This window comes from Nocardia sp. NPDC059195, assembly GCF_042754695.1.
Lineage (GTDB): Bacteria > Actinomycetota > Actinomycetes > Mycobacteriales > Mycobacteriaceae > Nocardia.
In genome coordinates this window covers 1-56,130 of sequence record NZ_JBHZBG010000038.1, presented here as the reverse complement: position 1 = coordinate 56,130, position 56,130 = coordinate 1, and the positions used below count along the sequence as shown (strand labels likewise).

55 protein-coding genes, 1 tRNA gene and 1 pseudogene are annotated in these 56,130 nt (G+C 67.0%); 28 read left to right on the top strand and 29 right to left on the bottom strand.

Annotated features, from left to right (window positions below):
• Window positions 1-211: 211 nt before the first annotated feature.
• Both ACFXKN_RS30815 and ACFXKN_RS30810 read left to right on the top strand, forming a co-directional pair.
• Window positions 212-508: pseudogene (locus ACFXKN_RS30815) on the top strand (transposase domain-containing protein); the annotation flags it as partial.
• Window positions 509-692: 184 nt separating this feature from the next.
• Complete coding sequence (locus tag ACFXKN_RS30810) at window positions 693-1,796, top strand: transposase (protein WP_378940681.1); 1,104 nt, start codon at window positions 693-695, stop codon at window positions 1,794-1,796.
• Between the two features lie 37 nt (window positions 1,797-1,833).
• On the opposite strand, the gene ACFXKN_RS30805 is transcribed toward ACFXKN_RS30810, so the two are convergent.
• From ACFXKN_RS30805 to ACFXKN_RS30795, 3 genes are all read right to left on the bottom strand, one after another.
• Entirely contained in the window at window positions 1,834-2,754 is a 921-nt protein-coding gene (locus tag ACFXKN_RS30805) for a helix-turn-helix domain-containing protein (RefSeq protein WP_378940682.1), read from the bottom strand.
• Between the two features lie 65 nt (window positions 2,755-2,819).
• Window positions 2,820-3,371, bottom strand: a complete 552-nt coding sequence (locus tag ACFXKN_RS30800; protein ID WP_378940683.1) for a DUF6879 family protein — start codon at window positions 3,369-3,371, stop codon at window positions 2,820-2,822.
• A complete protein-coding gene (locus ACFXKN_RS30795) occupies window positions 3,371-3,667 on the bottom strand; it encodes a hypothetical protein (protein ID WP_378940684.1) in 297 nt (98 codons plus the stop codon). The genes ACFXKN_RS30800 and ACFXKN_RS30795 overlap by 1 nt, the downstream gene beginning before the upstream one ends.
• Window positions 3,668-3,879: 212 nt before the next feature.
• On the opposite strand from ACFXKN_RS30795, the gene ACFXKN_RS30790 reads away from it, so the two are divergent.
• Entirely contained in the window at window positions 3,880-4,110 is a 231-nt protein-coding gene (locus tag ACFXKN_RS30790) for a hypothetical protein (protein ID WP_378940685.1), read from the top strand.
• Between the two features lie 517 nt (window positions 4,111-4,627).
• Window positions 4,628-5,458: a class I SAM-dependent methyltransferase gene (locus ACFXKN_RS30785; RefSeq protein WP_378940686.1), complete on the top strand. Its 831-nt coding sequence runs from the start codon at window positions 4,628-4,630 to the stop codon at window positions 5,456-5,458.
• A 244-nt stretch (window positions 5,459-5,702) separates the two neighbouring features.
• Here the strand turns inward: ACFXKN_RS30785 and ACFXKN_RS30780 are convergent, their stop codons facing one another.
• Window positions 5,703-6,365, bottom strand: a complete 663-nt coding sequence (locus ACFXKN_RS30780) for a TetR/AcrR family transcriptional regulator (protein WP_378940687.1) — start codon at window positions 6,363-6,365, stop codon at window positions 5,703-5,705.
• 114 nt (window positions 6,366-6,479) lie between these two features.
• Between ACFXKN_RS30780 and ACFXKN_RS30775 the strand changes: the two genes are divergently transcribed.
• The 4 genes from ACFXKN_RS30775 (at window position 6,480) to ACFXKN_RS30760 (ending at window position 11,033) form a co-directional block, all read left to right on the top strand.
• On the top strand, window positions 6,480-7,331 hold the full coding sequence (locus ACFXKN_RS30775) for an SDR family oxidoreductase (protein WP_379434339.1): 852 nt from the start codon (window positions 6,480-6,482) through the stop codon (window positions 7,329-7,331).
• A complete protein-coding gene (locus ACFXKN_RS30770) occupies window positions 7,328-8,425 on the top strand; it encodes a hypothetical protein (protein WP_378940689.1) in 1,098 nt (365 codons plus the stop codon). The genes ACFXKN_RS30775 and ACFXKN_RS30770 overlap by 4 nt, the downstream gene beginning before the upstream one ends.
• Before the next feature lie 188 nt (window positions 8,426-8,613).
• On the top strand, window positions 8,614-9,591 hold the full coding sequence (locus ACFXKN_RS30765) for an alpha/beta hydrolase (protein ID WP_379434336.1): 978 nt from the start codon (window positions 8,614-8,616) through the stop codon (window positions 9,589-9,591).
• Between the two features lie 143 nt (window positions 9,592-9,734).
• Window positions 9,735-11,033: an alpha/beta fold hydrolase gene (locus ACFXKN_RS30760; protein WP_378940691.1), complete on the top strand. Its 1,299-nt coding sequence runs from the start codon at window positions 9,735-9,737 to the stop codon at window positions 11,031-11,033.
• 113 nt (window positions 11,034-11,146) lie between these two features.
• Here ACFXKN_RS30760 and ACFXKN_RS30755 read toward each other — a convergent pair whose 3' ends face one another.
• The 4 genes from ACFXKN_RS30755 to ACFXKN_RS30740 form a co-directional block, all read right to left on the bottom strand.
• Window positions 11,147-11,596, bottom strand: coding sequence for a cupin domain-containing protein (locus ACFXKN_RS30755; protein ID WP_378940692.1), 450 nt, complete (start codon window positions 11,594-11,596; stop codon window positions 11,147-11,149).
• 119 nt (window positions 11,597-11,715) lie between these two features.
• A complete protein-coding gene (locus ACFXKN_RS30750) occupies window positions 11,716-12,939 on the bottom strand; it encodes an acyl-CoA dehydrogenase family protein (RefSeq protein WP_378940693.1) in 1,224 nt (407 codons plus the stop codon).
• Between the two features lie 146 nt (window positions 12,940-13,085).
• The gene (locus ACFXKN_RS30745; protein ID WP_378940694.1) at window positions 13,086-13,655 is read right to left on the bottom strand and encodes a TetR/AcrR family transcriptional regulator; all 570 of its coding nucleotides are present in this window, start codon (window positions 13,653-13,655) and stop codon (window positions 13,086-13,088) included.
• The gene (locus ACFXKN_RS30740; RefSeq protein WP_378940695.1) at window positions 13,652-14,893 is read right to left on the bottom strand and encodes a cytochrome P450; all 1,242 of its coding nucleotides are present in this window, start codon (window positions 14,891-14,893) and stop codon (window positions 13,652-13,654) included. Before ACFXKN_RS30740 ends, ACFXKN_RS30745 begins: the two co-directional genes overlap by 4 nt.
• A 114-nt stretch (window positions 14,894-15,007) precedes the next feature.
• On the opposite strand from ACFXKN_RS30740, the gene ACFXKN_RS30735 reads away from it, so the two are divergent.
• The 5 genes from ACFXKN_RS30735 to ACFXKN_RS30715 all read left to right on the top strand — a co-directional run bounded on the left by ACFXKN_RS30735 (window position 15,008) and on the right by ACFXKN_RS30715 (window position 17,230).
• Entirely contained in the window at window positions 15,008-15,466 is a 459-nt protein-coding gene (locus tag ACFXKN_RS30735) for a hypothetical protein (protein ID WP_378940696.1), read from the top strand.
• A gap of 266 nt (window positions 15,467-15,732) precedes the next feature.
• The gene (locus tag ACFXKN_RS30730) at window positions 15,733-16,281 is read left to right on the top strand and encodes a carboxymuconolactone decarboxylase family protein (RefSeq protein WP_378940697.1); all 549 of its coding nucleotides are present in this window, start codon (window positions 15,733-15,735) and stop codon (window positions 16,279-16,281) included.
• Complete coding sequence (locus ACFXKN_RS30725) at window positions 16,278-16,544, top strand: YdeI/OmpD-associated family protein (RefSeq protein WP_378940698.1); 267 nt, start codon at window positions 16,278-16,280, stop codon at window positions 16,542-16,544. The genes ACFXKN_RS30730 and ACFXKN_RS30725 overlap by 4 nt, the downstream gene beginning before the upstream one ends.
• A 45-nt stretch (window positions 16,545-16,589) precedes the next feature.
• On the top strand, window positions 16,590-16,805 hold the full coding sequence (locus ACFXKN_RS30720) for a type II toxin-antitoxin system CcdA family antitoxin (RefSeq protein ID WP_378940699.1): 216 nt from the start codon (window positions 16,590-16,592) through the stop codon (window positions 16,803-16,805).
• A complete protein-coding gene (locus tag ACFXKN_RS30715; protein WP_378940700.1) occupies window positions 16,802-17,230 on the top strand; it encodes a type II toxin-antitoxin system VapC family toxin in 429 nt (142 codons plus the stop codon). Before ACFXKN_RS30720 ends, ACFXKN_RS30715 begins: the two co-directional genes overlap by 4 nt.
• Before the next feature lie 22 nt (window positions 17,231-17,252).
• Here ACFXKN_RS30715 and ACFXKN_RS30710 read toward each other — a convergent pair whose 3' ends face one another.
• The 10 genes from ACFXKN_RS30710 to ACFXKN_RS30665 all read right to left on the bottom strand — a co-directional run bounded on the left by ACFXKN_RS30710 (window position 17,253) and on the right by ACFXKN_RS30665 (window position 27,628).
• Window positions 17,253-17,414 carry a hypothetical protein gene (locus tag ACFXKN_RS30710; protein WP_378940701.1) on the bottom strand — a complete coding sequence of 54 codons (162 nt, stop codon included), beginning with the start codon at window positions 17,412-17,414 and terminating at the stop codon, window positions 17,253-17,255.
• Window positions 17,411-17,728, bottom strand: coding sequence for a PaaI family thioesterase (locus ACFXKN_RS30705; protein WP_378940702.1), 318 nt, complete (start codon window positions 17,726-17,728; stop codon window positions 17,411-17,413). The genes ACFXKN_RS30710 and ACFXKN_RS30705 overlap by 4 nt, the downstream gene beginning before the upstream one ends.
• Before the next feature lie 32 nt (window positions 17,729-17,760).
• On the bottom strand, window positions 17,761-18,717 hold the full coding sequence (locus ACFXKN_RS30700) for an exopolyphosphatase (protein ID WP_378940703.1): 957 nt from the start codon (window positions 18,715-18,717) through the stop codon (window positions 17,761-17,763).
• A 40-nt stretch (window positions 18,718-18,757) separates the two neighbouring features.
• Window positions 18,758-19,273: a DUF501 domain-containing protein gene (locus ACFXKN_RS30695; protein ID WP_378940704.1), complete on the bottom strand. Its 516-nt coding sequence runs from the start codon at window positions 19,271-19,273 to the stop codon at window positions 18,758-18,760.
• Window positions 19,270-19,848 (bottom strand): septum formation initiator family protein, encoded by a 579-nt coding sequence (locus ACFXKN_RS30690; protein WP_378940705.1) that lies wholly within the window; start codon window positions 19,846-19,848, stop codon window positions 19,270-19,272. Before ACFXKN_RS30690 ends, ACFXKN_RS30695 begins: the two co-directional genes overlap by 4 nt.
• 23 nt (window positions 19,849-19,871) lie before the next feature.
• Window positions 19,872-21,158 carry a phosphopyruvate hydratase gene (gene eno, locus ACFXKN_RS30685; protein ID WP_378940706.1) on the bottom strand — a complete coding sequence of 429 codons (1,287 nt, stop codon included), beginning with the start codon at window positions 21,156-21,158 and terminating at the stop codon, window positions 19,872-19,874.
• Between the two features lie 115 nt (window positions 21,159-21,273).
• The gene (locus ACFXKN_RS30680; RefSeq protein WP_379434330.1) at window positions 21,274-21,990 is read right to left on the bottom strand and encodes a lytic transglycosylase domain-containing protein; all 717 of its coding nucleotides are present in this window, start codon (window positions 21,988-21,990) and stop codon (window positions 21,274-21,276) included.
• Window positions 21,991-22,381: 391 nt separating this feature from the next.
• Window positions 22,382-25,048, bottom strand: coding sequence for an ATP-binding cassette domain-containing protein (locus tag ACFXKN_RS30675; RefSeq protein WP_379434328.1), 2,667 nt, complete (start codon window positions 25,046-25,048; stop codon window positions 22,382-22,384).
• A gap of 124 nt (window positions 25,049-25,172) precedes the next feature.
• Complete coding sequence (locus ACFXKN_RS30670) at window positions 25,173-26,126, bottom strand: ABC transporter permease (RefSeq protein ID WP_378940709.1); 954 nt, start codon at window positions 26,124-26,126, stop codon at window positions 25,173-25,175.
• On the bottom strand, window positions 26,123-27,628 hold the full coding sequence (locus tag ACFXKN_RS30665; protein WP_378940710.1) for an ABC transporter substrate-binding protein: 1,506 nt from the start codon (window positions 27,626-27,628) through the stop codon (window positions 26,123-26,125). The genes ACFXKN_RS30670 and ACFXKN_RS30665 overlap by 4 nt, the downstream gene beginning before the upstream one ends.
• Window positions 27,629-27,931: 303 nt before the next feature.
• On the opposite strand from ACFXKN_RS30665, the gene ACFXKN_RS30660 reads away from it, so the two are divergent.
• The 5 genes from ACFXKN_RS30660 to ACFXKN_RS30640 all read left to right on the top strand — a co-directional run bounded on the left by ACFXKN_RS30660 (window position 27,932) and on the right by ACFXKN_RS30640 (window position 33,958).
• On the top strand, window positions 27,932-29,032 hold the full coding sequence (locus ACFXKN_RS30660; protein WP_378940711.1) for a TauD/TfdA family dioxygenase: 1,101 nt from the start codon (window positions 27,932-27,934) through the stop codon (window positions 29,030-29,032).
• The gene (locus ACFXKN_RS30655; RefSeq protein WP_379434325.1) at window positions 29,004-30,014 is read left to right on the top strand and encodes an ornithine cyclodeaminase family protein; all 1,011 of its coding nucleotides are present in this window, start codon (window positions 29,004-29,006) and stop codon (window positions 30,012-30,014) included. The genes ACFXKN_RS30660 and ACFXKN_RS30655 overlap by 29 nt, the downstream gene beginning before the upstream one ends.
• 155 nt (window positions 30,015-30,169) lie before the next feature.
• The gene (locus tag ACFXKN_RS30650; protein WP_379434342.1) at window positions 30,170-31,459 is read left to right on the top strand and encodes a Y4yA family PLP-dependent enzyme; all 1,290 of its coding nucleotides are present in this window, start codon (window positions 30,170-30,172) and stop codon (window positions 31,457-31,459) included.
• A 35-nt stretch (window positions 31,460-31,494) separates the two neighbouring features.
• On the top strand, window positions 31,495-32,529 hold the full coding sequence (locus ACFXKN_RS30645) for a PLP-dependent cysteine synthase family protein (protein WP_378940713.1): 1,035 nt from the start codon (window positions 31,495-31,497) through the stop codon (window positions 32,527-32,529).
• Window positions 32,530-32,566: 37 nt separating this feature from the next.
• Window positions 32,567-33,958, top strand: coding sequence for an MATE family efflux transporter (locus ACFXKN_RS30640; RefSeq protein WP_379434323.1), 1,392 nt, complete (start codon window positions 32,567-32,569; stop codon window positions 33,956-33,958).
• Between the two features lie 57 nt (window positions 33,959-34,015).
• On the opposite strand, the gene ACFXKN_RS30635 is transcribed toward ACFXKN_RS30640, so the two are convergent.
• The 4 genes from ACFXKN_RS30635 to mfd form a co-directional block, all read right to left on the bottom strand.
• Complete coding sequence (locus tag ACFXKN_RS30635) at window positions 34,016-34,591, bottom strand: TerD family protein (protein ID WP_379434321.1); 576 nt, start codon at window positions 34,589-34,591, stop codon at window positions 34,016-34,018.
• A gap of 38 nt (window positions 34,592-34,629) precedes the next feature.
• On the bottom strand, window positions 34,630-35,115 hold the full coding sequence (locus ACFXKN_RS30630) for a hypothetical protein (protein ID WP_378940716.1): 486 nt from the start codon (window positions 35,113-35,115) through the stop codon (window positions 34,630-34,632).
• A 212-nt stretch (window positions 35,116-35,327) separates the two neighbouring features.
• Entirely contained in the window at window positions 35,328-36,035 is a 708-nt protein-coding gene (locus ACFXKN_RS30625) for a MazG family protein (RefSeq protein ID WP_379434319.1), read from the bottom strand.
• Window positions 36,032-39,646, bottom strand: a complete 3,615-nt coding sequence (gene mfd, locus ACFXKN_RS30620; RefSeq protein ID WP_379434316.1) for a transcription-repair coupling factor — start codon at window positions 39,644-39,646, stop codon at window positions 36,032-36,034. Before mfd ends, ACFXKN_RS30625 begins: the two co-directional genes overlap by 4 nt.
• A gap of 117 nt (window positions 39,647-39,763) precedes the next feature.
• On the opposite strand from mfd, the gene ACFXKN_RS30615 reads away from it, so the two are divergent.
• Entirely contained in the window at window positions 39,764-40,387 is a 624-nt protein-coding gene (locus ACFXKN_RS30615) for a TIGR03085 family metal-binding protein (protein WP_378940719.1), read from the top strand.
• Between the two features lies 1 nt (window position 40,388).
• On the opposite strand, the gene ACFXKN_RS30610 is transcribed toward ACFXKN_RS30615, so the two are convergent.
• The gene (locus ACFXKN_RS30610) at window positions 40,389-41,036 is read right to left on the bottom strand and encodes a TetR family transcriptional regulator (protein ID WP_379434314.1); all 648 of its coding nucleotides are present in this window, start codon (window positions 41,034-41,036) and stop codon (window positions 40,389-40,391) included.
• 160 nt (window positions 41,037-41,196) lie between these two features.
• Window positions 41,197-41,835, bottom strand: coding sequence for a TetR/AcrR family transcriptional regulator (locus ACFXKN_RS30605; protein WP_379434312.1), 639 nt, complete (start codon window positions 41,833-41,835; stop codon window positions 41,197-41,199).
• 310 nt (window positions 41,836-42,145) lie between these two features.
• On the opposite strand from ACFXKN_RS30605, the gene ACFXKN_RS30600 reads away from it, so the two are divergent.
• The 6 genes from ACFXKN_RS30600 to ACFXKN_RS30575 all read left to right on the top strand — a co-directional run bounded on the left by ACFXKN_RS30600 (window position 42,146) and on the right by ACFXKN_RS30575 (window position 46,791).
• Window positions 42,146-42,216: transfer RNA gene (locus ACFXKN_RS30600), tRNA-Gln, on the top strand.
• Between the two features lie 91 nt (window positions 42,217-42,307).
• Window positions 42,308-43,798 carry a bifunctional UDP-N-acetylglucosamine diphosphorylase/glucosamine-1-phosphate N-acetyltransferase GlmU gene (gene glmU, locus ACFXKN_RS30595; protein WP_378940722.1) on the top strand — a complete coding sequence of 497 codons (1,491 nt, stop codon included), beginning with the start codon at window positions 42,308-42,310 and terminating at the stop codon, window positions 43,796-43,798.
• The gene (locus tag ACFXKN_RS30590) at window positions 43,795-44,775 is read left to right on the top strand and encodes a ribose-phosphate diphosphokinase (RefSeq protein ID WP_378940723.1); all 981 of its coding nucleotides are present in this window, start codon (window positions 43,795-43,797) and stop codon (window positions 44,773-44,775) included. Before glmU ends, ACFXKN_RS30590 begins: the two co-directional genes overlap by 4 nt.
• 212 nt (window positions 44,776-44,987) lie before the next feature.
• Window positions 44,988-45,638 carry a hypothetical protein gene (locus ACFXKN_RS30585; RefSeq protein ID WP_378940724.1) on the top strand — a complete coding sequence of 217 codons (651 nt, stop codon included), beginning with the start codon at window positions 44,988-44,990 and terminating at the stop codon, window positions 45,636-45,638.
• Between the two features lie 68 nt (window positions 45,639-45,706).
• Window positions 45,707-46,372 carry a DUF2461 domain-containing protein gene (locus tag ACFXKN_RS30580; RefSeq protein ID WP_378940725.1) on the top strand — a complete coding sequence of 222 codons (666 nt, stop codon included), beginning with the start codon at window positions 45,707-45,709 and terminating at the stop codon, window positions 46,370-46,372.
• Between the two features lie 65 nt (window positions 46,373-46,437).
• Window positions 46,438-46,791: a hypothetical protein gene (locus ACFXKN_RS30575; protein ID WP_378940726.1), complete on the top strand. Its 354-nt coding sequence runs from the start codon at window positions 46,438-46,440 to the stop codon at window positions 46,789-46,791.
• A 72-nt stretch (window positions 46,792-46,863) separates the two neighbouring features.
• Here ACFXKN_RS30575 and egtD read toward each other — a convergent pair whose 3' ends face one another.
• From egtD to egtA, 4 genes are all read right to left on the bottom strand, one after another.
• The gene (egtD, locus tag ACFXKN_RS30570; protein WP_378940727.1) at window positions 46,864-47,835 is read right to left on the bottom strand and encodes an L-histidine N(alpha)-methyltransferase; all 972 of its coding nucleotides are present in this window, start codon (window positions 47,833-47,835) and stop codon (window positions 46,864-46,866) included.
• The gene (locus ACFXKN_RS30565) at window positions 47,832-48,788 is read right to left on the bottom strand and encodes a class II glutamine amidotransferase (RefSeq protein WP_379434308.1); all 957 of its coding nucleotides are present in this window, start codon (window positions 48,786-48,788) and stop codon (window positions 47,832-47,834) included. Before ACFXKN_RS30565 ends, egtD begins: the two co-directional genes overlap by 4 nt.
• Complete coding sequence (gene egtB, locus ACFXKN_RS30560; RefSeq protein ID WP_378940728.1) at window positions 48,788-50,122, bottom strand: ergothioneine biosynthesis protein EgtB; 1,335 nt, start codon at window positions 50,120-50,122, stop codon at window positions 48,788-48,790. Before egtB ends, ACFXKN_RS30565 begins: the two co-directional genes overlap by 1 nt.
• A gap of 190 nt (window positions 50,123-50,312) precedes the next feature.
• Window positions 50,313-51,602, bottom strand: a complete 1,290-nt coding sequence (gene egtA, locus ACFXKN_RS30555; RefSeq protein ID WP_378940729.1) for an ergothioneine biosynthesis glutamate--cysteine ligase EgtA — start codon at window positions 51,600-51,602, stop codon at window positions 50,313-50,315.
• Window positions 51,603-51,724: 122 nt separating this feature from the next.
• On the opposite strand from egtA, the gene ACFXKN_RS30550 reads away from it, so the two are divergent.
• Window positions 51,725-52,903, top strand: coding sequence for an aminotransferase class V-fold PLP-dependent enzyme (locus ACFXKN_RS30550; protein WP_379434305.1), 1,179 nt, complete (start codon window positions 51,725-51,727; stop codon window positions 52,901-52,903).
• Here the strand turns inward: ACFXKN_RS30550 and ACFXKN_RS30545 are convergent.
• Entirely contained in the window at window positions 52,893-53,453 is a 561-nt protein-coding gene (locus ACFXKN_RS30545) for a TetR/AcrR family transcriptional regulator (protein WP_379434303.1), read from the bottom strand. The two genes, ACFXKN_RS30550 and ACFXKN_RS30545, sit on opposite strands and share 11 nt — an antisense overlap.
• Before the next feature lie 98 nt (window positions 53,454-53,551).
• Between ACFXKN_RS30545 and ACFXKN_RS30540 the strand changes: the two genes are divergently transcribed.
• Together ACFXKN_RS30540 and ACFXKN_RS30535 are read left to right on the top strand one after the other, a co-directional pair.
• Complete coding sequence (locus tag ACFXKN_RS30540) at window positions 53,552-54,208, top strand: lysophospholipid acyltransferase family protein (protein WP_378940732.1); 657 nt, start codon at window positions 53,552-53,554, stop codon at window positions 54,206-54,208.
• 121 nt (window positions 54,209-54,329) lie between these two features.
• Entirely contained in the window at window positions 54,330-55,973 is a 1,644-nt protein-coding gene (locus ACFXKN_RS30535) for a fatty acyl-AMP ligase (protein WP_378940734.1), read from the top strand.
• Window positions 55,974-56,130: the final 157 nt, after the last annotated feature.

The window sequence follows — 56,130 nt, the reverse complement described above, 5'->3', positions numbered from 1 at the left end:
ATCCTGCCAAGTCGGTGTCCACTACCCGGGGTGAACCTCCAAGGCCGGGTAGTTAGCGTTTTCGCTGGTAGCGCAAGCAGTTTGAAGATTCTGGGCATAGGGCAACGGAGCTCGTTGGTTCAGGTAGTCGACCAAGACAGCCTGTTCCCGAGGAGCTCCGTTGCCCTTTCATTCTCCCCTGCCTCCCGCGTTGGCGGCGTTCACCCGGACTGTGACCGTGGCCGCAGGCAGGTTCGCGGCCGGTCATCTCGGCGAGTTGACCGTGGTGGTGCCCTTCGAACTGGTCGACGCGGTATTGGAGGAAACCCGGTCGGTGCAGCGCCGGTTGCGTGATCTCCCGTCGCGGGTCGGGGTCTACTTCCTGCTAGCGATGTGCCTGTTCCCCGAGGTGGGCTATCGGGCGGTCTGGGACAAACTCACCGCTTCGCTGACCGGGATACCGTTGCCCGCCCCAACCGCGAAAGCGTTGCGGGACTTGCGTCGTCGGGTAGGTGTCGCGCCGATGCGAAAGTTGTTCGATGTGCTGGCCGGGCCGTTAGCACAGCCCTCGACCCCGGGGGTTCGGTTCGGGCGGTATCGGATGGTGTCATTCGATGGCTGCACCTCCCAGAAAGTGCCCGCCACCGCCCGCAACCGGGCCTGGCTGCGAGCCACCGCCCACTACCCCTACCCGATGCTGGAACTGATGACGCTTGGTCGAGACCGGCACCCGCGCGGTGATCGGGGCAGTGTTTGGGCCTACCGACCTGGGCGAGACCGGCTACGCCGCCAAGCTGCTGCACCTACTACGCCCGGACATGCTGGTGTTGTGGGATCGGGGCTTCGACAGCAACGACTTCCTCGTCAACGTCGCCGCGACCGGCGCCCAAGTATTGGGTCGGGCACGCAGCAACCGGCGAATCCCGGTCTTGGCCCGCTTGGGCGACGGCTCCTACCTCGCAGTCATCGCCGGTATCGGGGTGCGGATCATCGACGCCCAGATCACCGTGACCTGCGTCGACGACACCGTGTTCACTGCCAGCTACCGACTGGTCACGACCCTGACCGACGCCCGCGCCTACCCAGCAACGAGGCTGGTAGCCCTCTACCACCAGCGATGGGAACACGAATCCGCCTACTACGCCCTACGCCACACGATCATGGCCGGACGAGTCCTGCGCTCGGGCGACCCCGTCGGCATCGAACAGGAAATGTGGGCACTACTAGCCCTGTACCAAGTGCTGCGCGTTGTGATGGTCGACGCTGCGGAATCTCGTCCAGGTGTCGATCCGGACCGTTGCAGCTTCGCCATCGCTTTCCATACCGCCCGTGACCAGGTCCTCACCGCGGACGGGGTCGTTCCCACCGGGACCGGTCTTCTCGGGCGGATCGGTGTGCGGGTCCTGGGCAACTTGCTACCGCCACGCCGACAACGGGTCAGCACCCGCAAGGTGAAATCACCGATATCGCGCTACAACGAGCGCCTCAACGACGGGCGGCCCGACACCAGCCGCACCGTCACCAATCTCGACCTCGCCATCATCGTGCCCGAAACCGAACTACCGCCGCTGCCAACCATTTCCCGCCACGACGGCCGCGTTGCCCCGCAACAGCGCAGACGCCACAGGATCCTGGACCTGCTCGACACCGAGCCCACCCGCTTATGGAGAGCCCGCGACATCGCCACTCACTTCGGCGACATCACCCTCAACACCATGTACAGACAGCTAACCCGGTGGGCCGACGACGGTGTCATCCACAAACTCGGCCCAGGCCTCTACAGCGCTACCGCATGGTCAGCGGAAACTCTTGCATGACAAGCGAAAACGCTAACTACCCGGCCTTGGGTGAACCTCACACAACCTCACGCCCACCCGGCGCGGTGTAGCGCACACCGAGCTTGGCACCCGTGAACTTGCCGTCCGCTGAGGTGCCAACGTAGGCGGCAACGTGGTGTCGCTGTTCGGTCGACGGTCGGCGGTCGGCGGTCGGCCGGGTAGCTCGGCTACGAACCCGCCCGGCGCAGGTCCAACGCAACGTTGACCAGCGCGCGGGCGGGTTCGCCGTAGGCTGCCTGGTCTGCCAACAGACCGAAGGTCTTCTCATGCAGGCAATTTCAGACGGCCGGGTGATAGTGAGTTCGGCGCTCACAGTCTCAGTGACCACTTGCACGCGGTCGTAGAGCACGAAATTCGTTGCAGGCGCAAGATATTCAGCCTCCAGCGGGATCACACCAAGCCGGACGTTCGGCCGGTCCAGCTCAGCCAGAACACTTTCCAGCTGCTCGGCCATCACCGCGCTGTCGCCCACGGTCCGGCGTAGCGCTGCCTCACCGATCAGGATGTGGAAGCGGTGCCCACCGCGCTGTAGAACGCGCTTCCGGGCCATCCGCATCGCTACCGATTCTTCCAAATCATCACGGCCGCCAGTGATTGCGATGCAGGCGCGCAATATGCCCCGCGCGTAGCCCTCAGTCTGCAACAGGCCGGGCATAGTGTCGGGGTCAAACCACCGAATGAGGCGCGTCTGGCCCTCGAGTTCGATGGATTGGCGCTGTCGGTGGGCGTGGCCTGCCGCTACGGTGCGCTGCCACTCCAAGTACATCGAGCGCAGATTGCGCACGCTAGCAACGAGATCGTCTAGTACGGCAAGGTTGACGCACGCCTCGCACCAGAGCGCTAGGTCGGCTTCGGTGGGGGCTTGTTGACCGCGCTCGATGCGGGTGATCTTGCTGGAATGCCAGCCGCACCGAGCAGCGAGATCGACGCCAGACAAATGGGCACCCCGGCGCAACTCCCGAAGGCGTGCACCGAGCGCGGCCCGTGCGTCATCTACAGCGTTCACGGCGCGTGCGCGTGCTCACTGTTGGCGTACTGAGTGTGATCAATTCCCTTCTGCCACAACGGCACCCGCACCTGCACGCAGCGGCCAACGATTGCAGGATCGGTGGTGATCGACAGGCCCATGAACTCACCCGTCGCCGCGAAGGTAGTGAAGGCCACGGTGTCATCATCGAACAGCCAGTAGTCATCACCAGGCACCTCAGCCGGGTCGGTAAGGTGACGCGGCAACCACCGCACCGCCTCCCCCACTTCCAGCCGGGTTTCTGTCTCGCTGAGCAGCCACCGCGTGTAGTCCGAGTGCGGCACGGTCACCACGCGCAACCGCTCAAGCGCGATGCCGCGCCCGGCCGTCTCCACCATCAGGTCATCCCAAGCCTTCCAGGACTCGGGCTGTTCCTCGGTTTCGTAGGGTTCGCCTGCCGCCCAACGGCGCAGCGCTTCAACCTCATCGGCCACGCCGTAGGTGTCTTGCACTTCCAGGTGAAAGGCGCGGTGCCGAGCCGCGCGGAACAGCGGCGCGAAAATCCCGTCACCGGCGACGTGCAGCATCAGCGCACCACCACGGCCGTCTCGTCATCGTCGAGCATGAGCTGTGCGAGGACTTCGGGCGCGGTGATCTGCTCGCCACTCACCAGGAACGAACCGGGGGCGTCGCTGGCTTCCACCGGCAGCTTCATACCCGGCTCCAGCCAGCCGAGGAGCGCATGAGGCACCAGTACCGTCCCGGCGCGGTCGGTGATGTTGCCCTGGATCACCAGCTCGCCGGTTTCGGCGGCGAATACCGCCGGGCAGGAGCCGTGACCCGAGCCCGAGCCGACGTGTCGCAGTTTCAAGTGTGAGTGCATTGGAGCCGCCTTTGCGATTGAGACGAACGTACCTCGCAATCGTCCTTCTAATTGTGCCCGGGGATCAACATCATTCGCAAAGCCTCGCAAAGTCATAGTGCGCGCCGAGATTGCCCGCCTAGCGTTCGTACTGCCTCGCCGCCGGGCTGATCCGGCCCGGTACCGGTTCCCCGGCGGCGGGCGCATTGACGAATGACCCACCAGGGGGACTGATGAGCGAAGCGATCAAACCTCAGCTTGATGCGCTAACCGAACGGGCCGCGTGCCGGTCGATGGCAATCCGCCGGGCACCCGAACCGCCGTACGGGTGGGAGCTGTACAGCCCGTTCCGGGTCGTCTGCCACGGCTCGCTCGACAACGTAGCCGCGTGGCTCACCGCAGCCGAACAGCGCGACGGATGTCCCATGACCGTGGGCGAGACCAGCGGGCGGGCAGACGGGTGATCACGCTCGGGTTCGTCGTTGCGGTGGGCCTGCCACTGGCTGTGATCATCGGGGTAGTGCTGTGGCCCGAGCGCATCCCGCCGGACCGCACCGTGTCAGCCATTCAGCCGCGCATTGCGAGCGAAAACGTCCCCCACCTGCGGAGACGCAGCCCCAGCTCCGGCCCACCCCGCTAGGGGCTGTGCCGCTCCCGCTAGAGGCCGCTAGCCCCCGCGCAAGGCCGCCGGAAACCGGCCAAAACCACAAGGCCAGTGGGACTTTGAGAGCTGCCGCTGCATATTTCCGCAGGTCACCGGGGTGTCGCCGGACCGAGCCGGAGGTTCTTAAAATCCGCACAGTCAGGGTTCGAGTCCCTGTGGGGGCACTCTTTCATCGCAGGTTATCGACGTGAGGACGCCCGTCGCGCTTTGACATCGAGGGCGGCGGCAACCGATTCGAGGTCTTCGTCGGAGGAGATCTCGGTGCTCATATCTTCAGCGTGTGCTCTCGGGCCATCGCGATGAACTAGGTTCGAATCGTGACCGCAGCTAACGAGATCCGTGCAGGCGAAGACTTTTACCGGCGGACGCACAACCAGCTGCCGGGGGCGATGAGCCGATACGTCGTCGCGAACCCGCTGCCCGACGGACGATCCAGCTATCAGTATCTTGCCGACCAGGTTCCGAACGCTCAGGAAGTCCTTGATCTCGGCTGCGGCGACGGTTCCCTGCTCGCGGTCCTAGCCCGAAACGGCGCGACCAGACTCGCCGGCATCGACCTGTCCGACGTCGAACTCTCGGCCGCCATGCAGAGACCAGAGCTGTACAGCGCAGATTTGCGGCAGGGACGGGCCCAGGAGCTCCCATTCGCTGACAACTCGTTCGACACCGTGATTTCCCATATGGCGTTGATGCTGATGGCAGAGATCGAACAGGTTTTTGCGGAGGCGGCTCGAGTACTGAAACCGGCTGGCAGGCTGGCGATCTCGGTCGGGCTCAAGCCCGCGGACAGCAGCGGACGCGCGCTGTTTCTGGAGGTGGCGCGACCGATCTTCGCCAGTGCACAGCAATCGGGGTCGATGCCCTCACTCGGGGACCGCCGTACGCGCACCCGAGAGGGGCTGAACGAGTTGGCTTCAGCTGCCGGATTCCAGCCCATCGACTGGACCGAGATCAGCCACGGTCCACACGCGACGCCAGAGCAGACATGGCAGTCCGCTGTCGACTCCTACTACGACGCCACCCTCATCGACACACGCCAGCTCCAGCGCCTACGTGACGAATTCCTCGAACAAGCTTCGAACCTGACCGAGGAAGGGCTGCTCGCACACGGTGCTCGCATGGCAATCGCAACGACTCGGCTCAGCTGACTCGAACACCTCATCGCCGCGAACAGTTCAACCATCGTGAGCATTGAAGCATTGATCAGTGGCGATGCCGTTCTGGGGCGAGCCGGCGCGGCCTGGCACACTCCCGAAGTCGTCGACCCGACCGCGGTGCACCAGACCATCGATACGTTGCCCGTGCACTCGGTGTTTCCGACCACGGACGGCCCGTCCGCGAGAACGGTGGGCTGTTGCGCATCACGTCCTTGAAGGGGACTCCTCCAGATGGTCAGTCGTGTTGAGAGGACGTAGCAACGGCCTCCCACTGCGTGCGAGCGGCAGCGAACAGGTCAACGCACACCGCCACGAGGTCGGTGGGGTCGTCACGGCGCCCGTCCATCAACCAGTCGACCAGCAGGTGGTTGACACCGCCGACCAGTGCTGTCGCGGTCAGCCGCTGGGCTCGTGCGGGGGTGCCTGTCATCCAGGTGGCCGTCACGGTGTCGACGAAATCGCGTAATACCCGGTGACGACGCTGTTCCATGTCCGGTGAGACGCCGACGACTTCGATGAGAACTACCCGCGCGCGGCGTGGGTCACTGGTCAGGTATCCGATGAAGCCGTCGAGTCCTGCTGCGGTAAGCACATCGAGATCAGGTTCGGCCTGTTGGAGCGCGGTGATGGTCGCCGCGCGCATCGCCTCGGCCAGGTTGTCGTAGAGGGCGGCGAGGCAGACCTCCCGGTTGGGAAACGACTCATAGAAATAGCGCTCGGTGACGCCGGCGCCGCGGCAGATCTGCTTGATCGACGCGGCCGCGTAGCCGGAGGTGCCGAACTGCTCCAAAGCCGACTCGAGGATGGCCGCGCGGCGCAGGCGCACTCGCTCCTCCGGCGCTACGCCGGAGTACTTGCGGCTGGAAAGTTTCGGGCCGGAGGGTCCTGGGCTGGTCATTGGGCCTTTCCTTCCTGCCGATGAGGTGCAATACTAGCTGAACAACTTTTGACAATCGAGATTGCCCAACATGGCCCGTGGCAGTCGAACCCCATCCGAGAAAGGCGGCATGCCATGACGGGAACACCATTGGCCGGGCGCATCGTGGCGGTCACCGGCGGCGCGCAGGGCATCGGGCGTGAGATCGCGCGCCAGCTCGCCGAGGCCGGTGCGCGGGTGGCGATCGGCGACCGCGACGCCAAGGCCGCCGAGGCAACCGCGCAAGCGCTGCCGGGACAGGTGCGTGCGTTCGCTCTCGATGTGACCGACACCGAGTCGTACCGCCGGTTCCTGGCCGAGGTCACCGACCTGTGGGGTCCGCTCGATGTGCTGGTCAACAATGCCGGGGTGATGTGGGTCGGGGCCTTCGGCGACGAACCCGAGTCCGCGACCGAGCGCATGCTCGCGGTGAACCTGCACGGCGTGATCCGTGGTGTGCGACTCGTCGCGCCACAGATGCGCGCCCGCGGCAGCGGCCACATCGTCACCGTCGCCTCGGCCGCCTCCAAGCTCGCCCCGCCCGGGGAGTCCACCTACGCCGCGACCAAACACGGCGTGCTCGGCTACCTCACCGGGGTTCGTGAGGAACTGCGCGGCAGTGGCGTGCACGTGTCGGTGATCATGCCCGGCGTGGTGGACACCGAACTCGCGGTCGGGACCGACAGCGGCGCGACCGCCCGGCTGCAGCCCGCCGATGTCGCCGCCGCCGTCGTGGGGGTGCTGCGCCGCCCGCGATTCCAGGTAGCCATCCCCTCGACCATCGACCTGCTGGTCCGCGTCACCACCCTGCTACCGCAGTCGCTGCGCGATCTGGTGCTGCGCCGCGCAGTGCCCAACCAGGTCGAGGCCGTAGAGCGCTCGAGCACCCGCGACCAGTACGAAGCCCGCGCCTTGTCCGGCACCACCGACCCGAAGAAGGACCGATGACCACCACCGAATCCGCCACCCTGCGTCCGATCCCGGAATTCGATGGCGTCCATGACATCTGGCCCCGAGGAAAGCGGCTCGACGCCATCCGCGAGGCAGCCGAGAACTACCGGGAACGCTTCGTGCGCCAGGGCCAGGTGCGCGCGGTCAAGAGTTTCGACATCGCCGCAGCACCGTATCCGGCGCAGTTCGCGTTCCAGAACTACTCGGTCAGCGTCAACCCCTTCATCTCGATCATCAACCGCATGTTCGTGATCCAGTTCGAGGGATTCGACGGCAAGCTCAAGACCCTGGTGTGGGAACCCACCGTGGCCGCCGGGTCGGCCGAAGCCCCGTTCTACGGCCAGCTGCAGCGCTTCGGCCGCCGGATCGGCCTGGAATCACTGTTCGTCAAGTACTACAACGACCCCGATCAGGTACTGCCCCGGCTCGGGTTGACCAATGCCGACGTGGACTACATCAGCTTCGACCACCTCCACGTGCAGGACCCCCGCATGATCGTGGGCAGCAGCGAGCCGATCGAGGGCGAGTCCGAGCCGCGCGAGCCGTTGTTCCCCAACGCGAAACTGGTCGTGCACCGCAGCGAGCTGGGCACCTTCGAATCCATGCACCCGATGCAGTGGGCATGGTATGTCGACGGCGGTATGAACGGCGTCCCCGAAGACAAGCTCGAGATCTTCGATGGCGACGTCGAACTCGGCGTCGGAGTCAGCCTGCTGTGGACGCCCGGCCACACCGACGGCAACCACTCCCTGGTCGTCAACACCCCCGACGGGGTGTGGGTGTCCTCGGAGAACGGGATGGCCGCCGACAGCTGGCAACCCGAGCTGTCGAAGATCCCCGGCGTGCGCCGCACCGCCGAGTTCTACGGGCGCGAAGTCGTGCTCAACGCCAACACGCTCGAAGACTCCCTCGACCAGTACGACTCCATGGTCAAGGAGAAGACTCTCGCCTCCCCGTCGCCGCGAAACCCGCAGTGGCGCCAGATCATTCCGTCCTCGGAGTGCGCGAACTGGAAGCGGCAGTGGCCGGTGGTGCCGACCTTCAGCCACGGCGGCCTCGACTACGGCACCATCACCGTCCCCACCCGGTAACCCGAGCCGCCGACAAGCGAATCCGATGCCCGTACACCGCCGTGCGGTATCGCGATTTCTCTCTGACCGGCAGGACGAGTCGTTGTGAGCACTGATGATCGGCATTCACCAGCCGGTCCGGAAGTGATTCGGCGACAACGCGATTCAACATCCTTGGCGGCGGATACGAATAAATTGGGGAGATCGACATGGCAGTACACACCGGCGCTGATGATCATGTGATAACCGTGAAACGCTCATTCGCCGCACGGTTGACCATCTGGGCATCGCGAATCTTCGTTCGACCGACACTGTGGCTACTTCCGCTGCACTCGTCGATCGGGGTTTACGGCTACCGTTTCACGCAGATCGTGGCCTGCCGGATGTGGTTCGGTCCGACACTCCCGCACACCAAGGTCGATGCCGGGGGGCCCAACGGCAGGACCGTCGGCGAATGGGTGGGCGGGCAGCCGGAGCCCGGCGGCCGGTTGATCTATTTCATCCACGGCAGCGGATACATCAGTTGCAGCCCGTGGACCCATCGCGGCCTGGTTTCGGAACTGTCGCGCCGACTGCATCGACCTGTCTTCGCCGTGCGCTATCGGTTGGCGCCGAAGTACCGTTTCCCGGCCGCCCACGACGACGTTCTCAATGGTTACCTGGCGTTGATCGAACAGGGACACCGGGCGAGCGAGATCATCGTGATGGGCGATTCCGCCGGTGGTCACCTCGCCTTGGGGCTGTGCGGCCAACTGCGCGAACTCGGTCTCGAACAGCCCGCCGCGGTGGTCGGGTTCTCGAGCGTCGTCGACCCGACCTGGCAACTGGCCCAAGCCCACAACAAACTCGTGTGGGATCAGTTCATCTCCGGCAAGACTGGTCCGCGAATCATGCAGACCTATCTGAAGGGGGCGGATTTCAGTGATCCGCGCCTGGATGTGCTCGGCGCGGTCGGACCCGACCTGCCACCGATGCTGTTGCAAGCAGGCGGGAGCGAAGTTCTCGCCTCGGACTCCGAAATCTATGCCGCGGCATTGCGCTCAGCAGGCGGACGATGCGAGCTCGAGGTGTGGTCCGGCATGTTCCATGTGTTCCAGATGGGTTACGCACAGCTATCGGAGGCACGAGGCGCTCTCGACAGTGTCGAGCGGTTCGTCGCGAGCATCGACGCGATCAGCGATATTTGACCATCGGCTGGATTATGTTGTAAATCTGACAATTGCCGATGCCCGATTAGGTGCGGTGCAGAGATGATCAGGGGATGCGGGGCAGCGCGTGTGATCAGACATCGACGCGCACCTGCTCTTCCCTCGATCTGTGGAGCTCTACGATGAATTTCGCCTTCAGCCTCTCCGCGCTGAAGCGGCCGACCATAATGGTCGGCTGTCTCGCCACCACCGTCGCTGTGCTGTGCGGAGCACCCGCGCACGCGCAACCAGCGGTTGCCCCGATCGCCGTGGCCAACCCCTATTCGGCGCATCCGCTGCCGTCGACCGCTCCTGGCGACATCATCGCCAGCCAACCGGTGACGATCCCGACAGTGCCGGCCCGGTCCACCCTCATCAGCTACCAGAGCGTGGACGCGCTCGGCGCCCCGATGGCCGTCTCGGCAACGGTTCTTGATCCGTTCATGCCGTGGACCGGGCCGGGCGAACGCCCACTGGTCACCTTCACGGTCGGCACCCACGGTCAAGGCGATCAGTGCGCGCCCTCCAAGCTGCTCACCGGATTGATCCACTACAGCCCGCTGCTGGACGTGATGCTCGAATACGAGACCGCGTTCATCGATCTGCTGCTCGCGCGCGGCATCGCCGTGGTGGTAACCGACTACCAGGGCTTGGGCACCCCGGGCACCCACACCTATTTCAATCGTGCCGCCGAAGCGCACGCGGTACTCGATGCCGCCCGTGCCGCACAGCGTCTGCCGGGTACCAGCATCCCCGCGAACGGTCCGGTCGGAATCTGGGGCTACTCCCAAGGCGGCGGCGCGGCGGCGGCCGCCGCTGAATCCGCCGGCACCTACGCGCCCGAACTCGATCTGCGCGGCACCTTCGCCGGTGCGCCCGTCTCGCACCTCGACGACGTGCTCAGCTACTTCGACGGCACCTTGATCTCCGGCGCCATCGGCTACTACCTCAACAGCGTGATGGCCGTCTATCCCGAAGCCGTGCCCGAGATCGAGGCAATACTGAACCCGGCCGGCATGGCCATGCTGGACACTGTCCGCAACCAGTGCCTGTTCGAGACCACCTTCACCTACGGTCTGCAGCAATCGCGGCAGTGGACCACCAGTGGGCGTCCGATCGCCGAGCTGCTGATCGAAAACCCCGTGCTGAGCGCGATTCTCGACGAACACCGAGTCGGTAACGGCACGCCGAGCGCACCAGTCCTGATCATCACCGGCGACAACGACGACATCGTGCCCGCCGACCAGGCCCGCAAGGTGGCCCAGAGCTGGTGTTCACGCGGCGCCACCGTCGACCTCGTCAATTCCCCGGTCCCGGACTTCCTGTCCGGCTTGGGCCCCGGCCACAACATCAACGAATACGCCGCCAACTTCCTGTGGACCCAGCCGCTGCTCGACCAGATGTTCTACGGCGCCCCAGCTCGCAACACTTGCGGGGCATAAGCCGACCCGGTGCCACCAGGGTCGGAGACTCCGTGCTCTCGCCCCTGGTGGCTCGGACGCCGTTGACGGTGCACGCGCAGGTGCTCGCGGCGCCGCCGGGCGCCTGAAAACGGCTACGGGCAGTCCGGGGCGGGGGCGTCGACGAAGAGTGGTTCCCCCGCGCGATTGAGGTAGGCGACGTACATCTGCGCAGGCCCGCTGCCGAGATTGCGGCCGACATGCACGTGAGCGGGCCCGACGGTCTCGGACAGTCCCTGGCCCGCCGAATACGTGACCGGCACGCAGTCAGTCTCGTAGCGCGTCACCGCGCCCGCGGTGACGACGGCGAGGACGTTGCCGTCGTGATAGTGCCACCCGAGCGTTCCCCCTGGCGCGATGGTGATCCGCCGGAAGGTGAACGTGCTCGGCAGCGAGGCGAAGGGGCTGAATTCGCTCACATCGATGAGGGTCAGCGGTTCGACGCTCACGCCGGAGGACGGTGTGGCCGAAGTCGATGGCGCGAGGGCGACGACTGCGGCGGCGACCACCACGGCGCCGGCAAAAGCATTCCGGTGGATTCGCATCTTCGTAGTATACGAGCGGACTACCTGCACGAATAGCTGAAATAAACCGACCGACACGGCACGAAACGGGCGGCACGCTCCGGGGCCGGAGCGTGCCGCGAGCTCGGATCGCCGGCGGACTACCCGGCGGTCAGTCCCTTGGCGATATGGGTGACCTGGATTTCGTTGCTGCCCGCGTAGATCATCAGCGACTTGGCGTCGCGGGCCAGCTGTTCGACCTTGTACTCGGCCATGTACCCGTTGCCGCCGAACAGCTGCACGGCCTCCATCGCGACCTCGGTGGCGGCGCGGGAGGAGTAGAGCTTCATCGCCGATGCCTCGGCGAGGGTCACCTGGTCGCCCGCGGCGGTGCGCTCGATGGCGTTGAACACCATGTTCTGCACGTTGATTCGGGCGATCTCCATCTCGGCCAGCTTCAGCTGGATGAGCTGGAACTGCGCGATCTCCTTGCCCCACAGCTTGCGGGACTTGGCGTAATCGATGCTCAGGCGATGGCATTCGTTGATGATGCCGAGCGCCAACGAGGCGATGCCGATGCGTTCGGCCGCGAAAGACTCTTTGGCGCTGGACTTTCCGTCGCCCTTCGCCGGGTTCTCGGTTTCGCCGAGCAGGCGGTCCGGCGTGATGCGGACGTTCTCGAAGAACAGTTCGCCGGTGGGCGAGGAGTTCATCCCCATCTTCTTGAACGCGGGGCTCTGCACGAAGCCGGGCATGCCCTTGTCGAGTACGAACGCCAGCACCTTGCGGTCGCGCCGGTCGACGCCGTCCTCTTCATCCAGCTTGGCGTAGACGATGGTGACGTCGGCGTGCGGACCGTTGGTGATGAAGGTCTTGCGTCCATTGAGGATGTAGTCCTCGCCGTCACGGCGGACGTAGGATTTCATGCCGCCGAAGGCGTCCGAACCCGAATCGGGCTCGGTGATCGCCCAGGCCCCGACCTTGGCCATGGTGACCAGCTCCGGCAGCCAGCGCTTCTTCTGAGCGAGCGTGCCGCGGCTGCGGATGGTGCCCGCGGTGAGACCGAGGCTCACCCCCATCGACGCCACCAGGCCGAGGCTGACACCGGCGAGTTCACTGTTGAGAACGACGCCCATGCTGCCCGCGCCACTGAATCCGCCGCTCGACTTGGCCGCGCCGGTGCCGGCTTCTTCACGGGCGAAGGCCTTTTCGAGCCCGTCCCGCGCCATCTCGTCGAGCCCGAACGTCGCGAACAACTTGCGGATGATGTCGAACGGCGGCAGCGCGCCGCTTTCCAACTGATCGATGTGCGGGGTGACCTCCTTGGCGATAAAGCCACGCACCGCGTCGCGGAACATCAGGTCTTCATCGGACCACTGATACATGTCGTGAACTCCCGAGGGATCGCCGGAACTTTCCCTCAAATATAGAACACGTTCTAATTCGATGACTGACGGACGCCGCGACGCCGGACATCGACCAGCGCGGTCGTGGCGGTGATGTCACGAGACAGGTCGCCCGGCGGCCCCGATCAGACGAAGGTGCGGGTGATGATCGGGGCGACGAAATCTTGGAGCATGGCGCGCTCGTCAGTTTCGTCTCGACCGGGGGTGGCAAGGAGGGAGACGATGACCCGGGTGAGCCAGCGGGCCAGACGGCTGCGTTCGGGGTCGCTCAGGTCAGTGTCGGTGAACATGGCTGCCGCGAGGGATTCGATGACATCGGAGTCCTGGCTGATTCGGCTCGCCGCGCCGGAATCGCCCGGCCGGAACCAGGCGATGAGCAGGGGGTCGGCACGGACCGCCTCGACCGCGCCGAGCATCGCGGCGATGACGCGCTCGCCGGGGTCGGCGATATGGCGGACCTGGTCGTCGAGGCTCGCCACGATACGGCGAGTTTCACGGTGCACGAACGCGATTCGCACCGCCTGGCGATTGTCGAAGTAGCGATACAGCGTGGCCCTCGAGCACCCGGCCGCCTTGGCGATGTCGCCCATGCCGACCGCGGCGACCCCGTGTTCGGCGAACAGTTCCGCGGCCGCGTCGAGGATGCGTTCGGCCGCCAGATCCGCCCGATCGGTGGCCAGCCAGTCGCCGCTCACGCCGAGCTCGCCGCGCGGAACGGGACCGAGATGGGCCAGCGCACATAGTTGCCGTGCGCCCACTGCACCGCGTCGAGGTCGACGGTGAAGTCGGGGCAGCGGGTGAGGAGTTCCTCGAGCGCCACTCGCGCCTGCATGCGGGCGGCGGCCGCGCCGAGGCAATGGTGATGCCCGTGGCTGAAGCTGAGGATGCGCTTGGGGTTGCGCCGGATGTCGAGTTCGGCTGCGGTGGGGCCGAATTCGCGTTCGTCGCGGTTGGCCGAACCGTAGAGCAGCAGGACGCGGCGGCCCTCGGGGATGGTGGTGTCGTGCAGTTCGACATCGCGGGTGGTGGTGCGGGCCAGGCCCTGCACCGGCGAGGTCATCCGCAGGAACTCCTCGATGGAATCCGGGATGAGCGCGGGATCGTCGATAAGCAGTCGCCGCTGGTCCGGGTTGGCGGTGAGCAGTTGGACCGCGCCGCCGAGGTTGCCGGTGGTGGTGTCGTTGCCGCCGGTGATCATGGTGAACGCGAAGCCGAGAATCGCGACCAGGCCCTCGTTGTCGCCGTCGGCGCCGAGGCCGGAGGCCAGCAGGTGCGAGATGGTGTCGTCGCCCGGTTCGACGCGGCGACGGGCGATCAGTTCGCTGAAGTAGCCGACCATTTCACCGACCGCGGTGAAGGCGTGCTGGTCGCCTGCGGCCAGCCCGGCCCCCGCGACCGCGCCGCCGACGATGTTCTCGGTCCACGCGTCGAACTTGGCGTGATCTTGTTCCGGCACACCCAGATAGTGGGCGACAACCATGGTGGGCAGCGGCTTGAACAGCTCCTTGACGATGTCGCCCCCGCCCGCCGCGCGCAGCCGCTCGATGCGTTCGACGACGAACTTGCGCACCGCGGGCTCGACCGAATTCACCTGGCGCGGTGTGAATCCCGGTGACACCCGGCGCCGGAAATCGGTGTGCTCTGGCGGGTCCATGAAGACGAACGGCTTGACGGCGCCGAACCCGGCGGCCGCCAGGTCGACGTAGTCCACGGTCAGTCCCGACGCGGAGGAGAAGGTCGCGGGGTCGCGCGCCGCCGTCCACACATCGGCATGCCGCGACAGCACGTAGAAGTCGTTGCCTGCCTGCTCGGCGGGGACCACCCGGTGCACAGGATCGTGCTCACGCAAAGCGGAGTACATGGACCAGGGGTCACGCCAGGTTTCTCCGGAGCGAAGCTCGAAGCCGACCGCATGAGACGTCGTTGAACTCATGCCTCCAAGATAAGATATATTGGTTCATATGTCTCGCGATTGGTGGGCGAAATGCAAGCCTCCACCAGTTCCACATGTGCTGAATTAGTTCAGCACTATGTGTAGCCTGGGGGTATGAAGTCTTTACCGTTCAGCGAGCTCATCCGTAAGCAGACGTCGGTCTTCCCTCTGTTGGCCGAGTCCGATGTCATGCTCGAACGGCGCGATGCTGAGAATGTTGTGCTGATGCGCGACGAGCGCTACCAGGCGATGGACGGAGCGCTACGAATCGCCGCGCGGTCCCTCACCCTGGTAGCGAAGGCCAACCGCCAGATGGCCGAGGAAGTGCTCGCAGAAGAACTCCCCTGGCTCACCTGGCTACCTTCAGAGCATCGCGCAGAAGCCGTACGCGAGTTGCTCGACCACCTTGTCGCTGGCGCCGATACAGGCTTCTACCTGCCATTTCAGCGAAATTTGATCGCATGGAAGCACACCGCGCAGATCTACACCGATCCCGCGCTCGTCCGCGATCTCAGCGGACCTTTCGAGCGCACAGACCATGGGGAGATCGGCCGACCCAAGGCGTCGGAGTGAGTGGGGTCAAAATACGAGGTCACCGGCGGGGGTCGGATTTGGTACGCCATCGATGATGAAACCCGCACCATCTGGATCACCAAAGCTGCAACAGGCCATCCCGGCGTGACAGACAAGGGTGGCGGTCGCCGCCTCCGCTGACCCAAGTCGCGGGCATATGCTCATGCTTCACAACAGGAATGCGAGACGGATCACCCTGGGGTTCGGTGGCCGGTCGGCGTAGGTTCATCGATAGCGGAAACCGGCGACACGAAGAGGTGTTATCGATGCGGGTGGTCAAGCGAGTTCGGGGATACGCCAAGGTCATCGGGCAGGCCCGGCGAAATCGTGGGGATCTGGTCGGGTGGCTCGGGCGACGGCCGCAGATCGCGGCGGCGACCGTGACCTATGAGACGGCGTTGTTGTTCAGCAACAAGCTCGATCCTCGGCTCAAAGAGCTGGCCGAGCTCAAGACGGCAGGGTTGGTGGCTTGTCAGTTCTGTCTCGATATCGCGTCGGCGCTGGCGCACACCGCCGGGCTGACCGAGCAGCAGCTCACCGATCTGCCCCGGTACCGGACCAGCGACGCCTATACCGAGCTGGAGAAGTTGGTGATCGCGTTCGCCGAGGCGATGACGGTAACCCCGGCGGTCGACATCGACGAGCTGCGCGAAACCCTGCTCACCCACCTCTCGAAGGCGCAGCTCACCGAGTTGGCCGCCGGCATCGCGTGGGAGAACCAGCGCGCCCGCCTCAACCAGGGTCTGGGGGTGCGGCCGACCGGGATGGCCGATGGGATGGCGTGCGCGATGCCGGAACCACGCGTGGACTCATGAGTGGTCAACGCGTGGCCGGTGGCGTGGTGCACGAGTTGCCCACAGACTTGCGCGAGGCACTGCTCGCCAATTCTGTGGCGCTCGCGGCCTGGCACGACATCACGCCGCTGGCCCGCAACGAGTTCATCTGCTGGGTCGAGGACGCTAAACAGGCGGCGACCCGCGAGCGCCGCATTCGACGCACCCAGGAAGAGCTGGAAGAAGGACAGCGACGCCCGTGCTGCTGGCCTGGATGCAAACACCGTGAGCGCACCGGCGGATAGCGCAGCACAGCAGTTATACACACATACGTGTGTATACTCTGAATTATGGCGAGACTCAATGTGTACGTGCCCGACGATCTGGCCGAACGCGCCAGGGCAGCCGGGGTCAATGTTTCGGCATTGACTCAGGCGGCGATTGTGGCCGCACTCGAAGAGAACGCGACGTCAGCGTGGTTGGCTGATCTCGTCGATCGGCCCGAGATTCCGCACGACCAGGTGCTGGCGGCGATCGACGCAGCCCGAGACGAGTTCGACCAGTGAGCGAGGCCGAGCAGATCGTCCTCGATGCCAGTGCGATGGTTGACCTGCTCGTTCGCAACGACCGGACGGATGCAGTCAGCAAACGGATTTCGGCAGCTGTACTCCACGTGCCCGCACATTTCGACGTAGAGGTACTGTCCGCCCTCGGCCGCCTGAGCCGGGCCGATCTGGTGACAGTCTCCGAGGTGGAGACTGCACTCGGTCGCCTTGCTCGGGCTCCCCTGACGCGCCACCACGTCGTTAACCTGACAGTGGGTGCTTGGAACCGCCGAGCGGCGATCAGGCTTGCCGACGCACTCTACGTAGAACTCGCTGAGCAGTTCGAGATGCCACTTGTCACCACAGACGGTCGATTGGCGCGAACTTACCCTGGGGCCGAGTACATCGGCGACGAAGCGGGAACGGCGGAGTCTGGTTCGGCTTGAAATCTGCTGCCGGGACGACCGGTTACACCGCGTGTGGTGTCTCACCAATCGGGATGACCTTCGCGGTGGCGGTTGCTGTGGCGATGGTTTCGCCCGCTGCGCTGGTGAGGGTGCCTTCTAAGTAGGCGAGGTCGTTGGTGCGGTGCCGGATGTGGCCGACACCGAGGATGCGGCCTGGTTTCACCGGTTGCAGGAAGCTGGTTTCATTTCGAGAGTCGACTGGAAATGGTCGTGGTCGAGCCCTGCGAGGAGGGCGGTGCCGACTGTGTCGTAGAGCATGGCGGCCAGGAAGGCGCCGAGGATATTTCCCGCGGGATTGGTGAAGGCCTCGGTTGCGGCGAAGGCAACCTCAATGGTCGCGGTGGCGTCGTCGTAGCTGACGAATTCGAAGCCGAGGGTCGAGGCCGCACGTGGCATGGGTGCGTGACCGTGCACCGCGTCCCAGAACGGGCCGGATCTGACGGGATCCGGGCTCGATGGCAAGTCGTCGGCGCTCATATCGACCCCTTCGCATCAGGCTTCGATAATAGTCAGGCTCCGTTGATGATCGACATGGCGATGCCGTCGAGGATGTCGTGTTCGCTGACGATCAGTTCGGAAACTCCTGCGCGCTCGGACAGTTCGTCGGCGAGAACCTCGGTGATGACCGCACCCCCGCCGATCACGTCGACACGGCCGGGGTGCATCGGGCCGAGGGCGGCGCGTTCGTCGTGGTTCATGCCGATCAGGCGGTCGCAGACCTGGTGTACCTCGGCGAGGCTCAGGCGGGTGAGATGCACTCGCGCGGAGTCGTATTCGGGGAGGTCGAGGGCCACGGCGGTGATCGTGGTCATCGTGCCTGCCACGCCGACCCAGGTGTGCACCTTGTCGACGGGGACCTTGGCGAAGGCTTCGTCGAGCTTCTGCTGGGCGAATTCCCTTGCGGCGGTGACCTGGTCGGGGGTCGGCGGGTTGCCCGCGAGGCAACGTTCGGTGATCCGGACGCAGCCGATGTCGGCGGAATAGGCTGCCTGGACGCCGTTCTCGTCGCCCACGACCAGCTCGGTGGAACCGCCGCCGAGATCGACCACGACGAAAGGTCCCGCGTCGGCGGACAATTCGCCGACAGCACCCGCGAAGGACAGCCGCGCTTCTTCGTCACCGGTGATCACCTCGGCGACAGCGCCCGGCACCGCCCGGCCGAGTTCGGTGCGGGTCATCGAGAAGAAGTCGTCGCGATTGGCAGCGTCGCGAGTGGCGGAGGTGGCGACCATGCGGACGCGTGAAACACCCTGCGTCACCATGACATCGACATAATCGGCCAGTGCCAGGCGTGTGCGTTCGATGGCTTCGGGCGCGAGGCGGCCGGTGGCGTCCACACCCTGACCGAGCCGCACGATGCGCATCTCCCGGTGCACGTCGGTGAGGCCACCGTCGGCACCCACCTCGGCGATCAGCAGGCGGATCGAGTTGGTACCGCAGTCGACTGCGGCGATGCGCTCACTCATGGCGTTCCTCCAGGTCTCGTGCGCCGGGGCACTCCCGCGATTATGCCTGTTCGCCAGGTGCGGCGGGCCAGTCGGCCGGGATCGCGGTCCCACGGAATCCGGCAGCGGCGGCCAGCGCGACGGCCTCGTCACCGAAGGGGTTCAGGCCGGGCCCCTTGGCGAGCGAGTGCGCGATCAGCACATGCAGGCATTTCACCCGGTCGGGCATCCCACCACCGGTGAAATCGGTTCCGAGAGACTCGATTTCGTTGCGTTCGGCCAGGTAGCTCTCGTGCGCGCGACGGTAGGCGGCAGCCAGTTCGGGGTCGGTGGCGAGGCGTTCGGTCATCTCACGCATCACCCCGGCTGATTCCTGCCTGCTCGCCTCGGCGGTGAGCCGCGGGTCGGTCAGGTAGTACAGCGTGGGGAACGGGGTCCCGTCGGGCAGGCGCGGCGCGGTCTTCACCACGGCGGGCAGGCCGTCGGGGGTGCGGTAGGCGACGGCGAGCACACCGCGAGGCTCGCGGCCCAACTGCTTCGCGATGATCTCGAGATCCTGCTCGTTCGGTGTCGTCACCGTGGTCCTTCCGGGGCTGGTTCGGAGATGCTGCGCCACAGGTCGGTGTACCAGGGGTCGGGCGCCGCTGTTCGGGTGCTCATCGGCGGCGGCGCTGGTGCTTCGATGCCGGGAATCTGCACGATGTAGGGGGTTTCGCCGGGCATCACCAGACGAAGGCGGTCGCGCGCTTCGGAACGGATGTAGGCCGGATCCTGTTGTCGCGCACGACGATCACGCAGGCCGGCCAGGTCGGCTTCGAGCTCCACCCGCTCCTTGGCCAGTGCGACGGCCTCGGCGCGCTGACTGAAGTACGTGCGCGTCGGCACGGCCAATGTCAGCGCGAGGCCACATAACACCGCCGCCAGGATCACCGCTTTACCGGTCGAGAGACCGAGGATGGTGTGTTCGCCGCGTTCCAGCTTGCCGCTGGACTTGCGGGTGGCACCAGCGGGTTGCGGGTGACGCCGGGTCGGGCGCTTGGCCGCGGTGGGGCGGCCCGGCGTGTCGAGACTGGGGCGGGAGCGAGCGGCCCGCGACGTGCGCTTGTCACCTCGTCCACCCGGACTGGTTCCACGCGCACGTCGCTCGGTCATTCGCTACCGCCCCTGTACTACTTTCAGAATTCGCCGGTGAAACGCGGGAAGGCCACGTCACCCGCGTAGCGTGCCGAATCACCGAGGGCGTCCTCGATGCGCAGCAGCTGGTTGTACTTGGCGACCCGCTCGGAACGCGCGGGAGCGCCGGTCTTGATCTGGCCCGAACCGACGGCGACCGCGAGGTCGGCGATGGTGGTGTCCTCGGTCTCGCCCGAACGGTGCGACATCATGGTCTTGTAACCGTTGCGGTGCGCCAGCTCGACGGCGTCGAGGGTCTCGGTCAGCGTGCCGATCTGGTTGACCTTCACCAGCAGCGCGTTGGCCGCGCCCTTGGCGATGCCCTCTTCGAGGCGCTCGGGGTTGGTGACGAACAGGTCGTCGCCGACCAGCTGCACCTTGTCACCGATCAGGTCGGTCAGTGCCACCCAGCCGTCCCAGTCGTCTTCCGACAGCGGATCCTCGATGGAGACCAGCGGGTACCGGGTGAGCAGGTCCGCGTAGAACTCGCCCATCTCGGCGGCGGTGCGGACCTTGCCCTCGAACTTGTAGCCCTCGCCCTCGGTGTGGAACTCGGTGGCGGCCACGTCGAGCGCCAGCGCCACATCGGTGCCGAGCTTGTAGCCCGCGCGCTCGATGGCGACGCTGATCAGGTCGAGCGCTTCCACAGTGCCCGCGACGTCGGGGGCGAAGCCACCCTCATCACCGAGACCGGTGGACAGGCCCTTCTCCTTGAGCACGGCCTTGAGCGAGTGGTACACCTCGGTGCCCCAGCGCAGCGCCTCGCGGAAGGTGGGCGCGCCGATCGGGGCGACCATGAACTCCTGCACGTCCACGCCGGTGTCGGCATGCGCGCCACCGTTGAGGATGTTCATCATCGGCACCGGCAGCACATGGGCGTTCGGGCCACCCAGGTAGCGGAACAGCTCGAGACCCGAGGACTCGGCGGCACCGCGGGCCACGGCCAGCGACACACCGAGCAGGGCGTTCGCGCCGAGGCGAGACTTGTCGGGGGTGCCGTCCAGGTCGAGCAGGACCTGGTCGACGGTGCGCTGCTCCACGGCGTCGAGGCCGATGATGGCGGGCGCGATCTCGTCGAGGACGCCCTCGACAGCCTTGGTCACACCCTTGCCGCCGTAGCGGTCGCCGCCGTCACGCAGCTCGACGGCCTCGTGCTCGCCGGTGGACGCACCGGAAGGTACGTCTGCCCTGGTCAGGGTGCCGTCGTCGAGGGCGATCTCGACCTCGACGGTGGGATTGCCGCGCGAATCCAGAATCTCGCGAGCTCCGACCTGTTCGATAATGGCCACGAAAACTGCTCCTTACGACGGAAGGCACGGTAGGTATCACGGGAAGGGCCGTGCGCTGCCGAGCCTATCGTCTCGGCGGAGTGTGGAGTAACCGGCACTCCGGGTGCGTGGGTAACTACACGCGGCGGCCGATGCTGTATATCGCGGCGCGATCGCGCACCACATGCATGTATTTGTTCGACTGGTTATAGGCGAACAGGGCACGCTGCCAGCCGTCGGCCGAGGTCAGATCGCCGCCGCGGGTGCAGAGGTAGCGGGCGGCGGTGAGCGCGGCGTCGTCGATGTTCTGCGGGTCGACCACGCCGTCGCCGTTGGCGTCTACGCCCCAGCGCTTCCAGGTCTCGGGGATGAACTGCAGCGGGCCGACGGCGCGGTCGTAGGTGGTGTCGCCGTCGAGGCTGCCACCGTCGGTGTCGCGGATGTCGGCGTTGCCCTTGGTGCCGTCGAGGGCGACGCCGATGATCGACGGACGCACCGTCCCGTCGGCGTCGACGCCCGCACCGCGGTGGGTGCCGTGCCCGCTCTCCACGCTGGCGATGCCGGCGAGGGTGGTCCAGGCGATCCCGCATTCGGGCTTCGACTTCGCCAGCACGGCCGCGGCGTATCCATAGGCCTCGAGCGCGACCGGTTCGATGCCGATCGCTCCCGACTGCTCGTCGGCCCAGCCGCGCAACTGCTCGGACGCGCGGCCGGGTGCGTCGACGTCGATCATAGGCAGCGCGACTCCTGGCCCGGGCGGCATGTCGTCGGGGATCGACGCGAGCGAACTACACCCGGCTAAAAGCGCACTGATCGCAACCGCGGCGGCCACGCCGACCTTCTGCACTGACATCTCTCAATCATCCCGATCCAACCGCCTTCCCCGCACATCTCACAGCGACTTCACAGGTCCGCTAGTCCGCCTCCCCGCGATTTTGGGCCGGACTCAGGTGGTAGTTCAGCTACGTCGGCGGCCAGACCCAGGAACGTGGTCGGGTTTGCTCGTCCCCGGTGAGTTACCCATGTACGTACGAGATCAGGTGGAATCGCTGTATCCGGTGCTGTGGGTCGGGGTCGGCGGTGTCAGTGAGTAGGTGGAAGCGCTGTAGTCCGGCGGGTGGGTCGGGGTCGGCGGTGTCGGCCTCGTTCGTAGAACCGCTGGACTCCTGCGCGGTGACGCAGGGTCTGCGGTGTCAGCCGAGTACGGGGAATCGCTGTACTTCGGCAGGGCGGGATCGGCGGTGTCAGCCGAGTAGGGCGGCGGTGGCTCGGTGGGTTGGGGTGGTGAGAACTGTTGCTGGGGTGCCTGTTTCGACTACTCGGCCCTGGTCCAGGACGAGGAGGTCGGTGCAGTGGCCGCGGACCAGGGTCATGTCGTGGCTGATCAGGACTACCGCGGTTCCTCGGTCGGCGCGGACGCGGTCGAGCAGGGACATGATGGCGGCCGCCGTGGTGGTGTCGAGGGCTGTCGTGATTTCGTCGCAGATGAGGACGGCGGGGTCGGCGGCGAGGGCGCGGGCCAGGGCTACTCGTTGGCGTTGGCCGCCGGAGAGTTGGTGGGGGCGGCGGGCGGCGAGGTCGGCGGGCAGGTCGACGGCGGCGAGTAGGGCAGTGATGCGCGTGGGGATTTCGCGCGTGGGCACTCGCGCGATGCGACGCAGCGGGCGGGCCAGTGCCTGTTCGACGGTGCGGCGCGGATTCAAAGCCGCCCGCGGATTCTGGGTGACCAGTTGAATTCCCTTGGGATCCGGCTTGATTCGCGGTCGTCGGCCCAGCGGCACCGGCCTGCCGAGCACTTCCAGCGAACCGACGGCACCGGTATGCAAGCCGGCGATCACCCGCGCGAGCGTGGTCTTTCCCGCCCCGGAAGGCCCCACGACAGCGAGAGCGGCACCCGCGGACAGGCTGAAACCGATATTCTCTAGCACCGGGTGGCCGCCCGCGTCAGCGTTGATCCCCTTGGCGTGCACGGCTATCACCTCACCGCCACCGGTCGGATCGCTGGCCGGAGATGCCGAACCGGCGGAGTCGGGGTTCGGAGATGCCGTATCGGCGGAGTCGGGGTTCAGCAGCCGATGCCCATTGCGGTCCGCTGGAGTCTCGGCTGACGGACCGGGGTCGCCCGCTGAATCAGCCACACCGGCACCGATATTCACCGGCGGATGGGGGTCAGCCCCTGACTCAGCCACGCCAGCAGTGCCATTCACCAACTGCGCGCCGGGCGGGTGGAGCTCGATCAGGGTGTCGGCGATGGCGTTGATCGCCTCGGTGTCGTGGCCCGAGAGCAGGACGGTGGTGGAGTTCTCGGTGGCGAGGGCCGATATCAGCTGGGCTATTTCGGTGCGGAGGGTGCCGTGCAGGCCTGCCAGTGGTTCGTCGAGGACGAGGATTCGGGGGCGGCGGAGGATGGCTCGGGCCAGGGCTACTCGGCGTTGCTGGCCGCCGGAGAGGCGGGCACAGCGGCGGCGGAGGTGGGTGGGGTCGAGGCCTACTCGTTCGAGGACGGCCAGGTGGTCGGCGTCGGATCTGCCGGGGGCCGCGTCCGCCAGGACCGCTCGGACGCGAAGTAGTGGGTTGAGTTCGGAGCCGGGATCCTGGCCGACATAGGCGATGTGCTCGCGCCGAAATTTGCGCAGGGCACCGGCGTCGAGCGCGAACACGTCGTATCCCGCAACCAGCACCGCGCCCTCCCCACGAGCACCGGCAGGCAGATGCCCGAGCAGCGCACGCATCGCCGTCGACTTCCCCGCGCCCGACGCCCCGGTGAGCGCGGTGACTGTCCCCGCTTTCAACCGAAACGACAACGGCGCCACCAACACCGCCCCACTATCGGCGACAACGCTCAGCCCCTCCACCACCGCCGCGTCCCCCGAATCCACCACCGAAATCCCACATCCCCCCGATCGCCCAGAACCTCCCGCGCTCCCGGCACCGCGCGGAACCCTCGCGACTCCCGCATTCCCATCGCTCCCAGCACCCACCGGCCTCGCAACTCCCGCGCTCTCGGCACCGAGTGCGCGCCCAGAGCCCAGCTCGACTCCTGCCTTCGCAACCCCGACCGCGGAGACGTCCGACGGGGTCTTCGGGGCCTGCCGGTTCCTGGGACCACTGGTCACCACCAGGTTCACCCCGACCGCCACGATGGCGATGGCAGCGCTCGGCGCCAGGACGGCCCAGGGGTTCAGAAGAAGCCCGGAAGCGTTGTCGCGGACCATGATCGCCCAGTTGTCGGGGCCCAGCGCCGGGACGCCGAGAAAGGCGATGGTGCTCACGAGGTAGATGGCGACGACGAAACGCAGGCCGAGTTGGGTGGTGAAGACGGCGCGGAGGTTGGGGAGGATCTCGCGGAAGACGAGATGGGACACCGATTCTCCGCTGGCGACGGCGGCTTCGACGTAGCCAGAGGCCGCGATGGACGCGGCGGAGGCTGCGAAGATCCTGGCGCAGTAGGGAACTCCGAAGAGCAGGGATACCGCGATCAGCGCGGTGACACCACCCTGGGGCCATGCGGTGAGTACCAGCAGGATGCCAAGGACCGCGGGCAGCAGGATGACCAGGTCGCCGCAGAGTTCGATGACCTTGCCCGCGCGCGGGCGCACGGCGGCGACGGCGCCGAGGACCGCCGACAGCACAGTCACCGCCACCGCGATCACCGCGGACACCGCCAGCAGATGGGTGCCGCCGGTGAGCAGATGGCTGAGCACATCCCGGCCCAGCCGATCGGTCCCGAGCAGCGCTCCCCCACCTGGCTGCGCGAACGGCATCCCCACCGCCTTTTCGCCGGGATAGGGCGCGAAGAGCGGACCCGCCACCGCGAGCAGGACAACCAGCCCCACACCGCCCGCCACCGAGTACCGCCACCACACCGCACCCCCGCTGGACGTGCGATCACCAGGCCTTCCGGCAAGCATCGGCCGAGAGGAAAACTGCACCGAAGCCTGATGATCTTGATCTGCGGAGGGAGAATCCTGCGCCACTAGTCGACCATCCACTCGGTTCCTCGCATTTCGGCTACGCATCGGAAGGTCGGCGCAGTCATCGCGCGCTCCGCGACGCCCACGCCCGGACGATGTCGGCGACGGCGAGCAACACCATGATGACGATGGCTGTCAGGGCGACCACCGCGGCGACCATGGTGGCGTCCCGATCGGCGACGGACCCAGCGAGAACGGCACCGATACCGGGGTAGTTGAACAGCGTCTCGACCACCAGAGCACCGCCGAAGAGCATGCCGACCGAGGTCGCGTATCCGGCGACGATGGTCGGCGCGGCGAACGGCAGCATGTGCCGCAGCAGTATCGTCCGCGTCGGAAGTCCATCCAGCACAGCACTTTCCACATGCGGCGCGGCAGCTACATCGAGCAGGGCCGAGCGCACGACGCGGGCGTTCCAGCCGATCTGCGGAATCGCCAACGCCAGCACCGGCAGCACCAGCATCTCGGGACCGATGGGAAAACCGGAACGGCCGGTAATGGTCACGGCCGGGAGCCACCCCGTGGCCAGGGAGAACACCAGGATCAACAAGGTGCCGCCGACGAATTCCGGGACAGCGACCGCAATAGTGCTGATGGGCTGCAGAATTCGCGACCCGAGCACGGTCGGACGCATCGCCCACCAGCAGCCGAGCCCCAACGACAACGCGATGGTGAGCAGCAAGGCGATCCCGCCGAGCAGCAAGGTCTGCGGGAACTTGTCGGCCAGCAGCGCGCCGATCGAATTCCCCCGCGCGGTCTGCCCGAAATCCCCGGTGAGCACCCCGGAGATCCAGTCGAGGAACTGCACCGGCAGCGCACGATCCAGCCCGAGTTCGTGCTCTTTCGCCGCGAGCTCGGCCGGGTCCGCCTCCCTGCCGAGCGCCGAACGTGCCGCGTTGCCCGGTAACAGATCCACCGCGACGAACACGATGGCCAGCAAGGTCACCAGGAGTGCGATCCGCCGGAACATCGGCAGGGCAAAGGTTTTCACGACACCGGCTTTCAGTGAGTTCACGCCAACCAGGCGCGTTCCAGCTGAACGCGCGCGAACCCGCCGAGCGTCGGCAGGTCACGCACCGTCCCCGCCGCGATGTCGACACCATCGGCCATGCCCCACACCAGATAACCGCCGCGCTCGAACTCGATGCGCTGCAGTTCACGCACGGCACGGGTGTACTCGTCGCCGGACGCGGCCAGCGCCTTGGCGTCGGCAGCGTCGAATTCCGGGTCGCGGAAGGCGGTTTCGTTGCGGTTGGAGCCGGAGGTCATCAGCTTGTCGGCCAGGAACACCACCGAGTCGTTGGTTCCCCACGACACCGTGTACAGCGGTGCGTTGAGCCAGGTCTGATCGTAGAACGCGGCCGATTCCACCACCTGTACGTCGAGCCGGACGCCGATCTCGGCGAGCTGGGTGGCGATCACCTTCGCCGATTCGACCTCGCCGGGCACTTCGGCCTTGGTCACGAACGGGTAGCTGCGTCCGGTGTCGAAACCGGCCTCGCGCAGGAGGGTTTTCGCACGCTCGATATCGCGGTCACGACGCAGCGCGGTGTCGTAGAGCGGGTCGGCGGTGCCGAGAACGTCGGCGGCGACGGTGCCGTAGCCGGAGTGCACCTGGTTGACCAGTGCGGTTCGGTCGACGCCGAGGCGCAGCGCCGCGCGCACCCTGGCATCGGCGAACGGGCCGTCGGCGGCACGCATGGCCACCCCGAGCATGGTGTCGTTGGCACGCCGGATGACCTGCAGATCACCGCGGCCCGCGGCGGTGCGCCCGGCGATCGCGCCCACGTTGGAGGCGAGGTCGATCTGCCCGCCCAGCGCCGCGTTGCCCAGCGCGGTGACGCTGTCGAACATCGTTACCTCGATGGCGTCGAGCAGCGGCGGGGTGCCGTGCCAGCGCTCGTTGCGCACCAGCCTGGCGTTGCCGCCCTGATAGGACTCGAGCCGGAACGGGCCGGTGCCGACCGCGGCGGTGAAGTCGGTGGTGTCCTTCGGCACGGTGAACGTCATCAGCCGAAGCAGCAGTGGCAGTTGGGTATTGGGTGCGGGCATGGTGAATACGACGCGGTTCGGTCCGTCGGCGACGATGTCGTTCTCGGCCACCGGCATCTTCGAGGCACCACCGACCGAGCGCAGGCGCCGCATCGACCACACCACGTCGTCGGCGGTCACCGGCGCACCGTTATGGAAGGTCGCACCGTCGGCGATGGTGAACGTCCAGCGGCGGTTGTCGTCGCTGGGCTCCCAGCGCGAGGCCAGGCGCGGGGCGACGGTCGGGTCCGCGCCGGGAACGGTGAGCGCGTCGTAGACGAGCGAGGCGATGAGGAAGTCGCTGTCGTTGCTGAGGTTGGCGTGCGGGTCGCGTTCGCTGCGAGCGGGCGTGCCGAGCGCCCCGACGCGCAGTGTGCCACCGCGTTGCGCGGTGGCGGACCGATCATCACTGGTGCACGCGGCCGCCAGTAGTAGTGCCGTGACGCCGACGCCGGATTGGAAGAGCTGCCTGCGAGTGAAACTCATCGTGTTGCCTCCTCGAACCGCGTGCGCCGGAACGCCTTTCCCGACGCCGCAAACTAGGCGAGGCTAGCCTAAAAGCCACCCGAAGTGGGGAGCTTCACATCGACCGTCACCGAACCGCAGCGACCCGCGACACCCCGGTCAGCGCTCACTTCCGCAACTCGGGTAGAAAGCTACGTTATATGGATCGGCTATTTCCCTCGCCGACACGTTAGGTAAGTCTTGCCTAATCAGATGCTAGGCACTACCTTCGCACATCGAGCCTGAAGATCACCCGCTTTCGACCGATGCGAAGAAGGGAAACCGGTGAAAAGCGTTCTCTCCGAACGTCTGACGATTCACCAGCACGACATCGAATACCGCGAGCTCGATCCCGGCGCCGCGACGGCGCTGCGATCGCTCGCGACCGAGATCCGCCACCGATTAGGTGACGCACCACACACCACGACCCTGCACGACCCCGCGCTGATCGCCCAGATCGCCGATCGGGTCGGCGAACTGCCCGACAGCGTGCGCCACGCGGTTCGACCACCCGCCACCACGGCCGGCGCGACCGTGGTGCGCGGGTTGCCCGTCGATGACGCCGATTTCGGTCCGACTCCGCCCCATTGGCAGGCCGCGGCCGAGCACGCCGACGGCGGCTCACTCGAGCTGGATATCGCGATGTTGCTGCTCGGGCGTTGCGTGGGCGAGCCTTTCGGCTGGCAAGGACAGCAGAACGGCAGACTGGTCAACAACATCGTGCCCGCCGCGGGCCACGAGGACGAGCAGTCGGGTGCGAGCAGTTCCACCCTGCTCAGCCCGCACACCGAGGACGCCTTCCACGCTCAGCGCGCGAACCTGCTCATGCTGACCTGCCTGCGCAATCCCGACCGGGTCGCCACCACGGTCTCCTCGGTGCGCGAGGTACGCCTGTCCGACGACGATCTGCGCACCCTCACCACCCCCACGCTGCCGATCCTGCCCGACGTCTCCTACGGCACCGGTTTCGATCAGCTCGCACCGTTGCCCACCCTGTGGCTCGACGAAAACGGCGCTGTCACAGCACGTTACGATCCCGCCTACACCCCGATCGACGATGCGGACGCGGTGTTCCGCGCCGCCTACGCCACGCTCACCACCGAGCTCGCCAGGGTCAGTCACGCCCCCGCGCTGGCCCCCGGCGAGATCCTGCTGGTTGACAACGATGTCGCCGTACACGGGCGCGTTCCGTTCCGCGCACGCTACGACGGCACCGACCGCTGGCTCAAACGCATCAATATCCGGCTGCCCGAACGCGCTCGGCGCGCACAGGAGTCGTCCGAGAATGGGTATGGCCAACAAGTGGTCGCTCCGTTCCGGGCGGCCGCTGATCGGACAGCAGAGCGGGGCATTGCAGATGAACGAGGATCCGTTGAACAACCGTGACCGCGCCATCGGGCTGCGGGTACTCTCCCGCAGCGACCTGGCCGACGTGCCGATCAGCCCCGCCGAAGTGGTGCGCGCCGTCGAGGAGGCCTATCTCGCCTTCGCGGCGGGCGAATCCGACAATCCGCGCAAACTGAGCGTCGCCGACCCCGGCGGCTCGTCGGTGTCCTACGCCATGCTCGGCCGCGATGGGCGGCGGCGCGTGGTGGCCATGAAGACCTCCTACAAATTCGATCCCGGTCACGATCGCAGCACCAAGCGGTACTACACCACCATCACGCTCTACGACGACACCACCGGTGCCCCCATCGCGATGATGGACTGCGCGCGGGTCGGCGCGTTACGCACGCCCGCCGTGTCGGCGCTGTTGGTGCGCGAGACGGTGCGGCGCGGGGCGGAGAGCGTGCTCCTCGTCGGCACCGGCACGCAGGGACGTAATGCGTTGCCGCACTTGCTCGCCGCGAATCCGCAGCTGCGCAAGCTGATGGTGTACGGCACGCACCCCGAGGGGCTGGCCGCCGTGCATTCGCAGCTGGCCGACGCGGCGCCACACGCGCTGCTCGACGTAGTCGACGACCCGTACGCGGCGGCCGCCACCGCCGATGTGGTGCTGGCAACGGCCGGACCGGGCACCGAGGTCGCGCTCGAATCCTCGCATCTGGCACCGGGTTCGGTGGCGGTACTGGTCGGCTACGGACTGGCGCCATCGACGCTGGTCGAGGCCGATCGGGTTGTCGCCACCAGTGCGGCGCAGATGGCACTCACGGGCACCGACATGGCCGGACCCGACGGGACGCTGCGTTCGGTGGATGCCGAACTGCCGCAGGTACTCACCCGCAGCGCCGTGGCCCGCCGCACCGAGGACGAGAAGATCTTCGTCTACAACAGCGGGCTGGTACTCACCGATATCGCGGTCGCGCACGCGCTGGCCGCCAGGGCGATCGCCGAAGGGCGCGGCACGGAGGTGCCGCTGTGGGACTGACGGGCGAGCCGTCCGGGGTCAGCACCCCACTCCCCGCGCGCCGACCGGACGAGCGGTTGCCACCGAGCCCGCCGCACATCGCGGACTGCGTCGACCGCGAATCCGGGTCATCGCCGACGGCAACCGCCGCTGGGCCGGGTCACTGCGCACCGCCGATGCCCGCCTACACCGATGCGGTAGAACAGCGGTTACTCGCCGATCCGCGCCTGCTCGGGGATATCGCCGATGCGGTCGGTGGGCCGTTTCATGTGCTGTTTCCCGAGCGGGTTTCGGTGAATATCAAGGCATTTCAGTCGGTATTCACCGAAGCGGGTGTCGACGGGTTCGTCTACTTCGGGAAGAAGGCGAACAAGGCGGCCTGCGTGGCTCGTGCGTGCGCGGACAACGAAGCGGGAATCGATGTCGCCAGCACCGGCGAGCTGATCGCGGCGCTGGGGCAAGGGGTGCGTGGCGAGGATCTGATGGTCACCGGGCCCGCGAAGTCCGATGAGCTGCTGTGGTTGGCCGCTCGGCATCGAGCGCTCATCGCCATCGACGCGCTCGACGAACTCGACCGGCTCACCGCGCTGGATATGCCGGTGCGAGTGCTGCTTCGGGTACTGCCCGAAGCCTCGACCAGTCGGTTCGGGCTCGATCGCATGGAACTCGAGCAGGCGATCCAGGCCATCCGAGCACCGATCACGCTGTCGGGCTTCTGTTTCCACCTGTCGGGTTATGACGCCGTCGCCCGCTCCGAGCAAGCGGGCGCGCTGGTTGGGCACTGCAGGCGCGCACGGGCGAACGGGCATCCCGCGGACACGATCTCGATCGGCGGCGGCTTCGGCGTCGACTATCTCGATGCGGCGGCGTGGGCCGAGTTCCGGAACACCCTCAGCGACAACTGGTTCCACACGAGTCCACCCGGCGACTACTACCCCTACCACTTCCCGGTTCCCGGTGCGGCCATGCTCAAGGCGATCCTTGCCCACAACGACCTCGCCGGACTGTTGCGCGACAACGGAATACGCCTCGCCGTCGAGCCCGGACGGGCCTTACTCGACCAGGCCGGCAGCTCCGTCTTCCGGGTACAAGGCGTGAAAACCCGAACCGCACAGGGCAACCCGTACGACATCCTCACCGTCGACGGCACCAGCCTCAGCCTGTCCGAACAGTGGTTCGACAGCGAATACCTCCCCGATCCCGTGCTGTGGCCGGAAAGCCCCGGCCAACTCACCCCAACCTGCGTCGGCGCCACCACCTGTCTGGAGTCCGACCTGCTGAGCAGACGGCGTATCCCGCTCCCCCGCCGCGCACGAATCGGCGACCTGCTCGTCTACCCGAACACCGCCGGTTATCAGATGGATTCCAACGAATCCCCCTTCCACGAACTCCCGCTCCCGCCCAAGGTGGTGCTGCGCGCAGGCGCCGACCGACCGCGCTGGAGTCTGGACAGCACAGCCCGCTGATCCACCGAGCTCCCAATCCGATGGAGGAACACCCCATGGCTCTCGTCACACGCGTGACGGACCTGATCGGCCGCACCCCCCTGTTCGAACTCGCCGTCACCGACACCGGCACCCGGCTGTTGCTCAAGCTCGAACAGTTCAACCCGACCGGCGCCGCCAAGATCAGAATGGCCCGTTCGATGGTGCTCGACGCGGAGCAGCGGGGTTTGCTGCGCGATGGCGGGCATATCATCGAGTCGACGTCCGGTAACACCGGACTCGGCTTGGCGGTGGTCGCGGCCGAACGTGGCTATCGATTCACCGCCGTGGTCGACAACCACGCCTGTCAGGACAAATTGCGCGCGATGCGAGCCATGGGCACCGACCTGGTGTTCGTCGCCGACGACGGTGACGACGAGCTGGCCACCTCGGCACGGGAAGACCTCGCCGAGGCGATGGCGGCCGCCCGCGACGACGCGTACTTCACCGAACAGCACAACAACGACGCCAACGCCCTCGGCTACTACGCCGTCGCCGAGGAATTGCTGGCCGACGTCGAGCGGGTCGACATCCTGCTCTCGGCGGTCGGCACCGGCGGCTCGCTGTTCGGCACCGCCACCCGCCTGCGCGACCTCGGTCTGCCCGCCCGGGTGATCGGGATCGAGCCGGTCGGATCCATCGCCTTCGGCGGCGAGGGCGGACCGTATTGGCAGTCGGGCACCGGCACCCCGCCCGGCGCGACCATCGGCACCGCCGTCGACTACGCGCTGCTCGACGAGGGCGTGAAGGTGAGCGATGTCGACGCCTTCGCGACCACCCGCGCCGTCGCCAGGACACACGGGCTGTTGATCGGCGGCTCAGCGGGCGGTTCGGTGCACAATGCCCTGGCACGGCTGGAGGAGTTTCCGGCCGGGTCCACCGTGGTAACGATCGTGTGTGACGGTGGCGAGAAATATCTCGATACCGTGTTCGACGACGACTGGATGAGCGCCCGAGAGCTGCTCGATCCCGCCGCCGAAGCGGAAGTGACCACGCTGCTGCGCCGCTATTCACCGCTGCGGCGCCAGGACGAATTGATGGAGGTCAGGTGAGCGCGATCGCGCGCGAGACGAACCCCGGAGCGGGTGGGTGAACGGCACGGCGACCGAGAGCAGGGCGCTGGCCAGGCTGGCGACGCCGATCGCGCTCACCCAGCTGGCGCAGATCGCGGTCTCGACGACCAACCTCGCGTTGATGGGCACGCTCGGTGTGCGCGAGGTGGCCGCCGGTGGGCTGGCGCTGGTGCTGTTCAACCAGATCCGCACCATGTGCGTCGGGCTGATCACCGGCACCGGGAACCAGATCGCGGGTGCGCTCGGCGCGGCAGGCAAGCGTGGTGATTCGGCCGACGACGAAGTGCGTGCGGTGGTGCGGGCCGCGTTCGTCATCGCGACGATCGCCGGACTGCTCGGCGGGGCGCTGTTGATCGGGCTCGGCTGGGTGTTGCCGTGGCTCGGTCAGGACGCGGCGGTGCTCGAGCTGGCGCGACCGATGATGATCGCGCTCGCGCCCGGACTGCTGCCGTGTCTGTGGTTCCAGGTGTTGCGGCAGTACACCGTCGGCATGCAGCGTCCGCAGGCGTTGCTGCTGGTCACGCTCGGTTCGGTGGCCTTGAACCTGGTGCTCGCGCTGGCCTTCATCCACGGCTGGGCAGGCATTCCGGCGATGGGTCTGACGGGTGTCGGCATCGCGACCTCGCTGGTCTTCGGAATCACCTTCGGGGTGTTCTGGGCGATGGTGCGCCACGACGAGCAACTCGGTCGCACGCTGCCTGCGACGCCGTGGCCGGTGCGCTGGGCGACCGTGCGCGAGGAACTGCGCCTCGGCACGCCGATCGCGTTGACCTACGGTTCGGAAGCGGGCATGTTCTCGGTGCTCGCGCTGGTGATGGGCAGTTTCGGGCCCGCCGCGCTGGCCGCGCACAGTGTCGTCTACCAGATCATCTACATCGTGTTCCAGATGGCGATCGGGCTGTCCCACGGAGCGTCGATCCTGGTCAGTCATGCGGTGGCCCGCGACGAGTTCAGCCATGCGCGGGCAGTGGCCTGGCTGGCGCTGCGGATGGCCGCGGTGATCGCGATCGTCACCGGCGTCGTCTACGTGTTCGCCCCCGACATCATTCTGGCGCCGTTCCTCGATGCCACCGACACCGGCACGATCGCTATCGCGCACACCCTGCTGCTCATCGGCATCGTGCTGCAGTTCTTCGACGCCGCCCAGAACATCGGCACCGGGCTGCTGCGTGGCCTGAAGGAGACCTCCGCGGGTTTCCGGCTGTCACTGGTCGGCTACTGGGGTGTGGGGCTGCCCTCAGCGCTGCTGCTCGCCTTCCCGCTGCACCTGGGCGCCGCCGGGGTCTGGTGGGGCATGACGGCCGGCCTGGCCACCACCGCCGTACTGATGCTGCGCAAGTACTTCGCGCTGCTCGATCAGGCCAGCGTGGTCCCGCCACGACGGGTGCCGGTCACCCAATCACGATGACAGCGAGCACAAAAAAGGCGGGCGACACGTAGTCGCCCGCCTTCATGTCGTGGTTCGTCAGAGATTCACGCCGTAGTCGCGGGCGATGCCCGCCAGGCCCGAGGCGTAACCCTGGCCGACAGCGCGAAACTTCCACTCGTTGTTGTGGCGGTAGAGCTCGCCGAAGACCATCGCGGTCTCGGTGGACGCGTCCTCGGACAGGTCGTAGCGCGCCAGCTCCGCACCGGTGTTCGCGTCGGTGACGCGGATGTAGGCGTTGCGGATCTGGCCGAACGACTGGCCTCGGGCCTGCGCGTCGTGGATCGAGACGGGGAAGAAGATGTTGGTGATCGTCGGCGGGGTGGCGGCCAGGTCGACGTTGATGACCTCGTCGTCGCCGTCACCCTCGCCGGTCAGGTTGTCACCGGTGTGCTCGATGGTGCCTTCCGGCGAGCGCAGGTTGTTGTAGAAGATGAAGTGCAGATCCGAGAGCACCTTCAAGTTCGTGCCGGTGGCCAGCGCGCTGGCGTCCAGGTCGTGGTCGGCACCGGTGGTGGTGCGCACGTCCCAGCCGAGACCGACCGCCACCTTGGTGAGGTTGTCGGTCTGCTTCGACAGCGAGACATTGCCGCCCTTGGCGAGTGTGACGCTCATGAGAACCCTTCTGTCCAGATGTTGTGCCGTAGAAGAACTTACGTTGCGAACTCGGTGTCGGCCCAGGCTCGCAGGGTCTCGACCCGACCCTCCAGCGCCCGCAATTCGGTGTCGTCGAGCACGGTGCGCTGGATGCCACGGTCGACGGCGAACGCGGACTGCCGATGGTCGTCGATCACGTCCACGTCCAGCTGCACCGCGGTGTAGTCCTGCGCCGACGGCATCTGCTCGGCGATGACCTTCGCCCGTCCTCGCGCACACAACGCCACATTGCCGCCGCCCAGAATCAGCAACGCCACCTCCGGCTGCTCCCGCAACCGCGCCAGCGACCCACGATCGGACTTCAAACTGAGGAGAATCCGCCGGTCGCCCGCGCGCACCGGCCATGAGACGGGAATCGCGTGCGGCGACGGATCGGTGGTCACGAGCACCGCGATGGTCTCCTGCGGCCACACCGGCAACACATCGAGCTCAGGATGGTCGGTCATCACGTCCTGCCCTGCCGGATCTACCTCTGTACCCATCAGCCTCACCTCGACGATCGCCGGACCCCTGCCCCGCCGCGGACGGCGAGCTGTTCCGATTCTAAAGCGGTGCGGCCCTTGCTCGCTGGCGCGGCCACGATTGTCCGCAAGATCTCAGCAACGTCTCAGATGCCGACGCCGTGCACCGAACCCACGAAATTTCGTTAGCTCATAGGTAACTGGTGGCGTGAGTCGCCGACGGCCGGTGATGCTCAGCGCGGCCAGAAGGTGCGCCAGTCGTGTGCGGTGAGCGGCGACCGGGTGCCCCGTTCGGCTTCGGCGGCGTCCTCGGCGGCCCGGATCGCGGTGGCGAAGTTGATGGACGCCTTGCGGAGGCGTTCCTCGGCCGAGTCGGGGCCGCCGAGCTCGACCACGCGCAGGGTGTCCGGAACGAGGTCGCCGGGCAAGCCGGCATTGGCGCTGCGGGTGCGGATCTTCTCGGCGAGGGCGAGGGCGGGTTGGGCCATCGCTATGCCGTCGAGGCAGGAGCGTCGCGACTTCTCCGCGGATTTGCGCTCCTCCCAAGCCTTTTCCTGCGCCGCGATCTTGTCGACTACGGAGGTCCCCGAGGAGAAATCGGCGTCGGTGAGGTAGGGGCTGCGGTGGACGAGCTTGTCGACCAGGGTCGCCGCGACGTCCTCGACAGTGAATTCGCCTGCGTGTTCGGCGATTCGGGAGTGGAAGAGGACCTGCAGGAGCAGATCGCCCAGTTCTTCCTTGATGGTTTCGGCGTCGCCTGCCTGGATGGCGTCGAGGAGTTCGTAGGTCTCCTCGAGGAGGTAGGGGCGCAGCGAGTCGTGGGTCTGAGTGCGTTCCCAACCGCCGAAATGCCAGAGGCGGTCCATCACGTCGACGGCGCCGGACAGTCCCGCGGCCACGACCGCGGTGTCGGCTCGCTCCTGGGAGATCTCCTGGCTCATCGCGACGCCGCGGCTTCCGTCGGAACCGAAAGATCCACCATTCCTTGGGGTTTGCCGTCGAGCACCAGCAGCAGATCGGCGACGAACTGCAGCACTGCCACGTCGCGCACGCGGTCGGCGCCGACGCTGTCGGTGATCCGCGGCAGCGGCAGGGTGATCAGACCGCTCGCCGGGCGATAGTTGGCCGAGGGGTAGATCCGCTTGAGCCGAAGCTGTTTGGAGTCGGGGAGATTCAGCGGCGCGATCTTGAGCGAGGAACCGGTGACCACGATCTCGGACACGTCGTACTCGCGCGCGAGCAGGCGCAGCTTGGCCACCGCCACCAGTCGCCCTACCTCCACGGGCAGCGGGCCATAGCGGTCGACGAGCTCTTCGATGACGGCCGCCAGGGCCGCATCGTCCTGGGCGGAGGCGAGTTTGCGGTAGGCCTCGAGCCGCAGGCGGTCGCTGGCGATGTAGTCGGGCGGAATGTGCGCGTCGACGGGCAGATCGATGCGCACCTCCTTGTTCTCCTCGGTGACGATCGGTTTGCCGTCGGCGGCCGCACGATAGGCCTCCACCGCCTCACCGACCAGTCGCACATACAGGTCGAAGCCGACGCCCGCGACGTGACCGGACTGTTCGGCGCCGAGCACATTGCCCGCGCCACGGATCTCGAGATCCTTCATCGCCACGGCCATACCCGCACCGAGATCGGAGTTCTGCGCGATGGTGGCCAGGCGGTCGTAGGCGGTTTCGGTGAGCGGCTTCTCCGGCGGGTACAGGAAGTACGCGTAGCCGCGCTCACGGGAACGACCGACGCGACCGCGCAACTGGTGCAACTGTGAGAGGCCGAGCGAGTCGGCACGTTCCACGAGCAGGGTGTTCGCGTTGGAGATGTCGAGGCCGGTCTCGATGATCGTGGTGCAGACGAGCACGTCGAACTCGCGCTCCCAGAATCCCTGCACGGTCTTCTCGAGCTGATCCTCGTTCATCTGGCCGTGCGCCACGACCACCCGCGCCTCGGGCACCAGATCGCGAATCTTCTTGGCGGCCTTGTCGATCGAGGATACCCGGTTGTGCACGTAGAAGACCTGACCGTCGCGCATCAGCTCGCGGCGGATGGCGGCGGTGACCTGCTTGTCGTTGTAGGCGCCCACATAGGTGAGCACCGGGTGCCGTTCCTCGGGCGGGGTGAGGATGGTCGACATCTCGCGGATGCCCGCCAGGCTCATCTCCAGGGTGCGCGGAATCGGGGTGGCCGACATGGTGAGCACGTCGACGTGGGTGCGCAGCGCCTTGATGTGTTCCTTGTGCTCCACACCGAAGCGCTGTTCCTCGTCGACCACCACCAGGCCGAGGTCCTTCCAGCGCACACCGGTCTGCAGCAGCCGGTGGGTGCCGACCACGATGTCGACCGAGCCGTCGGCGAGCCCCGCCATGATCTCCTTGGAATCGCCCGCGTCGGTGAATCGCGACAGCCCACGCACCGTCACCGGGAAACCCGCGACGCGTTCGGTGAAGGTCTGCAGATGCTGCTGGGCGAGCAGCGTGGTCGGCACGAGCACGGCGACCTGCTTGCCGTCCTGCACCGCCTTGAACGCGGCGCGCACGGCGATCTCGGTCTTGCCGTAGCCGACGTCGCCGCAGACCACGCGGTCCATCGGCACCGCCTTCTCCATGTCCGACTTCACGTCGGTGATGGCGGTCATCTGGTCGACGGTCTCGGTGAACGCGAACGCGTCCTCCATCTCCTGCTGCCACGGCGTATCCGGGGCGAAGGCGTGTCCGGGCGCGGCCTGGCGGGCGGCGTAGAGCTGCACCAGTTCGCCCGCGATCTCGCGAACGGCCTTGCGCGCCTTGCGTTTCGTGTTGGACCAGTCGGAGCCGCCGAGCTTGGACAGGCTCGGCAGTTCGCCACCGACGTAGCGGGAGAGCTGATCCAGCGATTCCATGGGCACGAACAGCCGGTCGCCGGGCTGGCCGCGCTTGCTCGGCGCGTACTCGATGACCAGGTACTCGCGCCGCGCGCCGCCGATCGTGCGCTCGATCATCTCGACGAACCGGCCGATGCCGTGCTGGTCGTGCACCACCATGTCGCCCGAGGTGAGCGCGAGCGGGTCGACTTGGTTGCGGCGCTTGGCGGGCAGCCGCTTGCCCTCGGTGGGCGCGGTGACCCGGTTGCCGGTGAGGTCGGATTCGGCGACGACCACCAGACCGGCGTCGTCGAAGATCAAGCCGTCGTGCAGCGAACCACACAGCACGCCGACCACTCCCGGCTCCGGGACCGCACCGGCGGGCAGCAGCGCGGCGGGCACCTCGGCCTCACCGAGCCGTTCCAGCACGCGTTGCGCGGTGCCGTGGCCGGTGACCACCACGACCGCGCGGCCGCCGGTGGCGACGTGCGCGCGCAGCGACGCGAAGATGGTGGCGACGAGTTCCTCGGACCCGCGCGCGGTCGGACCGGCGGCGACCGGCAGGTTCACCTCGATCGGATCACCGGAGCTGAGCGGGCTCAGCGTCCACCACGGCAGGCCGAGTTCGTCTGCGCTGGTGTGTAATTCGGGCAAGCCACGGTAACCGGAGGCGGCCAGGTCGAGGCCGTTGGCACCGAGCGGTGCGTCGCTACCGAAAGAGGCGGCGGTCCATGACGCTTCGAGGAACTCCTCGCCGGTGCGCACGAGATCGGCTGCGCGGGTGCGGATCTTCTCCGGGTCGCACAGCAGCAATTGGGTGCCGGCGGGCAGCGCCTCGGTGAGCAGGCTGAGCTTGCCCGGCGCCAGCACCGGCAGCAGGGCCTCCATGCCGTCGACGGGAATGCCCTCGGCGATCTTGTCCAGCATCTCGACCAGGGAGGCGTCGGCCGCGTTGTCGGCGGCGACCGCGGCGGCCCGCTCGCGCACCGGCGTGGTGAGCAGCAATTCACGACACGGCGGCGCGACCACCAGTTCGACGGCGCTCTCGCCGATCGAGCGCTGATCGGCGACCGAGAACGGGCGGAGCTCGGTGACCTCGTCGCCCCAGAACTCCACGCGCACCGGATGATCCGCGGTCGGCGCGAACAGATCGAGGATGCCGCCACGCACCGCGAACTCGCCGCGCTTGCCGACCATGTCGACGCGGGTATACGCGAATTCGACCAGGCGAGCGAGCAATTCGTCGAAGTCGTATTCGCCGCCGACGCGCAACACCACCGGCTCGATATCGCCGAGCCCGGCGGTCATCGGCTGCATCAGCGAACGCACCGTGGTGACCACGACCCGCAGCGGTTCGGGGTAGACCGGGTCTTCGGGATGGGCCAGCCTGCGCAGCACCTCGAGCCTGCGGCCCACCGTGTCGGGGCCGGGCGAGAGACGTTCGTGCGGCAAGGTCTCCCAGGACGGGAACATGGCTACCGACGGGCCGAGCATCTCGGTGAGTTCCACGGTCAGATCGTCGGCTTCACGACCGGTCGCGGTCACCACCACCAGCGGGCGCTGGTCGGCGATCGTCGCGGCGACGAATGGCCGCACAGCCGATGGTGCGACCAATTCCACCCCGGATTTGCCGACCAGGTCGGTGACCGTTCGCAGCGCGGCGTCACCCGCGACCGCCTCGGCCAGACCGGCGAGCGGAGGACGAAGGGAGGACATTGTTCGCTCCTGAATGCGCAGTGTGGATGGGCGAGGTGGCCGTCTCGAAGTCTAGTCATCGGGTCCGACAGGCCCCGTGCAGCCCGGTGGACGCTCACACCCGCGTAGGGTCGAGGCGTGAGTCTGGCTCGACGTGAACGCCACGCCCTCGTGGCAGCGATGACCGAGGCGGGCCCTGCCGCGCCTACCCTGTGCGGCACCTGGACGGTGCACGACCTCGCGGCCCACCTGGTGGTCCGGGAACGCAGGCCCGACGCTTCGATCGGCATCGTCTTCCGCCCGATGGCCGGGTACCTCGACGCGAAGCAGGCGCAGATCGCGCAGCGGCCGTTCGCCGAGCTGCTCGAGCTGGTCCGCACCGGCCCGCCGTGGTGGTCGCCGCTGCGCCCGGTCGACGCGGTGGCCAATCTCAGCGAGATGTTCGTCCACCACGAAGACGTTCGCAGGTCCGAACCGGGCTGGGAGCCAAGGCAACTGGCGGCGCGCGACGAAGATCGCCTGTGGTCCACGCTGCGCACCGTCGCCCGCGCGGCCTACCGCAAGTCGCCGGTCCCGGTTGTCCTCGCGACGCCACAGGGGGCCACGATCACGGCACATCGCGGCGACGGCACCGAGGTGGTACTCACCGGCACACCGTCGGAGCTGCTACTGCACGCGTTCGGCCGCAACGAAGTCCGGATCACGGCGACCGGGGCCGACGCGGATGTGCGGGCGGTGCTCGCCACCGACCGCAGCGTGTGAACTAGACGACGTAGCGGCGCAGCCTGCGCGCGGCGAACTCCCGGAAGTACGACAGCTTCTCCGGCGGCACCAGCGAGGGCAGCAGGAAGTACCAGGCCCGCTCCATCCGCGCCGCCATCTGATCCATCGACTCGGTGCCGACCGCGACGATGTGCACGCCCGCGATCAGTTCCTGCAGCAGCACGCCCACCACATCGGGATCGAGATCGGCGATCAGATCGCCCTGGGCGATGGCCCGCTCCGACAGCAGCCGGTAGGTCTCACCCCAGGTCTTGGCGATGTTGTCACCCTGCGCACCGCGATAGTCACCGATCTGATGGGTGAGCTTGAGCATCGCCCCCACCATCGGATCGTTCATCGCCAGATCGGCCACCACGTAGGTGATCCCGATGCCCGCTTCCAGCGCGGGCACCCGGGAATCGAAGAAGCCCTGGCAGGATCCGGTCAGGCGCTCGTTGCCCTGATCGACCACCGCCCTGGCCAGCTCCTCCTTGGAGCCGAAGTGAAAGTACAAGGCGCCCTTGGTCACATTGGACTGCGCGATGATTTCGCTGAGGCTCGCGTTGGCGTAGCCCAAACGGAGAAAGACATCGGCAGCGCCAGCAAGGACGGAGTCGCGGGTGATCTCCGCGCGTGCTTGCCTAGCCATCAGATCCGCCTGTCATCCAATAATCCAGCCATCCTGAAGTAGACCGACATCCCGAAATTTGCTCGACATACCGCCCGGCAGCACCCAAAAGGATGGGTGAACCGTACCACCAGGCGGCAAAGTGGCAGCCGAATCATGGATTCGGTCCGCCCTGCGTGCGCTAACGTCCGGTTACCCCACCGACGGTTGGTGTAGTCCCCGTATTCCATTCGGAGCTGAGCCCCGGTTCGGCTTCCAAATGACTCAAACCGTTCCAACACAGGTTGACCAGGTGCGCCGCGACCACCTCTTTGGGCGGAGTGCGCTCGTCGAGCCACCAGGTCGCGGCGGTCGACACCATGCCGACCAGGGCTTGGGCGTAGAGCGGGGCGAGGCTGGGATCGAGATCACGACGGCCGAAATCACCGGCGAGCAGATGCACGACCTGGTTGACGGCCTCGTTGAGCAGGCTCGAGAAGCGACCGTCGGAGTTCGTCGCGGGCTGGTCGCGGACCAGGATCCGAAAGCCGTCGGTCCGTTCCTCGATGTAGGTGAGCAAGGCCAGCGCGACCTGCTCCAATCGCACTCGCGAGCGATTGCGGGTGAGCGAGGAGGTGATCATCTCCAGCAACATCGACATCTCGCGATCGACGACCACCGCGTAGAGGCCTTCCTTGCCGCCGAAATGCTCGTAGACCACCGGCTTGGACACCTGCGCGCGCTGGGCGATCTCCTCGATCGATGTCGCGTCGTACCCCCGCTCCGCGAACAACGCGCGACCGATCTCGATCAACTGCTGCCTACGCTGCGTACCGGTCATCCTCGGCCGCGATGGGCGTACCGACTCGCTAGAAGACACGCTCCCCTGCCTCTCTACGCCTGGCGACCACTCCCACAACTGTCTCAGACCACGCGCCCCCTACGGCCATCGCCTCCCGGAACAACAGATTTCCCGAGAACATGGGTAACTCACCGGGTACGGGCTGATCCACCACGCCCGCAAAGCTTGCCGCGTACCCAACACACCCCGCACCTGAGTCTGGCCAAAATTTGCGGGGAGGCGGAACTGTGCGAGGATCATGCCGTGCCGTAGCACAGTGGTGGGCCCTGACGGCCCACTGGTGTGGCGATCCGCCGTAGTGTAATGGCAGCACCTCTGATTTTGGTTCAGATAGTTCAGGTTCGAGTCCTGGCGGCGGAGCACACGGACACACAGTGACGTATCGTCGGCCCGCACCATCTACCGACCGAACCCGCCACAGCACTCGCTGACAGGCAGCCGAGGGAGATCCATGCCACCGCAGACCGCCGTCGTCGTTCTCGCAGCAGGTGCTGGGACGCGAATGCGGTCGAAGACTCCGAAAGTGCTGCACCCGTTAGCAGGCCGGTCGATGCTCTCGCACGCATTGCATGCCGCCGTCGAGATCGATCCGACCCACCTGATCACCGTTGTCGGGCACGACCGTGAGAAGGTCGGAGCCGCCGTCGCGGACGTGGGTAAGGAACTCGGCCGCGAGATCGTGTGCGCCGTGCAGGAGCAGCAGCTCGGAACCGGTCACGCGGTGCAGTGCGCACTGGGTTCGATCCCGGCGGACTTCGACGGCGACCTTCTCGTCACCTCGGCCGATGTGCCGCTGCTCGACGGGCACACCCTCTCCGCGCTGCTCGACGAGCACCGCAGCTATGCCGATCGGCCCGCCGTGACGGTCCTGACCTTCGTACCGGACGACGCCAACGGCTACGGCCGGATCGTGCGCGACGACGACGGCCAGGTCGCCGAGATCGTGGAGCACGCCGACGCCACCCCCGTGCAGGCCAAGATCAAAGAGGTCAACTCCGGCGTCTACGCGTTCGACGCGTCGGTGCTGCGCACCATGATCGGTCGGCTGTCCACCGCCAACGCCCAGCACGAGCTCTATCTCACCGACGTGCTGCGGCTGGCCCGCGAGGCAGGCCATCCCGTGCACGGCGCGCGGCTGATCGACTCGAACAAGGTCACCGGCGTGAACGACCGGGTGCAGCTGTCCCAGGCGGGCGCCACCCTCAATCGCTACATTCTCGAGCGCCACATGCGCGCGGGCGTCACCATCATCGACCCCGCGACGACCTGGATCGACGCGAGCGTGCGCATCGGCCGTGACGCGGTGCTGCGGCCGGGCACCCAGCTCTTCGGCGAGACCCACATCGGCGAGGACGCCGAGATCGGGCCGGACACCACGCTCACCGATGTGTTCGTCGGCGAGGGCGCGAGCGTGATCCGCACCCACGGCGAGCGCGCCGAGATCGGCGAGGGCGCCACCATCGGGCCGTTCAGTTATCTGCGGCCGGGCACGGTCGTCGGCGAGGAAGGCAAGCTCGGCGCGTTCGTCGAGACCAAGAACGCCTCGATCGGCGCGCACTCGAAGGTTCCGCACCTGACCTACGTCGGCGACGCGACCATCGGCGAGTACAGCAACATCGGCGCTTCCAGTGTTTTTGTGAACTATGACGGAGTGAACAAGCACCACACCGTGGTTGGTTCCCATGTGCGAACCGGGAGCGACACCATGTTCATCGCACCGGTAACGGTGGGTGACGGGGCCTATACGGGTGCGGGTACTGTACTGCGCAGAAGCGTTCCACCGGGTGCACTTGCTGTGTCGGGTGGGCCACAGCGCACTATTGAGAACTGGGTGCAGCGCTACCGTCCAGGAACCGCTGCGGCGCGCGCGGCGGCGGAAGCCATCGCGGCAGACGAGACGTCTTCGAAGACAATCGAGCAAAAGGATGGCAACCAGCAGTGACCGCGTTCTCGATCGACAACCAGAAGAACTTGATGCTCTTCGCCGGCCGGTCACATCCTGAGCTGGCCGAGCAGGTCGCCAAGGAACTCGACGTCGACATCACCCCGCAGACCGCGCAGGACTTCGCCAACGGTGAGATCTTCGTTCGCTTCGAGGAGTCGGTCCGCGGTTCCGACGCCTTCGTGCTGCAGAGCTTCCCCGCGCCGCTCAACCAGTGGCTGATGGAACAGCTCATCATGATCGACGCGCTCAAGCGCGGTTCGGCAAAGCGGATCACCGCGGTACTGCCGTTCTACCCGTACGCGCGCCAGGACAAGAAGCACCGCGGCCGCGAGCCGATCTCGGCCCGCCTGGTCGCCGACCTGCTCAAGACCGCCGGTGCCGACCGCATCATCAGCGTCGACCTACACACCGACCAGATCCAGGGCTTCTTCGACGGCCCCGTCGATCACATGCACGCGCTGGTGCAGCTGTCGGACTACATCCGCACCAACTACCCGTCGGACAACCTCGCGGTCGTCTCCCCCGACGCGGGCCGCGTGAAGGTCGCCGAGAAGTGGGCCGACGCGCTCGGTGGCACGCCGCTGGCGTTCATCCACAAGACCCGCGACCCGCTGGTCCCCAACCAGGTGAAGTCCAACCGCGTCGTCGGTGACGTCGAAGGCCGCACCTGCGTGCTGATCGACGACATGATCGACACCGGTGGCACCATCGCCGGTGCGGTGAAGGTGCTCAAGGAAGCAGGCGCGGGCGACGTCATCATCGCGGCCACTCACGGCGTGCTCAGCGATCCGGCCGCCGAGCGCCTCGCCAACTGTGGTGCCAGGGAAGTCGTCATCACCAACACGCTGCCGATCAGCGAGGACAAGAAGTTCCCGACGCTGACCGTGCTGTCGATCGCGCCGCTGCTGGCCCGCACCATTCGCGAGGTCTTCGAGAACGGCTCGGTAACCGGATTGTTCAACGGCAACGCTTAAGCTGTTCCGCCTCTCCGGGTCTTTTGGCCAGACTTAGGTGCGGGGGGAGTTGGGGACGCGGCAAGACTTCGGGGGTGGATGGTTAGCCCGTGCCCGGTGAGTTACCCATGTTCTTGCGAGACCAGTCGGTGCGCTTTGTCCTCGGGCATTGGCGCGCCGGCTGGTTTTTGGTGCATGGTGGTCCTGTAATGCGGGACGTGACAGGGGGCGGTATGGGGACAGAGCCGGAGCGGCCGGTCGAACTCGGTAAGGATCCGGTCGCGCCGCGCGTGCAGGACGCGCCGGAGCAGCCGGTGGTGCAGGACGCGCCCGCGGTTTCGACCGCGCCGATGCCCGCGCAGTCTTGGTACGGGATCGCTGATCCGGCGGACGAGGTGGCGCCTCCTCCACCCGCACAACCATGGGCTGGGGTCGCGAATCCGGGACCGGTTGTTGATTTGCCGCCGTATCCGCCACCACCACCAGGGCCGATGTATCCCGCTCCTGGATTTCCCGGAGCTGGTTATCCCGCTGCGGGCAATCCCCCACCGGGGTATCCCGTGCCGGTTCGGACACCGTATGGCGCTGTGCAGTATCCGGCTGGCGCTGTGCAGTATCCGGCGCCGCCCGGATACGGGTACCAGGACAACACGCCGCTGTGGTCGATCTTCAGTTTCTGCTGTGCCGCCGCTTCGGTGTTCGGTGGGTTGGCCCTGTGCGGGCTGCCGGTGCTGATCACCGCGCCGACAGGAATCGTGCTCGGGCTGGTCGGGCATGCCAAGGGCGAGGAAATGGGCAAGTGGGCGGCGATCGTCAACGGTGCGATCGCGGCGCTGGCCGCAGTGCTCGTCATCGTGTTCGTGGCGCTGCTCGGCAGCGTCTGAGCCGCGGCGCGCGATACTGGTAGCGGTAAGCCCGAACCGCCGAACAGAACGAAAGAAGCGCCGCACCGATGGATGCTTTCAGCGGATTCCCGCTCACCGGCCTCGACTTCTACGAAGACCTCGAGGCCGACAATTCGAAGGCCTTCTGGAACACGCACAAACACATCTACGACGAATCCGTGCGGGCCCCGATGACCGCGCTCGCCGCCGAACTAGCGGCGGAATTCGGACAGGCCAAGATCTTCCGGCCCTACCGTGATGTCCGATTCTCGGCTGACAAACTGCCCTACAAGACGCACCAGGGTGCGGTGGCGGGGGTGTCGCCCGGCGTCGGTTGGTATGTGCAGATCGGGGCGGCGGGGCTGTTCGTCGCGGGCGGCTGCTTCCGGCCATCGCCCACCGCCTTGGCGGTCTTGCGGGCCACGATCGACGACGAGGTGCGCGGCGCCGAACTCGAGCAGATCCTGGCCGCGACGACGGCAGCCGGTTTCACTCTCGGCGGCGACAAACTCAAAACCAAGCCGAGAGGCTACGCCGCCGACCATCCACGCATCGACTTGCTCCGCCACAAGTCGCTGACCGTGCACCGCGAATTCGGCGCGCCGGACTGGCTCACCACCCCGGCCGCGGCCACCGAGATCCGCCGCGCCTGGAACGACCTGCGGCCGCTCGTCGAATGGTTTGCCGCCGTCCTCGAGGGCGTCCCGGAGGACACGAGCGGCAGACGCCCGTAGACGGCAACCGACCGGCCCGCGCGTGGCTCGTGACGCCACGGCCATCGGAGGCCGATACTGGAACTATGAGCCGTGAACCGTTGGACATGGACATGGGCGACGACGGTCAAGCCGACGACATCGTCGAATACGAGCGCTATGTGGAGGACCCACCCGCGGACTTCGTGATCAGCAACCACGAAGCCGACGCCGACGGTTTCCTCGGCATCACCGAGGAAACCGCCGAGGAGAGTACCGAGAGCAGCGCCCGCCACGAGGCGATGGAAGAGGACGAACGCCCCGCCGAGGAAGCCGCGGTGGGCGTGCGCAGCGAGGACGATCTCGACGGTGCCCTCTTCGACGACGATGCCATCAACGGCGAAGAGGGCGACGAGAACCTCATCAGCGGCGAATACCTCGCCGACGAACTCGACCTCTAGCCCCCTCCTCGCACTGTGCTCGCCGGTGGACCATGGTCTGCTCGGCGGGCAAATCGTCCGCGAATCACCCGATCAGCGGCGTTCGGCCAGGGCCAAAATGAAGCGGTTGTCCGGGTCGGTCCAGGTATGGACGGGGGTGAAGCCCGCTGTGTCGAGTTCGGCGGCGAGGGATTCGGGGCGGAATTTGGCGGAGATCTCGGTGCGCATTTCCTCACCCGCGGTGAAGTCGACGGTCAGGTCCAGTCCGGCGACGGTAGCCGTCATCGCTTCCGTGGCGCGCAGTCGCATTTCGATCCATTCGTTGTCGGCGTCCCAAACGGCGACGTGTTCGAATTTTTCGGGGGCGAAATCGGCGTCGAGCCGGTTGTTGAGGACGTGCAGGACATTGCGGTTGAATTCCGCGGTAACGCCGGCGGCGTCGTCGTAGGCGGGGACCAGGATCGCCGGGTCGATAACCAGGCCCGCGCCGAGCAGGAGCAGTTCGCCGGGTTCGAGGACCTCGTTGATGCCTGCCAGGAATTCGGCGCGCTCGGCGGGGACCAGGTTGCCGATGGTGCCGCCGAGGAAGGCGATCATGCGCCTGCCTCCGCGCGGCAGGTTGTGCAGGGTGTCGGTGAAGTCGCTGACCACTCCGTGCACGGACAGGTTCGGGTACTCGGCCGCGATCTCGTCGGCCGCACCGCGCAGTGCCGATGCCGAAACATCTTGCGGAACATAGGTTTTCAGCGAACCTTCAGCGGTGAGGGCATCCAGCAGCAGGCGGGTCTTGGCGGCCGAGCCCGAGCCGAGCTCCACCAGCACCTCGGCGTGGGCCGCCGCGGCGATCTCGCCGACGACCCGCTCGAGTAGGGCTCGCTCGGTGCGGGTCGGGTAGTACTCGGGGAGTTCGGTGATCTGCTCGAAGAGCTCGCTGCCGCGCGCGTCGTAGAACCACTTGGGCGGCAAGGACTTCGGATCGGCGGTCAGACCGGTGCGGGCGTCGGTGCGCAAGGCCGCGGTGAGATCGTCGTCGGTGAGGTGGATATCCAGCAGCGGCGCGGTCATGAACGGACCCTTTCGGTGGCGGGGAGTTCGAGATCGGTGATAGAGCAGTGGCCGGGCGTGGCGGCGACCACCTGGCGGTCGGCGATGGGCTGCCACCGCGGGTCGGCGTCGTAGGGTTCGGAGGACAGCACGGTGTAGTCGTCGGCGACGAGCACCGACAGCGCGTGCCAGCAGGTGGTGGCCCACAGCTGAACTCCGTTGCCGAGCAACAGGTTCAGGCGGGCGCTCGGCTGGTGACGCAGGACAGTCGCGACCAGAAGTCGCAGGGCGTCGGCCGGGGACGTCACCGGGCCACCGGGGGCGATCGCCCCGAGTAGGCCTCGCAGCAGTACCCACAGCGCAGCGGAATCGGTGAGCGCCTCCGCCTGCAACAGCACGGCAGGCGAGGTGAACAGCGCTGTGGAGCCGGGCAATTCATCGAGATCCGGCGATCCGGCACCAGCCACTCCCAACGGCACACCAGCGGACGCGTCCACACCCGGCGGTGCGGGCACCTCATTCGAGTACTCCGTTGCGGCGGCGAAGCTTTCGTTCAGGTCCGCTGACACGGCAGCGAGGGTCGTCCGCCAGTCCGGGATGACGCCGTTGTGGCTGAAGGCCCAGTGTTCGTCGGTGAAGGGGGCGCATGCCGACCGCTCTACCGGCATGCCGACCGTGGCCGAGCGGACGGCGGCGATCACCGAGCGGGATTCGAGCTGGCCGAGGACTTCGGCGACAGCGGGGTCGGTCCAGATCGGGGCCTGATTGCGGTAGCGGGTGACCGCGTCGCGGGCGGCTTCGACGCCGATATCGGCGCGGCGCCACCAGGCGACGCCGAAACCGTCGGCGTTGATGGTGCCCCCAGCGCGCATGTCGGCAGGCGCCCAGGACTGGACGTAGAGCGAGTGCGGGCCGCGCAGGACCAGCTCGCCGACCCCGACCGGTGGGCCGACGTACCCGAGGTGTCTGCACATCAGTGTTCGTCCTCGCGCAGGTCTCTGGCGAGGCGGAAGCCGGCGAAGATCTGCCTGCGGATCGGATGGTCCCAGTTGCGGAAGGTGGCGCGGCAGGCGACCTCGTCGGTGCCGAAGGAGCCACCGCGCAGGATGCGGTAGTCGCCGCCGAAGAAGACCTCCGAGTACTCGCGGTAGGGGAACGCGCGGAAGCCGGGGTAAGCCTCGAAACCCGATGAGCACCATTCCCAGACGTCACCGATGAGCTGGTGCACGCCAGTGGCCGACGCGCCGGCCGGGTAGGCACCGACCTCGGCGGGTTCCAGGTGTTGCTGGCCGAGGTTGGCCAGCTGTGCGTCCGGTTGGTCCTCGCCCCACGGATAGCGCCGCGACGCACCGGTTTCCGGGTCGAAGCGGGCCGCCTTCTCCCATTCGGCCTCGGTGGGCAATCGCTTTCCGGCCCAGCGCGCGAAGGCCTCTGCTTCGAACCAGCACACGTGCACTACCGGCTGATCGAGCCGCAGCGGGGTGCGTACGCCGAATGCCGTGCGCGTCCACCCGTCCCCGTCGCGCGCCCAGAACTGCGGCGCGACCAACCCTGCCTCCTGGCGGTGCGCCCAGCCGCGTTCCGACCACAGCTCGGCCCGGTCGTAGCCGCCGTCGTCGAGGAAGGCGAGGAACTGCCCGTTGGTCACCGGCGCGACATCGATCGCGAAGCCGTCGACGTGCACCGGATGAGCGGGGCGTTCATTGTCCAGCGCCCACGGATCCGCCGAAGTGCCCATCAGGAATTCGCCTGCGGGAAAGATGATTTCGCCGCCGACCGGCGCCTGCGCGACAGGTGCGGGCGGGGCCGACAGCACCGGTGCGCCGATCCGCAATTGATGGGTGGCCAGCATGGTCTCGTCGTGCTGCTGTTCGTGCTGGGCGATCATGCCGAAGGCGAAACCGTTGTCCACCAGCAGAGTACCGGCCAGGTCGCTGGAATCTAGGACATCGAGGACCTTTTCGCGCACCGAGCCGACGTAGCCGCGGGCCTGCTCAGGATCGAGCAGCGGCAGCGCGGGCCGGTTCGACCTGGCGTGCTTGAACGCGTCGTAGAGCTCGTCGATATCGGCGCGCACCGCCTCTCGACCACCGACATCGCGCACCAGCCACAGCTCTTCCTGGTTCCCGATGTGCGCCAGATCCCACACCAGCGGCGACATCAGCGGCGAATGCTGCGCGACGAGTTCGGCCTCGTCCACGCTGTCGGTGAGCAATGCGGTACGGCGGCGAGCACGCGCGAGGACCTCGGCGATCCGGGCGCGCGTTCGGTCGCGGTCGCTGTGGTCGGCGGGGGCGGAAAGGGTCACGAGAGCTCCGAAACAGACTGGTCGACAATGACTTCGGACAGACAGAGGGCAGCGAAGGCCAGACCAGGTGCCCCGACGTGCAGGCGGTCCGCGCGGACAGGCCGCCAACGAACGTCCCAAGGCAGGCGAGCGACGTTGCCGCGCAGGCGATCAGCGGTGAATTGCGGGGGACGCACCACTGACAGCGAGGTCATCTCGACCCGCCCGCGCCGTTGCGGGCCGAGTCGACCTCGGCGAGTGGACTGCGGCCAGACCGACATCGGCGGGCTGCGGCGGCCAATTCCGAAGCAGCGGAATATGTTCGCGCATGGGCGGCGGCCAGGTCGAGCACATCCACGGCCGCGCGGCGCAATTGCGGGTCGAGTAATCCGCAACGGGCGGAGGTCAGCCAGTCCCCCGCGGTTGGCGCGGCGAGGGCCGTTGCTTCAGCGACTACCGCCGGGGTCGACAGCAGGGCATCGAACAGGTGGATCGGGGTGGTCCACCCTTCGCCGGGTTGGGTGTCGAGGTAGCGGACCTCGAGGTGACCGGACGGTCGGACCGGGGGGAACAACGTGGTCAGGTGGTAGTCGAGGTCGGTGCGGGTAGGGCGGCGGCCTACTTCGTCGTCGAGGGCGCCGGACAGCCAGTCGGCGAAGGTGGCGCCGGGTGGCGGGGACCAGTCGGCGTCCGCATCGCCGCAGCGCACGCACAGCAGTGGCACGTCGAGGGCCCAGTGCGCGTAGGCGGTGATCGGGTCGGCCCAGTCGGCCACCGGAGGTCTGGTGCGGGAGGGGTCGAGGCGCAACCAGGTGCGCATGCGCTGAGACGCCCAGTCCCCGCGCGGAACCCCGTGCAGGCGAGGTGAGCAGGCGAAGGCTGCGATCAGGGTGGGGCCGAGGGCGTAGAGGGCGGTCCAGCGGGCTCGTACCTCGGCGGGATCGGTGCCCGCGTCCACGCTGACCTGCGTGGCGGCGGTATTGCACATCATCAGGGTGCCGAAGGGGCCGACGCCGTCGAAACGGCGTTCCATCGCCGCGTAGCGGGGCAGCCGGAGCAGTCGCTCGGCGGGACGGCCCGCATCGGCGGCGGCGGCGAAGGTGCTGATCTCTCGGGCGGCGAGCAGATCCCGCAAACGGGCCGCATCAGCGCGCAGATGCTGCGTCAGCGCGGCCGGATCGGCGAACGGTGCGCTGGAAAGTTCTATCTGACCACCGGGTTCGAGGGTGACCAGGCTTCCGCCGGGCAGGGGAACCGCGGCCGAATCAGGAGCGATGGAGGTCGGTGCGTGCGGCCCGAGGGCCGCTGCCAGCTGGTCGAGCGAGGGCCGCGAACCGGTGGGCCCGGCGGTGAGCCACTCCAGTTCGGCGCCGATCAGCGCAGGTGGTCCGAGCTTGAAACAGACGCCGCCCACATAGGCCTCCGCCGCCGCCCTGGACGAAAGTTCGCCCTGGTCGGGGGCATAATCTGGCCACGAAGAACGTTCCAGGGTGACCGCCATACCAACCTCCACGTGCTGCGTGCTGCCGGGGAACCTGCGTTTCGCTCATTCCAGAGTAGCGATGACCACCGACAGAAAAAGTGACGAAAAGGGGAACGGTTCGGGGCGCTATCGTCGTCACCATGCTTGACCTCGCCGCGATCAGAGCCGCCACCTCAGGACTTGCCAACGGTCAGATCTTCCTCGACAGCGCCGGCTCGTCCCTGCCGCCACAGGTCGTCATCGACACGATGATCGCCCACTTACACCGCGAAGCCGAGATCGGTGGCTACCGGGCGGCTAACGAACGCCTCGACGACCTCGCCGCGGTGAAGACCTCGATCGCCACCCTCATCGGCGCCACTGCCGACACCATCGCGCTCAGCGACAGTGCGTCCCGGTCATGGGCTGATTTCGCCTACTCGGTGCCGCTGAATCCCGGCGACCGGATCCTGATCTCCGGCGCCGACTACGCCAGCAACGCGATCGCCGCGCTACAGCGCGCGAAGCGCACCGGGGCCGTGGTCGAGCGCATTCCCAGCGACGACACCGGACGCCTCGATACCGCCGCGCTCGCCGACATGCTCGACGAGCGCGTTCGACTGGTGTCGCTGCAGCACGCACCGACCAACGGCGGCCTCGTGAACCCGGTCGGCGAGGCCACCAGGATCGCCCACGAAGCCGGTGCGCTGGTGCTGCTCGATGCCTGCCAGTCGACCGGGCAGCTGCCCATCGACGTCACCGAACTCGGGGTCGACGCCATGTCGAGCACTGGCCGCAAATGGTTGCGCGGCCCTCGCGGCACCGGATTCCTTTATGTCCGTTCCGAACTGGCGCAGACGATGGAACCGGCCCGCCTAGACCTGCACAGTGCCGAGTGGGTGAGCCCCGGCGAATACCGCCTCGCCGACGACGCGTCCCGATTCGAGTTCTGGGAATGCGGTGTCGCGGCCCGCCTCGGCCTCGGCGCCGCCGTCGACTACCTGCTCGAAGCAGGCCCCGACGAGGTCTACGCCGCCGTCGCCACCCGCGCCGAGCACCTGCGCAAGACGCTGCCGGAACTACCCGACGTGACCTTGCGCGACCTGGGCACCGAGCACAGCGGCATCGTCTCGTTCACCGTCGACGGCCACGACCCCGAACAGCTGCGCGACCGTCTCGCCGAGCACGCGATCACCGTCACCGTCAGCCACGCGGGCTCGACCCTGCTCGACATGTCGGAGCGCACTCTGCCCGCCGTCCTGCGGGCGTCCCCGCACTACTTCGTCAGCCCGGACGATCTCGACCGCTTCGTGACGACGCTGGCCGACCTCAGCCGCTGAGCCCCGCGAGGTGCTCGCGGACGATCCGGTCAACGAGCACCCGCGGGTCCTGATCGGGGGCAACGATTTCCAGCGTCCGGTTGACGGCGATCGTCGCCAGGCCGTGCACATTGGTCCACAGGGCCAGCGCGCGCTGTGGCGCCGACTCCGGTGCCACCGCCGCGACCAGCTCGACCACCTGCCCGTACAGCGGCCGCGTCGTGGCACGCAGGTTCTCGCCGGAACCAGCCAGCAGATCGTGGCGAAACATCAGCGTGAACATCTCGGGCCGCGACACCGCGAAATCCACATAGTCGACCGCCATCCGACGCAATCGTTCGCGTGGGTCATCGATCGTGGCGAGCACCTCGAACCGCGCGATCAGCTCCCCGAATCCGCGCGCCGCGATCGCCGCGAGCAGCGCCGCGTGCGTGGGAAACCACCGTCGCGGCGCCCCGTGTGAGACACCGGCGGCCCGTGCGATGGCACGCAGCCCGAGCGCGCCCAAGCCATCGCTTTCGAGCAGATCGACACCGACGTCGATCAGGCGCTCGCGCAATGGTTCAGGCATACCGGCAATTCTGCACACCGGGTCGCCGGCTTTCGCCGTCGCATACGTAGACAGTGTCTACTAGGGTTCTGTAGACACTGTCTACGGAAAGGTCGCCCATGTGGTACCTGCTATGTAAGTACATCCTCATCGGCCCGGCCCTGCGCCTGCTCGGGCGCCCGCACGTCGAAGGGCTCGAGCACATTCCACGCACCGGCCCGGTGATCATCGCGGCCAATCACCTGGCATTCATCGACTCGCTCTACCTGGCCCTGGTGATCCCACGGCCACTCACCTTCCTGGCGAAACAGGAGTACTTCGCGGGGACGGGAATCCGGGGGCGATGCAAGCGCTGGTTCTTCACCGCCGCGGGCCAGGTACCGGTGGACCGAACCGGCGGCGACGCGGCCGCCGACGCGCTCGCGGCGGCCACCAGAATCCTCGACGACGGCGGCGCCTGGGCAATTCACCCCGAGGGCACACGGTCACGGGATGGCAGGGTCTATCGTGGTCGCACCGGGGCGCTGCGCGTTGCCATGGCCACCGGGGCACCGGTGGTGCCCGTGGTCCTGGACGGTACCGATCGCATGAATCCTCGCGGTCGGAAACTGTTGCGTTTCACCAAGGTACGCATCACCGTCCACCCAGCCAGGCACTATCCCGCAGCTGTTCATCATGCCCAGGTCAGAGCGGCAACAGATCTGCTGATGCGGGAAATTGCCACGCTATCGGGTAGACCATACGTAGACCGCTACGCAGCCACCTTCGCTGTCTAGGGCGCAACAGCAGGGGTGCTGGTGTCAGCCTGGGTTAACACGCGCGGGGCGGGGCGGGATTTCTTTGTTGGGAGTGCAAAGCACGGCCGTAACCGATCGTTGGCGTAAAGGGAGACCGACGTTGAGCAGGTTCACCGACGAAATGTTTGGCACAGCGATGTCCAGCACCAAGGGGCTGGTCACCGGAGAGCCGGAGGCGCCCCTGCGGCAGACCTGGGGGGATATTCATCACCAGGCGCGGCGGATGGCGGGTGGTCTCGCGGCCGCAGGGATCGGGCACGGCGACGCTGTCGGCGTGCTGGCCGGTCTGCCTGCCGATATCGCGCCCGCCTGCCAGGCCATCTGGATGCGTGGCGCTTCGATAACGATGTTGCATCAGCCGACGCCACGCACCGACCTCGCGGTCTGGGTGCGTGACACCGAAACGGTGCTGCGGATGATCGACGCGAAGGCGGTCGTACTCGGCGCGCCGTTCGCGGCCGCCGAGCCGGTGCTGCGGGAACGTGGGATCACCGTGGTGTCGATCGAGGCGCTGCACAGCGGCGCGGACACCGATCCGGTGCCGACCACCGAGAGCGATACCGCGTTGCAGCAGTTGACCTCTGGGTCGACCGGATCACCCAAGGCGGTCCGGATCACGCACGGCAACTTCTACGTCAACGCGCACGCGATGTTCAATCGGGTCAAATTCCAGCTCGACGACGACGTGATGGTCAGCTGGCTGCCGCTGTTCCACGACATGGGCATGGTCGGATTCCTTAGCGTGCCTATGCAATTCGGCGCCGAGGTGGTGTGCGTAACGCCGCTGGACTTCCTGGCACGACCATTGCTGTGGGCCGAGCTGATCGACAAGTACCGCGGAACAGTCACCGCCGCACCGAATTTCGCGTACTCCTTGCTGGCGCGGCGGCTGCGCCAAGCCGAACCGGGCACCATGGATCTGTCGAGCGTGCGCTACATGTGGAACGGCGCCGAACCGGTCGACCCCGACACCATGATCGCCCTCGCGGCGGCGGGAAAACAGTTCGGGCTCAACCCGATGGCGCTCACGCCCGTCTACGGCATGGCCGAGACAACCCTGGCCGTGTCGATCCCCGACGTCGGCCACGGGCAGGTGCTCGACGTGATCGACGCCGATCTGCTCGAAGTTGTCGGCAAGGCGGTACCGATCGCCGAGGACGGCCACCACGGCACGCCACGCAGGCTGCCGACACTGGGGCACCTGGTCGACGATCTGGAGGGTCGCGTCGTCGACGCCGAACGTCAGCCGCTGCCGGTTCGGTCCGTCGGTGTCATCGAATTGCGTGGTCCCGCGGTCACTTCGGGCTATGTCACCGTCGACGGCTTCCGGCCCGCCCAGGATGCCGACGGCTGGCTCGACACCGGTGACATCGGCTACTTCACCGAAGCGGGCCTGATGGTGGTCTGCGGGCGCATGAAGGACGTCATCATCATGGGCGGCCGCAATATCTACCCCACCGACATCGAACGAGCCGCGCTGCGCGTACCGGGAGTCCGCCCCGGCAACGCGGTGGCGGTGCGCCTCGACTCGGGCGAGAAGCGCGAAAGCTTCGCGGTGGTAGTCGAATCCAACGACTACCAGAACGCCGACGAGGTGAAGCGCATCGAGCGGGAGATCGTCCACGAGGTGTTCACCGAGGTAGGTGCCCGCCCCCGCACGGTGGCAGTCCTCGGACCGGGAGCCCTCCCGAAGACCTCCTCGGGCAAACTCCGCCGCTCCGCCACGGCGGTGCACTTGCGGTAGCCCCACCCGACCGCAAACCCCAAGTCCGCCATGACCGCACAACCCAGCCCCAAGACCCGACCTCGAGGAGGGTCCGCCGCGCAGCGGCGTAGCGGCCCGGCCGCGAGTTAGCCGCCGTTGCGTCCGCGGCGCAGCCGCCAGCAACGGTGGCTAACTC

Bases quoted from the DNA above. Each gene is read 5' to 3' on its own strand.
- ACFXKN_RS30800 (WP_378940683.1), bottom strand. From the start codon at position 3,371: ATGCTGCACGTCGCCGGTGACGGGATTTTCGCGCCGCTGTTCCGCGCG.
- ACFXKN_RS30795 (WP_378940684.1), bottom strand. From the start codon at position 3,667: ATGCACTCACACTTGAAACTGCGACACGTCGGCTCGGGCTCGGGTCAC.
- ACFXKN_RS30790 (WP_378940685.1), top strand. From the start codon at position 3,880: ATGAGCGAAGCGATCAAACCTCAGCTTGATGCGCTAACCGAACGGGCC.
- ACFXKN_RS30780 (WP_378940687.1), bottom strand. From the start codon at position 6,365: ATGACCAGCCCAGGACCCTCCGGCCCGAAACTTTCCAGCCGCAAGTAC.
- ACFXKN_RS30775 (WP_379434339.1), top strand. From the start codon at position 6,480: ATGACGGGAACACCATTGGCCGGGCGCATCGTGGCGGTCACCGGCGGC.
- ACFXKN_RS30770 (WP_378940689.1), top strand. From the start codon at position 7,328: ATGACCACCACCGAATCCGCCACCCTGCGTCCGATCCCGGAATTCGAT.
- ACFXKN_RS30765 (WP_379434336.1), top strand. From the start codon at position 8,614: ATGGCAGTACACACCGGCGCTGATGATCATGTGATAACCGTGAAACGC.
- ACFXKN_RS30760 (WP_378940691.1), top strand. From the start codon at position 9,735: ATGAATTTCGCCTTCAGCCTCTCCGCGCTGAAGCGGCCGACCATAATG.
- ACFXKN_RS30755 (WP_378940692.1), bottom strand. From the start codon at position 11,596: ATGCGAATCCACCGGAATGCTTTTGCCGGCGCCGTGGTGGTCGCCGCC.
- ACFXKN_RS30750 (WP_378940693.1), bottom strand. From the start codon at position 12,939: ATGTATCAGTGGTCCGATGAAGACCTGATGTTCCGCGACGCGGTGCGT.
- ACFXKN_RS30740 (WP_378940695.1), bottom strand. From the start codon at position 14,893: ATGAGTTCAACGACGTCTCATGCGGTCGGCTTCGAGCTTCGCTCCGGA.
- ACFXKN_RS30735 (WP_378940696.1), top strand. From the start codon at position 15,008: ATGAAGTCTTTACCGTTCAGCGAGCTCATCCGTAAGCAGACGTCGGTC.
- ACFXKN_RS30730 (WP_378940697.1), top strand. From the start codon at position 15,733: ATGCGGGTGGTCAAGCGAGTTCGGGGATACGCCAAGGTCATCGGGCAG.
- ACFXKN_RS30725 (WP_378940698.1), top strand. From the start codon at position 16,278: ATGAGTGGTCAACGCGTGGCCGGTGGCGTGGTGCACGAGTTGCCCACA.
- ACFXKN_RS30720 (WP_378940699.1), top strand. From the start codon at position 16,590: ATGGCGAGACTCAATGTGTACGTGCCCGACGATCTGGCCGAACGCGCC.
- ACFXKN_RS30705 (WP_378940702.1), bottom strand. From the start codon at position 17,728: ATGAGCGCCGACGACTTGCCATCGAGCCCGGATCCCGTCAGATCCGGC.
- ACFXKN_RS30700 (WP_378940703.1), bottom strand. From the start codon at position 18,717: ATGAGTGAGCGCATCGCCGCAGTCGACTGCGGTACCAACTCGATCCGC.
- ACFXKN_RS30690 (WP_378940705.1), bottom strand. From the start codon at position 19,848: ATGACCGAGCGACGTGCGCGTGGAACCAGTCCGGGTGGACGAGGTGAC.
- ACFXKN_RS30680 (WP_379434330.1), bottom strand. From the start codon at position 21,990: ATGTCAGTGCAGAAGGTCGGCGTGGCCGCCGCGGTTGCGATCAGTGCG.
- ACFXKN_RS30675 (WP_379434328.1), bottom strand. From the start codon at position 25,048: ATGCTTGCCGGAAGGCCTGGTGATCGCACGTCCAGCGGGGGTGCGGTG.
- ACFXKN_RS30665 (WP_378940710.1), bottom strand. From the start codon at position 27,628: ATGAGTTTCACTCGCAGGCAGCTCTTCCAATCCGGCGTCGGCGTCACG.
- ACFXKN_RS30655 (WP_379434325.1), top strand. From the start codon at position 29,004: ATGAACGAGGATCCGTTGAACAACCGTGACCGCGCCATCGGGCTGCGG.
- ACFXKN_RS30650 (WP_379434342.1), top strand. From the start codon at position 30,170: ATGCCCGCCTACACCGATGCGGTAGAACAGCGGTTACTCGCCGATCCG.
- ACFXKN_RS30645 (WP_378940713.1), top strand. From the start codon at position 31,495: ATGGCTCTCGTCACACGCGTGACGGACCTGATCGGCCGCACCCCCCTG.
- ACFXKN_RS30635 (WP_379434321.1), bottom strand. From the start codon at position 34,591: ATGAGCGTCACACTCGCCAAGGGCGGCAATGTCTCGCTGTCGAAGCAG.
- ACFXKN_RS30630 (WP_378940716.1), bottom strand. From the start codon at position 35,115: ATGGGTACAGAGGTAGATCCGGCAGGGCAGGACGTGATGACCGACCAT.
- ACFXKN_RS30625 (WP_379434319.1), bottom strand. From the start codon at position 36,035: ATGAGCCAGGAGATCTCCCAGGAGCGAGCCGACACCGCGGTCGTGGCC.
- mfd (WP_379434316.1), bottom strand. From the start codon at position 39,646: ATGTCCTCCCTTCGTCCTCCGCTCGCCGGTCTGGCCGAGGCGGTCGCG.
- ACFXKN_RS30610 (WP_379434314.1), bottom strand. From the start codon at position 41,036: ATGGCTAGGCAAGCACGCGCGGAGATCACCCGCGACTCCGTCCTTGCT.
- ACFXKN_RS30605 (WP_379434312.1), bottom strand. From the start codon at position 41,835: ATGACCGGTACGCAGCGTAGGCAGCAGTTGATCGAGATCGGTCGCGCG.
- glmU (WP_378940722.1), top strand. From the start codon at position 42,308: ATGCCACCGCAGACCGCCGTCGTCGTTCTCGCAGCAGGTGCTGGGACG.
- ACFXKN_RS30585 (WP_378940724.1), top strand. From the start codon at position 44,988: ATGGGGACAGAGCCGGAGCGGCCGGTCGAACTCGGTAAGGATCCGGTC.
- ACFXKN_RS30580 (WP_378940725.1), top strand. From the start codon at position 45,707: ATGGATGCTTTCAGCGGATTCCCGCTCACCGGCCTCGACTTCTACGAA.
- ACFXKN_RS30575 (WP_378940726.1), top strand. From the start codon at position 46,438: ATGAGCCGTGAACCGTTGGACATGGACATGGGCGACGACGGTCAAGCC.
- egtD (WP_378940727.1), bottom strand. From the start codon at position 47,835: ATGACCGCGCCGCTGCTGGATATCCACCTCACCGACGACGATCTCACC.
- ACFXKN_RS30565 (WP_379434308.1), bottom strand. From the start codon at position 48,788: ATGTGCAGACACCTCGGGTACGTCGGCCCACCGGTCGGGGTCGGCGAG.
- egtA (WP_378940729.1), bottom strand. From the start codon at position 51,602: ATGGCGGTCACCCTGGAACGTTCTTCGTGGCCAGATTATGCCCCCGAC.
- ACFXKN_RS30550 (WP_379434305.1), top strand. From the start codon at position 51,725: ATGCTTGACCTCGCCGCGATCAGAGCCGCCACCTCAGGACTTGCCAAC.
- ACFXKN_RS30545 (WP_379434303.1), bottom strand. From the start codon at position 53,453: ATGCCTGAACCATTGCGCGAGCGCCTGATCGACGTCGGTGTCGATCTG.
- ACFXKN_RS30540 (WP_378940732.1), top strand. From the start codon at position 53,552: ATGTGGTACCTGCTATGTAAGTACATCCTCATCGGCCCGGCCCTGCGC.